Origin of the sequence: Synechococcus sp. W60.1, assembly GCF_047461575.1 — a bacterium.
In the GTDB taxonomy this organism is placed as follows: Bacteria; Cyanobacteriota; Cyanobacteriia; order Thermostichales; family Thermostichaceae; genus Thermostichus.
The window spans coordinates 24,393-79,442 of the sequence record NZ_JANSHL010000009.1; the positions used below are offsets into that span (position 1 = coordinate 24,393).

Sequence of the window (55,050 nt, forward strand, 5' to 3'; positions counted from 1 at the left end):
AGATGCGGCTGTTGGCCTGGTCCAGCTGGATTTGCTTGGGCGCGGGATAACGGAAGCTGTCCGACCGGCCCTTTTTCTTGAACTTCGGGAAGCCGGCGCGTTGGGCGAAGAAGTGGCTGTAGGCGCGCTCCAAGTCCTTGAGCGCCTGTTGCAGCGGATGCACCGGCGCATCCGCCAGCCACGCCGTATCTGCGCTGTGGCGCCACGCGGTGAGCAGCTGGCACAAGCCCGCATAGCCTAGCTTTTTCTGGCCTTGCTCGTGACGCTCCTTCTGCAACGCCAGTGCTTTGTTGTAGACGAACCGGCAGGAGCCAGCAAAGCGGCGCATCTGCCGTTCCTGCTGGCCGTTGGGCAGCAATTCGTACTTGAAGGCTTGAAGTCGTTGCACCGCTCAATCGTATTCTTGGCCTATGCGTGATGACAACGATATTCACATGGCCGGCACTGCGTTTTTAAAGGGCGTCGGCTACGGTCGGCGCTATCCTTCCCTGCCCTGAAGGACGGGGCTTGCCGCGCCTTTTGGCCAACCACTGATAGGCTACTTGCCTGAATAAAGCTGGGATCGGCAGCGCAGCCTCAATGCTAGCCTAGTAAGGCTGTGTTTTTGTGCGAAGCCATGCCTGTTCCTAAGAAGAAAACTTCTAAAGCCCGCAGTCGCAGGCGCTACGCCGTCTGGCTGGGCAAAGCTAAGCTCCAGGCCCAGCGAGCCATGACCATTGGGCGCGCCATTCTCAGCGGTCGCAACACCGGTTTCTACTATCCCAAAGCTAAGTCTGAAGAGGATGAGGAAGAATAGAGGCTTGCTGCAGGGATCCCGGTGTCTGCGCGAGTGATTACACTGGACTAGAGCTGTGCTCCCCTGAAAGCGGTTTTGCTGCCCCTGTAGTCTTGCTCCTCCATAGGTTGCATGCGCTCCTTGACTTCCCTCACCTACTACCAACGGCTGGGTCTGTCTCCAGGGGCATCTCCTGAGGCCATCCGGCGGGCCTACCGGCAATTGAGCAAGCGCTACCATCCCGATACTTCTCCCCTGGCTCCGGAAGTGGCCATTCGCTGCTTCCAAGAGTTGCAGGAGGCCTACCTTGTCCTTAGCAACCCGGCGAAACGGGCCATCTACGATGCCAGCTTACGGACGGTGACCGCCAACACGGGATCTCTGGGCATGCCGGGATCCCTTGGTGCCGATTCTCTAGAGCTGCGTATGGAAACCCGCCCACTTTCGGCTGGCGAGCTGTGTGCCCTGCTGCTGATGGGATCCACCCTAGTCGTGTGTTTGCTACTGGCAGGTGTCCTCGCTTGGCTGCGAGAGAGTGGGGCAAGCTGATTCTGCGAGCATTTCCTGCCCTCTTCGGTAGGACATTGGGATCGAGTTTTCGGATTCTGGATCAGGAGTGCTTGAATGAACATAGCCCGTTGACTCTAGGGTTTGATTGCTTTTCTTGAATCTCGCCATGCCTTTGCCTCCTGCAACCACGCCCCTGTACAATCACCCGCTCCACACCATCGAACGCTGGCTGGAGGATCAGGGCTGCACCCGCGATCCGCAGGATGTGGAGCAGTGGTTTTGCGAACGGCCTGGCTGGAAAGCCATTTTGCGCCTGGAAGAAACCAGCATTTGGGTGCGATACACCTACCCAGACGGCAACACGAAAACTTTATCTTTTCCCTATTCCCTCAGCCGGCAAGACGTAGAACAGGCCATTTTTGAGAGTTAGCCGAGCCATGCGCGTTCTCCAGTTGCCTGCCCTGCGCGATAACTACATCTACCTGCTCCACAATCCCGACACTGCAACAGCAGCCGTGGTGGATCCGGCAGTGGCTGAGCCCGTGTTGGAAAAGCTGGCCGAGCTGGGGGCGGAGTTGGTGGCCATTTTCAACACCCACCACCACCACGACCACGTGGGGGGCAACCGACAGCTTTTGGAGCGCTATCCCCGTGCCAGAGTCTATGGCAGCCAGGTGGATCGGGGGCGGATCCCTGGCCAGACGGTGGAGCTCAAGGCAGGGGAAACAGTGGAGTTTGCGGGTCGGCTAGCAAAGGTGCTGTTTGTGCCCGGCCATACCCGCGGCCATATTGCCTACTACTTTTCCGAGAGTGGGGATCTCTTCTGTGGCGATACCCTGTTTGCCGGGGGATGCGGGCGGCTGTTTGAAGGCACCCCGGAACAAATGCTGGGATCCCTGGATCAACTGCGGCAGTTGCCGGAAGCCACACGGGTGTGGTGTGCCCACGAATACACCTTGAACAATCTCAGGTTTGCCCTGACAGTGGATGGAGACAACCCCGACCTGCAGGCGCGTTATCAGCAGGTGGCTGCCCTGCGCCAATCGGGATCCCCAACAGTACCCAGCACTATGGGCGAGGAGCGACGCACCAACCCCTTCTTGCGCTGGGATCAGCCGGCTCTGCAAGCTGCCACCGGGCTCCAGGATCCGGTGCGGGTCTTCGCTCGCCTGCGCGGTATGAAGGATCAGTTCTAGCGCTGTTTGTAAAGTTTGCTTTCTCCTGGGAGAGCGAGGGCATACTGTCGGTGGGACTGCCTAGCTATTCCCCAAAGTCCTATGTCTTGTCCTGAGTGTCCGGCTCTGCCTACCTTTTGGCAGGAGGCAGGGCGTCTGTTTCTCTGGCTGCCCACCCCTCACACCCAGCGCAAGGTGGTGCGGCTTCTGGAGGCTAAGGAGGGGATCCCAGCCCCCCTTTCGGTTCAACTTTTGGAAAACCTTGGCCTGGCGGTTTCCATTGCCCAGGGGGCCCTCAAGAAAACCCTAGAAGGAATGGCCGAGGTTCTTTCGCAGCAGGAGATGCGGGCCAGCCGCGCTCTGTTTTTGGCCGGAGATAGGGATCCCTGTTGGCAGGATTGCGCCCGGGTGGAGTTGTTGCAGGAGTTGTTCCACCGCACTCAGGCCGAGCTGTTGCTGGAAGTGTTGGCAGAAAGCCGGCTCACCACCTACTTTCAGCCCATTGTCCAGGCGCGGGATCCCGCTTTTGTGGTGGGCCATGAGGCGCTGGTGCGAGGACTGGACAAGGAAGGGCGGTTGATCAACGCGGGTTTGCTCTTTGCTATGGCTCGGGAAGCCCATTTGCTCTACCAGCTGGACTTGGCCGCCCGCCGCACGGCCATTGCCGCGGCCATGCAGCACCACTTGCAGGGGGATCTCTTTATCAACTTCATCCCCACTGCCATCTGCGACCCGGCTTTTTGCCTGTGCCATACTGTCTGGGCTATTAACCGCGCCGGGATCCCGCCCCAGCGGGTGGTGTTTGAGGTCAATGAGTCTGACCGCAGCCCCGATTTGAACCATTTGCAGCGGATTTTGCACTTCTATCGGCAGGCAGGCTTTCGGGTGGCTTTGGATGATTTGGGGGCTGGCTATGGATCCCTGAACCTGCTGCACCAGCTGCGGCCAGACATGATCAAGTTGGATGGAGAGCTCATTCGCGGGGTGGACGGGGATCCCTACAAGGCGGTGATTGCCCAAAAGCTGCTGGAGCTGGCCCAAGACCTGGGGATCACCACGCTAGCGGAAGGGATCGAGACTGCGGGGGAGCTACAGTGGGTTTGCGAACACGGCGTGGATCTGGTGCAGGGCTTTTTCATTGCCCAGCCCCAGCCTGTCCCGCTACAGCCAGCAGGATAGCCGCTCCCACAGCTTGAGCAGCCACTGAGAAGGCTACCAGACCTGGAAGGGAGAAATCATAAAGCACCCCCATCAGGGCGCTGCCCAAAAACCAGGCCAGGCCGTAGACGCTGGTAAACAGGCCGAAGGCAAAGCCCCTCGTCTGGGGGGTCACCATGCTGGCTACTGCCGCCTTCATGACCGATTCCTGAGCGCCCAAGCCAATGCCCCAGAGCACCATGCCCAGCACCGTCAGAGCATAGGTGCCGGAAAAGGCTAGAGGCGCAAAGCCGGCAGATAGCACCACTGCCCCCAGCAAGCTCCACAGCCCCACGCGGTCAAACAGCCAGCCACAGCCCAGGGCTGCTAGGGCATCCACCCCCATGGCCAGGGCATAGAGCAAAGGGATCCCTGCCCCATCGCTCCCTGACTGTTGTTGCAGATGCAGGGCAATGAGGGGAAAATCCGCAAACCCCATAGCCACACAGGCTGCTGCCAAAAGATACAGCCAGAAAACTTTGGGCAAGCCTTTTGCTGGAGTCATCTCCGGCTCCGGCTCAAAGTCGCGCGGACTGGGATACAGCCATTGCGCTAGCCCCAAAGCCGCCAGCCCCACCGCTGCCGGGATCCCCAAGGCCAAAAACGCGCCCCGGAAGCCATATCCCGCTCCTAGCATGGCTGCCACCAGCAGCGGCCCTGCCACTGCCCCAATTTGATCTAGGGTCTCATGCAGGCCAAACCCCAAGCCCCGTCCCACCTGCAGGGCTGCATGAGAAAGCAACACGTCCCGCGGCGGGGTGCGGATCCCTTTGCCGGTCCGCTCGGCCAAGAGCAGCACGGCGGCCCAAGGCCAACTGCCCACCCAGGCCAAAGCCGGGATCACCGCCGTGTTGATGACATAGCCCAAGGTGGTGAGCTGCCAGTGCCCCCGACTGCGGTGCAAGGGATCCCTGCCCAGCTGGTCGCTCCAATAGCCCACCCCCAACCGCAAGCCATAGGCCAATAGCTCCCCCCCGCCGGCCACCAGGCCCACCACCGTGCCGCTGGCCCCTAGGGATCCCAAAAAAGCTCCAGAAATGCTGCGGGCTCCTTCGTAGGTGGCATCGGCACACAAGCTGACGATCCCCAGAAGGAGGATAAAGCGCCAGGCAGAAGGGATCATGTCCGGCTCCATAGATTCAGTACAAGCATCAACAGCAGCAGCTCGTTACGTCCATGGCTAGAATCCATAGATAGAAGAGTAAGGGCAAAGAGAGCTTCAGAAGAGTCTTCATCTAGCCGGGAGCAACTGCCGGCCCAGGAGAACCTAGAGCTGAGCAGGTCTTGTTCTCCTTTGTTTGCCTCGAACAGAATCGAGCTTCCCCTGTCCTTCTGGTAAGAGGAGAGAAGCAATGGCCGCTAAAAGAGTGCTTTTTAAGCTAGCCTGTTTTCTCTTGGGTATCTGTCCGATTTCAATAGCTATTGCTCAGCAGGCATTCTTAAACGCTGAGTATCTCATATTTGCTTTACCCGAAAATATTGAGCGAGTTCGTTTTCAAAATGGCCAGTATCAGAGAGGCTCTAGCCCTCTCGAAGAAGGGTTCCTAAGAGTAAGCCTCGAAAAGCTAGCGCCTGCCGATCTTAACAACGATGGGCTTCAGGATGTAGTGGCGATTGCATTAAGTAATACAGGAGGGAATGCTTTCTGGACAACCTTATCTGGGCTGTTGGGCGGCAGCAAAAAACCTACGCCCCTGGAGCCTGTGTACCTCGGCGATGGGGTTGTAGTTAACAATGTTTCAGTTGCCCGTGACTCTGGAGGAAAGGCTGAGGTCTGCTTAGATATGCTTGCCCATGGCCCCGAGGATCCCAGTTGTTGCCCTACCAAGAAAGAAAAAAGGTGCTTCACCCTGGCCGAAAACCGGTGGATACCTCGGAGAGCTAAATAACCTCTACTTTGGTCGGCTAATGACCTGCCCAGGACTTCCTTGAGGAGATTCGACCAGAATTACAGGAATAGAGCTGGTCTCCAGAACGGCTTGGGAGGTGGATCCCACTAGCACTTGTTCCCAGCCGCGGTGCCCCCGCTTGCCCATGACTATGTCGGTAACCTGCCGCTCCTGGGCTATGTTTACAATGGTCTCCGCCAAGGGCCCGGAAGCCAGGCAGAACTGGTGGCGAATATCCGCCAAAAGGCGCTGGGCAAGCTGGCGCAACTGTTCCACCCCTTTCCCCTGCAGCTCATCGGTAACATGCAGCACAATCACTTCCCCGTCCACCCGCCGCGCCAAATCGGCTGCCTTGCGCAACACCACCTCGGCTAGAGGAGAGGTATCCACGGCTGCCAAAAAGCTCACCTTGCCTTGGCTGCCCACTTTGGTGGGATCCACCTCTCCTTTTTCCAAAAGCCGGGGGGCGCAAACCTGGGTCAGCCAAGCGCCCAGGGGAGCGGTAACCAGAATTGACAAAGCCGCCAAGGCCAAAATGATCTCCCCACCGGGGATCCCTTGGGCCAAGGGGATCCCACCAATGGCCGCCTGTACCGTCGCCTTAGCCATGTTGCCCGGCAGCAAAAACAGCCGCTCCCGCCAGGTCCAGTTGCTCCCCAGGGTGGAAAGCCACCAACCTAAGCCCCGCCCCAGCAGCAGGCTCAAGGTCAAGAGCAGCAAGCCCGGCCAAAACACGGATCCCAGCACCCCCAGATCCAGCGACGCTCCCAGTAGCACAAACAACACGATCTCCGCCACCGTCCAGAGGGCATCGAACCCACCTCGCAGCCGCCGCGCCAAGGGGGCATCCAGCTCAATTAGAAAGAACCCCAGGGCCATCACCGCCAAATAGCCGGAAAAATAGGGCCACACCTGCGGTGCCAGCACCAGCCCCAGGGCCATACAGGCAGCCAGCAGCGCTTCCTGGACGCTGTTGCGGGTCCAGTTTTGTTGGGTTAGCAGCGACACCAGAACCCGCGCCCCCAGGTAGCCTATGGCTATGCCCAGCAGGATCTCCATCACCACCTGGAACGGCAGCCACTGCAGCGGCGACAGCTCCAGGCTTCCCAAGCGAACGCTCGCGGCGGATCCTTGGCCCAAAAAGCTGAGCAGCAGGCTAAACCCCAACAACAGCAGTACGTCGGAAAGGGCGCTGCCGGTCAAAATGGCATCCGGGATCCCTTTGGTTACTCCCCAGCCCAAACTCTTGAGGCGCAACATCCCCGGCACGATCACAGCCGGCGACTCTGCCCCGATCACACAGCCCAGCAGCAAACCGGTAGGCCAGTCTAACCCCAGGATCCCAGTGCTCAACAGGGCCACTGCCACCGCCTCACAGGCGGCCGGCAAAAAACCCAGCCGCAGGGCTACAGACCCTTGCTGGACCAGCTTCTCCCGATCCAGCCCCAGGCCCGCCTTCATCAAAATGATCATCACCGCCACCACCCGCAGATCCCCCGCCGCTGCCAGCACCTCGGGAGACAAGACCTCTCCCAGCAGGATCCCTACGAGGATCATCCCCAACAGAGGGGGCATCCCCAGCCGACCCACGATTTGGCCGACAAAAAAGCCCATCACCAAGATCCACAGCCAACTGCCCAGCATCACCAGATCCTCTCTCCTTGCCGTGTTGAAGGGCAACTCAGGGGGGAGAGCCTCTGGGGAGTGCGGACGCAAAGCCAAAAACTCCTACCCCCTGGATACCCCCAGAAGTGTAGGAGTCATCAGCCTCAGCCTTGGATGTCAGAACAATCCCAGAAGAATTCTGAATCGGTGCGAGGCGGTTGCGGTGAACTCCATCACCGGTTGCCGGAGCAAGGCTCAAAAGCCGACCGGCAACTGATCCCGCTTGCAGGGTATCATGCTTTCTCTTCCACAACAACTAGGCGATAGGGGCAATCTGGACGGCCAATGGAGCGGTAGAAATCCCGGCAGACATTGTCGGTAAAGCGATCGCTGAGGCCGCGGGTTACCTGCTGCACCACTTGACGGGCCACTCGACAAACCAACTTGCGGGGCAAAACCTGCAAAAACTTAGGCAAAGCCAGCCCAATCTCCAGATGAAGAGACCAGTGAACACGAGTTGTGGGCAGGTCTTTCAGGGATCCCTGCAGCTCCTCCAGCTGGAAATCGGCTTGGCAGCTGACCCGGTAAGGCATTCCTTCATCGCCGGGCAACTCAATCGAGGTCAGACAAAACCGGTAATCTTTATCCGGCCAGATCTTGACCCCAAAACTGGGCTCCAGCTCAAACCCCAGCCCGCCCATGCGGAAAAACTGCAACCTGTAAGTCTCGGCAGACAAAGCTTCCACCTGCAATGGCCTGAAGCACCGCTGGATCCACTGGGCATGGCCTCTCAGGTAACGGGCCAAGGTCTCCCGATCGGTTTCCAGATCCACTTGGCCACAGCGCGCGGCTTGTAAATCCAGGTGGGCTTTGTCCAGGGAGGGATCCCAAGAGGACGGAGAGGGATCTGCGGGAGCACCGCCTTCGGGGGACATGGCCCTTTCACTTGGCGGAACGGCGGGCTTGGAGCTGGCGATAGACATCCCTAACATCTACCTGATAGTGAGCAAGGGCCACGAGGCAGTGGTACCAGAGGTCGGCCATCTCACGGGCCAAAGCCACGCGGTCTTGATCCTTAGCCGCCATCACCACCTCAGCCGTCTCCTCGCCAAGTTTCTTCAAAATGGCATTTTCCCCCTTGGCTAGCAAGCTGCTGGTGTAGGAGTCGGGACGGGGATCTGCCTGGCGGGCCTTCACCACAGCAAACACCTGCGACAGGGTATCGGCTGCTGGAAGGGGATCCCTTTGATCCCCTGGCAGTGGGCGGAAGAAGCAACTGCGCGCCCCCGTGTGGCAAGCCGCATCTCCCACCTGCTCCACCAAGATCACCAGCGCGTCGCCGTCGCAGTCGTAGCGGATTTGCTTGACCCACTGCACATGACCGGAAGTTTCCCCCTTAGGCCACAGGGCCTGGCGAGACCGGCTCCAGAACCAGGTGCGGCCCGTTTCCAAAGTTTTCTGCAGCGACTCCCGGTTCATCCAGGCCACCATCAGCACCGTCCCATCCAGGTAGTCCTGCACAATGGCCGGGATCAGGCCCTGTTCGTTGTAGCTGAGGCTGCCCAGCCAGGTGATCTCCTCGGGCAGAAGCGATCGAGGGGGATCCGAGGAAGGGTTGAAGGCCAGAGCAGCAACCATAGAGCAGCGACCTGAAAAACCGCATTGAGAGCAGGATAACAGAACCAGCCCTCGCCAAGATATCCTTGACAACCTCAGCCAAGGGGTACCAGTTCCCGTGCCGCCAGGGACAGGACCACCTCTTCTCCCTCACCGGCCAGAGTCACCAGCCAGCGGTCGCGGTTTTCACGGGTGAGGACGATCCCCAGCCTCCCCTTAACAGAAGGAGGATACAACAGCCGTACCCACATGCCCGGCTCGAGCTGGGCAGCCGACCGCAGGGGATCAGCCGGGTTGCCGAGAATCCGCTTCTCCATTACCCAGGTCGCCCCAGGGTTCTCGGCCCCCCCTTCAGCAGCAGATGTCATGACCTCCCTCAGCACACCTCTCCTAAGCACCACCGGCAGGGTAAACAGCAAACTTAGCCCCCAGGGCTAGAGGCAAGCCGGACTTCTTCGGCCGGGATAGACCCTCTGTTGCGGAATGGCTGTATCGCAGATTACCGACTTAACCCGGAGGTCGGGCTGGGAGCACCGGTGTGGGGTTGGACAGAAGCGCTGGGCAGCAGCTTACGCTCCGGCTTGCGCTCTAGGAGCAAGGCTGACCGTTCCAAGCGCGTATCCACCAGTACCGAGGGAGGAGTCCAGTGGACACGCTCCAGCAGGCGCTGCAGCAGTTGAGCATCGAGGATGTCCACGCTGTGGGGGGATGTCGCCGTTCCGGCCACCAGGGGGGTGGGGGTGGCTTGAGGAAGGGATCCCTCAGCAACAGGTTCTGACCCATCGCTGGGCTCTTTTAGCACCAATTCCGCCATTGCCTGGGCCACCTCTTGACCATACACCCCATCGGGGCCAGAGGGGAGCAGATCCAGCCGTCCCTGCTGAGCGGCCAAACGGCTCAACCCCAGTTGCACAGCTACCACCGCTGCCCCCCGATCCCCCCGCCTCAACGTGCGTTGGCCGGCCAGAATGCTCTTGAGTTGGGCTTTGGCCGCCTCTTGCTCGCTGCCGGGCAAAAGTTGCACCAGCCCCTCCAGCCGATCTCCCTCAGAGCCAGCCTTGGCCTCGGGATGGGGATCCTCCCGCCAAAGGCGAGTCAGGTCGTAGAGCAAGATGGCATGGGGCACAGGACGGCTAGGCTGATGGGGAGCAGCATGGCCCGTGCCCAAGATCTGCCCCTGGTAGACCAGCGACGTGCTAAAGCCAGAGTCCAGCAGCACGGCTTCCCGGATCCCGGTTTTGGGCAGCAGACTGGCCAGGATGGCGGCGTTGACGTGGGTTTTGGTAACTCCGATCACCACCCGCTCCTGGTCATCTACCCCAAAGAAAGCTCTGGGGCGAAACTCAGCAGCGCTGGCAAGGCGGAACGAGTTGATCTCCGCCGGAGAGAGGGCATGACCATCCTTAACCAGCCACAGACCGGCCACAAACAGATCTGTGACATCCGGCATCAACTGGCGGATGTTCTCCAAGTGGGTCATGGTGTCGGGATCAAAGGGCACAAAGCGGAGGCGATCCCTGCCCAGCAGCACCAAGGGGCGACCGCGCACCACCTTGTCGTCTTCGGGGCGACCGGGGATGAAGGTCTTGTGGTTGGCAGCCATCACCGGCCCCACCATGACGTTGCTGGCGGAGTTGATCCAGGGGATGGAGAAGAAGCTGCCGTTAATGCCAGCATCGGCCTGGTAGCGCTGGACCAACGTCCTGACTTCGTAGCGCCGTTCTGCGTGCACTGTGGCTGCCCGTCCGCCGCGGATGGTGAGCACCCGCACCCCGTCAATGATCTCGTCGGTCAGAGCCAGAGGCTGCGTCACATCCAGCCAGTAGTCGAGGCTGCGGCTGAGGCTAAAGGTGCGGGCGCCAATGATGGCCTCGGTGATGCGAAACTGGTTAAAGCGTCGCACCTCCAGCAAGTTGGGCGATTGTCCTGTAAAACCGGGATCCATCGTAAAAGACATCCGGTAACCGGCATCGGCCAGGTATTGCTTCACCCGCTCGTCCCGGTTGCCTTCGGGATAGGCAAAGTAGTGGATGGGGTGGCCCAGCTCCTGCTCCAGCTTGGTCTTGCAGTCGAACACTTCCCGCCGCAGACGGGCATCGTCTAGCACCCGAAGATCAGGAGGATGGTTGACGGTATGGGCGGCAAAGTCAATCAGCCCGCTGGCATCCATCTCCCGCATTTGATCCCAGGTGAAGTGATCCTTGCTGGTGGGCACGCCGACAAAGCCGGTTTGCACAAAGTAGGTGGCGGGGTAGTTGTACTCCTTCAAAAGGGGGTAGGCGTTCTCGTACAGGCCCAGGTAGGCGTCGTCAAAAGTGAGCAAAATGGCTTTTTCGGGCAAGGGATCCCCGTCCCGCAGGTGTTTGTACAGTTGGTCGATGTGGATGGGGGTCAACCCCGCCTGCTTAATGGCCTCAAAGTGTTGCCGCAGCTCCGCCGCCGTAGTGTCGAACCAGACCTGCTTGCGGCCAGCCACCACATCGTGATACATGATGGCGGGCACATAAGAAAGGCTGGCCAAGGGATCCAAAGCAAAGGGATCCCGCTCCAGTTGGGTCTCTAAGGAGATGGGCAAGCGCTGTTGAGCCGCTTTAGCGTGGGCGCGGGGGGCAGGGATCTCCGCTAGAGGTGGCGAGAGCCCCGGCAGGCGGCTGACCCAGTCGGGATGAGCAGTTGCCCAGGCCACCAGGGCCCCAGCCCCAAATCCCAGCAGGATCACCAGCAAGCTTAAGAAGGGGAGTAACCTCGGTCGAGACTTGGCCAGCGGACGTCGAGAGGAAGAGGAAAAGCTTTGTCGTGGAGTGGGCGAGGGGTACGGCTGGGATCCCCTTGCTGACCCAAAGCCTGCAGGGCCTGGGGCATCGACCCTCCCAAGCGCGTCGGCTGTCGTCGAGATGTCATGGCCTCACTCCCCACTCCCAATTGCAAAAGCTCAGCCCTCGCCGGAACGCCTTTTCCTACCCAAAGCCCACCCCCAGGACAGCAGGAAAAGGCAGCCTTCCAGGCAACGGCAAAACCAACGCCAGCCTACCACCCCATCCTCAGGTTGGGGATAGGGGAGAAGTCGCCGCATGCTTTCTACAGGGATCCCTCGTTGAAATTGTTTGAACCAGAACGGCCTGGACGGGTGGCCTGAAAGAACCCAGAACCTCCCAGGAAGCCGCCCGCTACTCAAGGGTGCTTAGCAGATTGGACTCGGCAATGCTGACGATCTTGCCTCCCATTTGGGTGATCCGTTTCACTTCTTGGGAAAGGCGGCTGAAGGGCACTTTGTACTCGACAACACTTCTGCGCACACCTCCTCCCACGAGGCCGGATACCTTGATGGCGAAGATTTTATCGCTATTGGGCAGCCCTCCTTCTGAGCTGCTGGCCTGAGCAACCTCTGGTTCTGGAGCCGATGCCACCTGAGGCGCCGTGGCGACGCTCTCCCGCTCCAGGAGTAGCCGCCAGCTGCGGGGATAGGCAGGCGCCAAACGATAGACCACCTTATAGGAGCCGGCTATGTGGTCATCCTCGACCTCCACCTTCACCACAGTTCCCGCTGGAATATCCAGCTTGGCCCCCTTAGACATGACTTTAATTCCCGGCCAATTGGTGGGCACATCCGTCAGCAGCTCGACCTCAAAGGCTTGATCCCCCAACAACAACTTGGCCATCTCAACAACTCCGTTTTGCTCAGCACTCAGTGGCGAGAGAGCCGCTCACAGCCACAGCTTTACCGTCAGACATTCTACCGCTGCCAGGTGCCCACCAGAAGCTTCCCGCTGGCATGGGTCAGCTGACGTCCTCCCTTCAACGAATTGAGGGAGATCACTGATGTCCTCCCATTCTAGAATTGGGGTGTTGTAGATTTGTTAAGCAGCTGTAGATTTATTGCGGAGGTAGAGGGAGCGCCATGAACCTGTTGAGCTTGGCCTTGCCGGATCTGTCGGCAGCTTCGGATGGGTTAGCCGCCACCTTGCAGCCCGTAGCCCAGTTTTTTGCCGGCCTTAACTTGCCCCAACCCATTGTGCAATGGGGTCACCCCTTGATGATGGGGATCGTGGTGGTGGTGATGGGCAGCTTTGTCGGCCTGACTGGGTGGCGAGGACGGGCCTTGCGTCTGGCAGCCGCCTCCACAGCGCCAGAGGGATCCCTGCCGGAAGCGGCCCAGAAGCCTCTGCTTGACCACCGCAAATTGGCCCCCTGGATGGCCACCTTCATTGCCTTGGGCTACACTGGCGGCCTTCTTTCTCTGGTGATGCAAGGGAAGCCCCTGTTGAGCAGCCCCCATTTTTGGACGGGATCCCTGGTGTTGCTGTTGTTGGCGGTGAATGGAGCTTTGTCCCTCAGCGGCTTTGGGGGCAACCGCGCTGCTTTGCGCACCACCCATGCCTATGTGGGCAGCCTCATTCTATGTGTACTGTTTGCCCATGCCCTGCTTGGGCTCAAGCTGGGTTTGTCGTTGTGAGTGGCAGTAGGCTTCCCTCTGCCTGGGCAGGAACTAGCGATAAGGCTGCAGGGATTGCAGCAGGTGGAGCACGGTGAAAATGCCGATACCCAGCAGGACGACGGATCCCACCAGGTAGCTGCTGGCATTGGAGCGCTGCTCTTCCAAGAGGGCTTCAGGGGATTTGGGGGCAATCATAAACCTTTCCCCAGAAAGGGGTTTTCGGATCACGGGATCCCCTGCCTCAAAACGCACCTGCCCCATGGTAAACGCCATCGCATCCACCGGAATCACCCATTCCTTATAGATAAAAGCTCGGGTGGAGCGATTTTCTGTTCTCACTCCGGAAAGGTAGCGCTTGAGATTGAAGTTGAACCGGCTGGGCCCTTTTCCTGGAAAAATATGCTCATCCACAACCGACATAGCCTCTATCTCCGCACCTGTGGGATCCACCCTCACCCTTCCAGTTTCGTCTTCGATGAAAAAAGGGATCTGGCGAACCACCGAGTGAAGGGTTTCGTCTCTCGTTCTCGTCTCTCTTTCAAGGAGATATTCCCGACCTGTGCTCGGATCGTAATACACGTTGGCGTAGTGTTTTTGGGGAGAGCTTACTTCGGAAAACGGCGATTTTTGAGGATAGCCTGGAGAGCCAAGCTGCTGGGGGTAGTCGGGGTAACCAGGCTTTTTCTGGAAAGAACCGGAACCGGGGTAGCCAGGGTTGGGCTTTTGTGGAAAAGAATTAGAGTAGTCGGGATCAACCCTTTTCTGAAAAGAACCGGAGTCAGAGTAGCCCAAGCCGGGCTTTTTCCCGACCATCTCCCCCGGATAGGATTTTGCTCGGGATCCCAAGCGTAGAGCGTTCTGATATTCGCCTTCGCTGATCCGTTCGCTATACGCTACATCGCCTTGGCTATTCAAATACCTTCGATAGCATTCGATCTCGTCATACTCCCAAGAGATCTCAGACTTGTAGTAGACGCAAGGCTGTCGCGAAAGTTCCGATACCAAAGGCCGATCGCACACAACCCTGCCGTAAACTTGAGCCAAGTTTGCTCCTTTTGCCTGGGGGTTGGTCTGACCGAGATGGCGAAGCTCGGCTATCTTGAGCAACCGAGTTGCAGAGAGCTGTTGAACCAACCTTTGGGAGCGCAAATACTCAACAAACGAAAACAGAGAGGCAGGAAGACAAAGCAGACCAAGCAGCATCAGCCAGTTCATAAAGGCCTTCCTTTCCGGGGGTGGGGGTGAAGTTGGCCTCATGCTAGCAGTTACCTGTGAAACAGGATTTAAGAGAAGTTTAAGGCAATCCCGAATGCGGGCAGTTCCAAACTTTACCAAGAAGCTAGGCCTGAAGCCCCGCCCTTCCAGGACGGCTTTTGCCCTGTTAGACCTGCGATAAGATACACCCACGCTGGTCAGAGAAGCCAAACTCCTCAACGCCACTCCAGCGCAGTACCAAGCCTTGGATGACAGAGTACACCGGCCAGGTGGTGGGGCTGGATGTGGGCGACAGCAGTGGGCAAGCTGTGCCGTGTCTCCAGTTTTTGCGTCGTGCCGAAAGGAGATTGAAGCAACAGCAAAGAAGACTGAGCAGAAAGTTAGGCCCACGGCCCGCTGGCGTGAATAGGAAGGGGGTAAAACCTCAATACAGCAACTACCACAAGTAGAGGAAGCGGCTTGGCGAGGTACACTTCAACCAAATCAAAGTCTGGCGCCAGCGTAGAGACCGGGTTATTGAGCTAGCCCAGTGTGTGGGAATGTCTCACGACATTGTGGTTTATGAGGACTTGCAGGTGCAGAACTTGGTGAGAAATCACCACTTGGCCAAGTCTTTCACGCTAGCGGCGCGGAGCGCTTGGGGGAACGACTGGGGAGATAGGCACCGCCGTCGTGGAGGGGAAACCTGATACAGCTAAGTGCTGTCGCAGAACCAGGAACCAGAATCCTTGCTCTTTGGGGCGGGGGGCATGTCAATCGCGCAACACGTAGCCTACCCCGCGCACCGTCTGGATAAGGCGCTTCTCCCCTGGGCCTTCGATCTTGAGGCGCAAGTAGCGAATATAGACCTCGATGATATTGGAGTCGCCCGTGAAGTCGCAGCCCCACACATGCTCTAAGATCTGTTGGCGGGTGAGCACCTGACGGGGGTGTTCCATCAAGTAGCGCAACAGGTCGTATTCTTTGGCCGTCAGCTCCACCTGTCGCTCTCCCCGGGTTACCTCCCGCGTTACGGGATCCAGGGTCAGGTCCATGAACACCAACTGGCCGTCGCGGGATCGCTTTGGCTGCCGCAAATAGATCCGTATCCGAGCCAGCAGATCCTGAATGCTGAAAGGCTTGACCACGTAGTCATCCGCCCCAGCGTCCAAGCTTGCTGCCCGATCCGCCACCTCATCTCTGGCGGTCATCAGCACCACGGGCACGCGGTTGCCCGTTGAGCGCAGTCGCCGACAAATTTCCAAACCTGAGATGCCGGGCAACATCCAGTCCAACAGCACCAAGTCGGGGTTTTGGTCGCAGGCTGCCCTCAACCCGGCCATGCCATCGCTGGCTACGCTGACTCGATATCCCTCACAGGTCAGCTCCGTTTCCACAAAACGAGCCAGCTTAGCTTCATCTTCGATCACCAGGATGTGGGCAGAAGAGGGTTCAGGCTCTGGCATACGCTCTCTTGCTGAATCCAAGGAAGACGCCGAAAAACTTGCTCATTGCCCCCAAGCATATCTCAACCGTATGGATTGGCAGTCGAGATGACTGAATCCGTCCTAGCCTGCAACAGCCTTGTGGAATTGCCTGGGGTTGATATCAGCAAGTGCTTTGAGTTATTCAAAAGGCATTCATGTACCTTATCACCATGAGTATCCTAAGCCATGACCCTCTCTCCTGTTCGGCTCACCCCGCCCCTACCTCCCATTCGATGGGAAAAACTGCCGGAAGACTTTCCCTTGCCGGATGAGCCTGTGGAAAGCACCTTACAGCCCCTTTTGGCTGCTGCTCTGCGTGAGGCATTGGAACTTGCTCAGAGGATCCCTGCCCAGGCTTTGATCGCCTCCAACTTTGGCCTTTGCAGCACTGTCGGGGACAAGGTGGTGGTGAAAGCCCCCGACTGGGTTTATGTGCCCGCAGTACAGCCGATTCCCGAAGGAGAGATCCGCCGCAGCTATACCCCACACTTAGAAGGGAATCCCCCGGCGATTGTGATGGAATTCATCTCCGAAACCGAGGGCGGCGAGTACTCCATCAATCCCCACTATCCCTATGGAAAATGGTATTTCTACGAGCGCATTTTGCAGGTGCCTGTCTATGTAATCTTTCATCCCAAAACCGGTGAGCTGGATGTCTACCGCCTGGAGAATGGCCGCTATACCCCTGTATCGGCGGATGAAAACCGTCGCTACTGGATCCCGGAGATTGGCTTGTTTTTGGGGGTGTGGCGGGGACAAAAAGCCGAGACCAAAGCCAACTGGTTGCGGTGGTGGACTGCCGATGGGAATTTGCTCCTATGGGGAATCGAACAGGTAGAGCAGGAGCGGCAGCGGGCCGAAGCGGCAGAAGCAGCCCTCGAACAGGCCCGTCTGGAACAGCAGCGCCTAGCCGCGAAATTGCGGGAGTTGGGCGTGGATCCCGAGGCAATAGCCGATTGAGGGCTCTCCTAGTAGGTGCGCCCGCGCCAAGAGCGGGGCCGGCTGAGGGCAGATAGGATTATCCGCAGAACGGCCAAGGGATCCGCCAGAGGCGACATCCAGAACGTCCAAGGGGGATCCTGATAGGAGCCGCGAATGCCCAGCAGTACACCTAAGCGCAGAATCAGTAAGCCTAGGTTAAGCCCCAGCAGCACCTGCTCCGTCAGGGAAAAGGGAAACCCCATCCCGGCTTTGCCCAACAGCCCTACAACCACCGGCCCAGGGATCCCTTGGGTGAGGACGAGGAGAGCTATATCCCCCCACAACTGGGCCACAGGGGTGGCATCTTTCAAATCGAGGGATCGGCCCCACTCTCGCCAAGTTTCGCCAAAAGAAGTGTACATGCGCACCTTGAGCAGGTGCCGACCGTCGTAAAAAGCTACTTTAAAGCCGGCTGCCGCAATCTGCCGCACCAAGGTGACATCGTCACAGAAGGAGGCCCGCGCCAGCGTGTAGCCGTTCATGGCTTCCAGCACCGACCGGCGCACCAGCATACATTGCCCATTGGCCATCGTCCGTTCTGGCAGGGTAGCCCTGTCTCCGGCTGCCCCATAGCGATAGATCAGGGTCACCAAAAGAGCCGGCTGCAGCCAGCCTTCCCCCCAGTGCTGCAGGATAAACTGCGGTGCCAGGGTGATCAGGTCGAGCCTTTGGGCCTGGGCGGTTTCCAGCAGGCGCTCCACCAATCCTGGCTGGGGACGGGTATCGGCATCAATGCCCAGGATCCACTCAGAGGCCGGATCCGACTGGAGAAATCCATAGTGCAAGGCCCAGGGGCGGCCCACCCATCCGTTGGGCAAGGGATCGTCGGTTACCAGACGGAAGCGCGGATCCCGCTTGGCCATCTGCAGCACTTTTTCGGGGGTGCCATCTTGAGAGCGGCTGTCCACCACCAGCACCTCCCGCAGGACGGAGCTCTGTTGGTGCAATCCTTCCAGGCAGGGATCGATGCGCTCGGCTTCGTTGAGGGTGGGCAGCAACACGCTGACCAAGCCCGGCTGCAAAGGGATCCCAGGCTGACCGGGAGGCAGAGGGGAAGGGCGCCGCAAAGAGGGCAGCAGCCGCGCCAGCAGCACCGCCAGCATCGGCACTTGCATAACCAATAGACTCAGGGCGGCAGCATCTCCAGCCCAGGCAGGGATCCCGTTCATGCCAGTTCTAACCTGTAAGGGAAAAGTGTCCAAGAATGCTTGCAAGAGAAGCCCAGGGAGGACAAACTCATACCCATGGTGATTTAGCAATTCAAAATCAGTCTGGTTGCATCGTGCCTGTGCCCATCCCCCCTCAAACCTGACGGGCTTTTCATGGATGTCTTCATCCAGCTCAGCCACAAGGGATCCCCTGTTACAGTTGTGAGATTGCTTGATGAAAAGCTCAGCGCCGCCATTGCCCGCGATGTACGGAAAGAGCTAAGCCAAATTCTCACCGAGAAACCGGGGCATTTCTTGTTGGATCTTAGTCAGGTTAGCCTGATCGACAGCATGGGGTTGTCGGTTCTGGTTTGGGCGCATCGCCATTGCCGCACTTTAGGCTATCAACTCAAGTTCTGCAGCCTGCAGGAGCAGGTCAAGCTGCTCTTCTCCATCACCGGCTTGGATGCCATTTACGAGATCTACCCCTCTGTAGAAAAGGCGCTTGAGTCTTTTCCGTAGCTCTTTCTATTGGGTCGACTCAGAACTGCCATGGTACCAACAGGATCCTACCAACCCCGGGATTAGCCCAGAGGTTGAAAACCCGCTCAGGGAGTGGGGTTATCGTTTTGCCTCTCGACCGTCTGGGGCCGGTTCACCTGAGCATAAATCTCTGCTTGCTGCTGGATTTGCTCCCGAACTTGGGGCGGGGCCAGCCGGGCTGCTTGCTCAAACAGCTCAGGCGCTTTTGCCCGTAGGTTTTCATCGGTGGCAGAGCTGAGGACTATGGCTTTGCCGAGCACGGGAGTGAAATCACTGGGATCCGCCGCAATCAACTTGTCGTAGAGGACTACAGCTTTCTCAGTCTGGTTGTTGCGGGCGTAGACAAAGGCCAAGCGCAAACGTACATCATTATCTTCCGGCACTTCTTCAAGATGCTTCTCCAGTAGGGCAATGGCCTCAGAGGTGCGGCCCAGGGTTAGCTGCACATCCACCAACTGTTGTAGCACTTGCCCATCTTTGGGATCCCCCTCGTAAAGGATCTGGAGCTGTTCTAATGCCCCTTCAAAATCCCCCGTATCCTGCTGGATTTCGGCCAAAAAGGCTCTCAGTTGCCGATTTTCGGGCTCCAGTTCCACCAGCTTCTTCAGCGGCTCGATTGCCCCTTGCGGCTCGTTGAGCTGCAGTTGGGTGTCGATCAACCCCCGCAGGGCAATGGGGTTATCCGGCTCCCGCTCCAGCACGACGCGATAGCCGTCTGCCTGGGCCCGCAGTTGCTCGGTTACCAAGCTGGCCTCTGGGGATTCGGAAGGCCCGAGGGCCTGGAATAGCGGGCCAAAGGAGAAGCCCAAGAAAGTTACCGTGCCCACCACCAGCAGCAAAATGTTGAGGAGCTTGCGGGCTGGGGATTCTTGGGGTTTGGACTGAGGCATAAAGGGCTCGCGCAGAAGACTCCTCTGTACTCTATCATCGGCGCCGGGGCAGGCTGCGGGGTGAGGTTACCCAATACCCAAAACTTTTGAAAACAGCATCCAAGGGGAGGGCAATGCCGTACTGAATTTAGGTAGTGCTGAATCTTTTTGCCACCCCTCACTCCCTCTTAACCATGCGGATCACCTGTTACCCCGACAACCTCACCTTGGAAGCCAATCCCCTGCTCACGGTTCTGGAAAATCTGCTCAAGGCGGGGGTGCGCCATGTCCATGCCTGTGGGGGCAATGCCGCCTGCTCCACCTGTCGCATCCTGATTTTGGAAGGCAGCCAAAACTGCCGCAGCATGACTCCTGCCGAGAAGAAGTTAGCTCAACGGCTAGACCTTCCTGTACATATTCGTCTGGCCTGTCAAACCCGCATCACTGGAGATGTCACCCTGCAACGGCTGGTGATCGATAAAGCAGATGTGGAAGTAGCTCAACATCAATTGCAGGCCCATTCGGTCGGCAGCCAAGTCACCGCCGCCATTCTCAGCGCTTCGCTGCGGGGGACAGCCAACTTCGACGAGGAGAACTTTCCCTACGATGTTGTCTACACCTTGGGTCGCTACTTCACCCAGATGGGAGCATTGGTGCAGCAACATGGGGGAGTACTGGCCAACCAGAGTGGGCTGAGAAGTTTGGCCTTGTTTGGCTTAAAACAACCCGAGCTGGCCGTACAGCAGGCACTGCAGGCGGGATTGGCGCTTGGGCAGTCGGTGGCGGAGTTGAATAGGTCTCTGCGGCAACTCTCCTACCCCCAGGTTAAGCTTGCCATCGGGATCCACTACGGCCCAGTCCTTTTGCTGCCCCTCGATCCCCAAGATCCGCAGCGGTTGTCCGCCTTCGGGAAGTCGGTTCAGTTTGCCACCTGGCTGGAGTCGGTTGAGGATTTTTCGGAAGGGGGGGAACAGACTGAGGAACAGAGCTCCCGGTTGCTCATCTCGGCAGCTGTGTATCGAGCCGTGGAAGGGCAACTCCTGCAGGTGGAGCCTCTTTCGGTGAAACCCGTTCCCAACGCCAAACCCATCCGAGTTTACAGGGTGCACCCTGACCAAGTTAGCTTGCCGGCTGGCGAGGAGGAAGCTCCAGAAGCAGCCAAGCCCGAACCGATTGGATGGCTGGAAGCGCTCCGGGAATGGCTACAGGCTTGGTCTCGTTTTTGAGGGATCCCTTCAGGCAAAAACGCCATCCCTTTGCTGCACCTGGGCCCTCAGGTAGGGGATCCCCACCCGATGGCAGTAATCTCCAAAGCTCTCGCCAGGACGGCGCTCCTGCTTGTAGACCTGCAGGAGAACTCTCATGAGCGGCACGATCTGGCTGATGTGTACCCGATCCTGAAACACTTGCGCCAGGCGATCCCCCTGCGGGCTGGCTCCCAGCCAAATCTGGTAGTAGCCATCGGGGGCGGATCCCACCAATCCCAGCTCGGCCAGGTAGGGTCGGGCACAGCCGTTGGGGCAGCCGGTCATGCGTACCAAGAAGGGCGAATCCTGCAGATCCAGCTCCTGCAACAGCCGATCCAACTGGCGCACCAGCCCTGGCAAAGCTCGCTCCGACTCAGTAATGGCCAAGCCGCAAGTGGGCAGCGCCGGACAGGCCATCGACAGCCGCACCAGTTGGGGGATCTCTTCCTTGGAAAGCACCCCGTGGGATTTGAGGATCTGGTTGATGGCATCCCGCTGCTGCTCCGCAATGTCGATGAAAAGTAAATCCTGAGTGGGGGTCAGCCGCACGTGCAGAGAAAAGGCTTCCACAATCCGGCGCAGCGCCGTTTTGAGCTGCCGCTCTGGGGTGTCCTGGATACGGCCATTTTCGATGGAAATGCCCAAAAACCAACGGCCATCCCCCTGCTCGTGCCAGCCTAGGTAGTCGTCGCTGTTGGGGACAAACTTGGGCATGCGCCGGAAGGGCAACAACTTCTCCCCCAGGTACTGCTCGACCACACGGCGAAACTTGCGGATCCCCCAGTCTCTCACCAAGTATTTCAACCGCGCCTGCTTGCGGTCGTGCCGGTTGCCGTAGTCCCGCTGTACCGCCAAAACCGCTTGGCAAACCCGATACACCGCCTCCGGAGGGGCAAAGCAGAGCTTCTGGGCCAGTAAGGGCTGGGTTTCTTCCTTGCCGTGAGTGCGTCCCATCCCGCCACCCACCACAATGTTGAAGCCCTTCAAGTTGCCCTTGCGATCCGTGAGCACAATCAAGCCCAAGTCCTGGGAGTACACATCTACCGTGTTTTCCCCGGCTACGGCGATGGCGGTTTTAAACTTGCGGGGCAAATAGACGGGGCCATACAGGGGTTCTGGGCCCTCTAACCTCACCCCGTTGCCCACAAACTGCTCTGCTTCCCGCACTTCCTCATCCACCGGTGGGATGGGAACCGGCTCCCCATCCACCCAGATCTCGTAGTAGGCAGAGGTCTTCGGAGCCAACAGATCCGCCAGCTTGCGGGCATACTCTTGGGCATAGCGATAGGCAGGGCGATTTTTGTAGGGGGCAACCGGTGCCATCACGTTGCGGTTGACATCGCCGCAGGCGGCCAGGGTGGATCCCATCTGTTTGAGAATGCTGGCTATGGTGGCCTTGAGGTTTTTCTTGAGGATCCCATGCAACTGAAAGGTTTGCCGCGTTGTGGCTCGCAGGGTGCCATTGCCGTACTCATCGGCCAGCCGATCCAGGGTCAAGTAAAGCTGGGGGGGCACGTGTCCCCCTGGGATGCGGGTGCGCAACATCATCGAATAGGCCCGCTCCAGCCCCTCCTGCTTTCGCTGCTGCCGCCGATCCCGGTCATCCTGCTGGTAGGCGCCATGGAACTTGAGCACCTGCACCGCCGCCTCGCTGAAATGGGTGGTGTCTTGGGCCAGCTCCTGCTGAAGGGGATCCCGTAGAAAGTGGCTGTCTGCCTTGATCTGCTCCACCTTGGAGCGCTTGGCCTCGGATGGGATCATGGGGGGCATTGGTGATCTCCGGTAAACCGGTCGGAATACTTGTGAATAACAGGCTATCACCTCCCTTGGGCGGCGTCCAGTTGGAAAAGTCAGCCTCCTATCCGGGTTTTGTCCCAAACCCGCAAAACTTGTTATTTGAGTCAGCTTGAGATCGTCGGCGCTTCTAGCTGGCCAGGGCTAGGCGGGCACCATACTCCTGCACCGACCACAGTTGCCAGGCACAATTCCCCTGCAGCTCCAAAACCAGGTCGTGGTAGGCCAAGAGGGTGGGACGATGGCCGACGCTGATGTAGGTGGTGTTCAAGTGCTGCAGTTGCAGGTAGAGCAGTTTTTCGTTGGCCACATCCAGGGCGCTGGTGGCCTCGTCCAAGATGGCGTAGCGGGGCTGGGTGATCAAAATGCGGGCGAAGGCAAGGCGCTGCTGCTCCCCAAGGGAGAGGGTGCTGGCCCAATCTTTCTCCACATCAAAGCCGCCCACCCGCTCCGGCAAGTCCCCCAAGTTCACCTGGGCCAAGACTCGGATGAGATCTTCATCGGTGAGGTCTCGGCGGCGTTTGGGATAGAGCAGTTGATCCCGCAGGGATCCCAGCAGCATATAGGGTTTCTGGGGCAAAAAGAGCATCTCCTGAGTATCTGGGCGGGCGATGGATCCCTGGCCGTTGGTCCATAGGCCGGCAATGGCCCGCAACAGGGAACTTTTGCCGCTGCCGCTAACACCGACAATCAAAAGCCGCTGGCCGGCTTCCAAGGCGAAGGAGAGATCCCGCACCAGGGTTCGTTCTGAATTGGGGGTGAGCAAAGTGACGTGGTTTAGCGCCAATTGCTGGGCAATGCGAGTTTGAATGTTGCTTTCCCGAGCGCCGGTGTGGCGCAGCGCCGGATCTTCCAGAGACTCGTGAAAGGAGCCTAAGCGGTTGATCCCAGCGGCAAAACTGGAAATGCTTTGAATCTGGTTGGCCACAATGGAGAGGGCGCTCAACACCTGGCTGAAGGCAATGGTGGCTTGGGTAATGGTGCCGAAATCTCGCACGCCGCTGAAGTAAAGGGGGGCGACGATGACATAGGGCACAATGCGGGTGAAATAGTTGTAGGCGTATTGGAAAATATCGATGATGGCCTGCCAGATGATCAGCAAATTAAAATTGCGCAAGGCCGCACCAAAGCGATGCAAAATCTGCCTGAGTTCTTGATCCTCTCCCTGGTAAAAGGCGATGGACTCGGCGTTGTCGCGCACATGCACCAAGCTGTAGCGGAAATCGGCTTCATAGCGCAGTTGATCGAAGTTAATTTTGATCAGCTTGCGACCGGCCAAAATGGCGATGGCAGTACCGATAGTGGCATAGACCACCAGACCCAACGCCAACGGACGAGAAATGCCGTAGAGGATGCCGGTGAAGGCGTAGAGGGTGAGAATCGAGTCGAGAATGTCCAACAGGAAGGAGAGGGTGGTGCCGGTAAAGGAGCGAACATCCTCGGAAATGCGCTGGTCGGGGTTGTCGATTTCGGTGTTGGCGGCGTTGGAATCCAGCTCGTAGTAAGCCCGCTGATTGAAGTAGCGATCCAGAAAATGATCGGTCAGCCATTCTCGCCAAAACAGCCCTAGCTTGAGGCGAGTGTAGCGGTAGATCACCAAAATGGGAATAGCTGAGATAATCAGCACTCCATAAATAATCAAAAATTGCCAGAAAGTGGGCTCTTCTTTTTGCTGCAGAGCTGTGTCGATAAACCGAAAGATAAAGCTGATCATCACGTTCAGCCGGTTGACCGTCAGCGACAGAAACAGCAAAAAGGTGAGCAGCACCCACTGCAACCAGCGCTGGCGAAGCTGCCGCCACACTGCCCCAAAACAAAGGCTGCTCAAAGCCAAGCTGATCGCGGCTACCCACAGCACTGGCGAGGACAAGTTTCTCTCCGTTTGGGCCACCAATCCGGCTGCCACATTGGTAAAAAACTCCGGGAACAGGGCTTGACCGACCAAAGTCACCCCAATCTCCACAAAGAACATCAGGGCAACCACAAACACCATGGCCGCTGCCAGCAAGCCCAAAAAGATCCAGCCCCCATAGCGCACTCTGGGGTAAAAGTAGGGCTGGGCCACGGTGATAAACCGATCCCACAGTTTGCGGTCGAAGTTAAATTGAGAGGCTTGGGATTCCATTTTTGCGGTCGGCGCAGAGAGCAAGATCGACATCTCTCAGGCTAGCAGGCCACGGCTGCCAATCTGTGTTCAATAGGAGCAAATTCCATTGGGGGTGGAACAGGTTCGGTGTCTCTTCAACCTTGCAACCGGCTTTGCCAAGCCGATTGGGCCGCCAGCCACACCGTCTGAACCGGCACGTGAAACTCCTGGGCGCGGGCCACACAATCGCGAAACTCCGGCTGAGCGTTGACGATGCGGCCATGGTGGCGGGCTACCTTGATGTCTACCAGGCCGTAAGGGGTTTCCACCCGCTCGATAACCCGCTCCAGTAGGGTGCGCTGCTGTTGGAAGTGGCGAATGCCCAGGGTGGTGGTCTCCCGGAAGATGAGATCTTGACACTCCGGCACCCGATCCGGCGGACAGATAACGGTGAGCAGGATCCCCGGTCGCCCCTGTTTCATGGTGATCGGCTGGGTAAACACGTCCCAGACCCCCAGGGCCAACAACTGCTCGCAGGTGTAGGCAACCACTTGGGGGTTGAGATCGTCAATTTGGGTCTGCAACACCGATACCGTTTCCGTTAGCTCTCCCCCATCGGCTTCCCCAATCCACAGACGAAGCACATTGGGAATGGGCAGCTCTTGGGCACCGGCCCCACGCCCCACTTTTTCCACCCGCATCGGCGGACAGGGGCCAAACTCTTCCGCCAACGCCACAGCCAAGGCTGCTCCTGTGGGGGTCACCAGCTCGGCTTCCACCCCGTTGCTGAACACCGGCACGCGGCCCATTTCCCACAACTCGATCACCGCCGGCACCGGCACGGCCAATTTGCCATGCTCTGTGCTCACCCAGCCGCCCCCAACAGGATGGGGGGATGACAACACCCGCTCCACCTGCAGCCAATCCAGGCCGATGCAAGTGCCGACAATATCCACCAAAGCATCCACTGCCCCCACTTCGTGAAAGTGCACTTTTTCCACAGGCACTTGATGGACTTTTGCTTCCGCCTGCGCCAACTTTTCAAACACCGCCAAGCTGCGGGCCTTAATGGCTGGGGAAAGCTGGGATCCGGCAATCAAAGCCTGAATCTCCGACCAGTGCCGAGCAAGGGATCCCCCACTCTGGGATCCCAGCACCTCCACCACGGCTTGCAGAGCAGGCTGCCCACACCGCTGCACCCGGCTCACCTGCAGGCTATATTCCCCCTCGATGCCCAACGCCTGGAGCTGACGGTTGAGGTACTCCAAAGGCACCCCGCAATCCAGCAGGGCTCCCAGACACATATCGCCGGCAATGCCCGCCGCACAGTCGAAGTAGGCTATTTTCATGCTGGAGAACTGGGGGTAGCCGCTGCCGCCAGAATGGACTTGGATCCCTCTTGATTGTAGGCAGCAACCGGCCTGGAAAAGGCGACGGGAGAGCAGTTAGGCTTCCCTAGAGTCAGAAGATTCAGAAGATCGAGCAGCAGATTCCCGCCACTGTTGGATGATGTTGCCCAAATTGCGCCGAAACTCTCCAATGCCCAGCAGGGATCCGGGCTGGGGATCCCAGGAAGCCGAGAACACACCGTAGCTAATGCCCAAAAAACCAAGGCCAAACAAGGTCAGCGACTCTGCCAAGGTGAAGTAGGGGGGCAGAGCGACCACATGGTTGGTCAAGAGATAGTAATTCACAAAAAAGCTGCTCAGGCCCAGCCCAGAAGGGATCCCAGAAAACACCAGAATCCGCCGCACCATCCGCCGGCTGACCTCAGGGGGAATCACGGCAACAGGCTCCTTCTTGGCCGGCTTCTTCTCCACCTCAACAGAGGCGGAGGGGGAGCGACGGCGAAAGGTTTTGGACTGGCGGCTGGATTTGCCCACGAAGACAGATCTCCGATAGCGTTTTGGATGGGCTGCCTACTTTTTCACCCGGATGTTCAGCCGTTCGGCCAGCTCCCGGAAGCGGTCAGGAGAATGCTTGGCGATGTAGTTGAGCAAACGCTTGCGACGACCGATCATCATCAGCAGGCCGCGGCGGGAGTTGAAATCCTTCGGGTTTCTCTGAAGGTGCTGAGAGAGCTGGTTGATGCGACTGGTGAGCAGAGCCACCTGAACCTCGGCAGAACCGGTGTCGGTGTCGTGCAGTCGATAGCTCTCAATGATCTGCTGCTTCTCTTGTTGCAATAAGGCCATAAGATCAAGGGACTGGATGCACTGCTTCAAGATAATAACATCGGCTTTTCCTCCCTCGCTATGGCCGAGGAGGGTTATGGAGAGAATGGGATATGACAACAACCTCTGGGGATCCTCCGGCACTGCCCGCTTTGCTGGAGCTGTTGAACTCACAAGACTTGGGAAATCGGCTGCGCGCTGTCAACAAAGCCAGAGAACTGCCTGGGCCAGAAGCCCTGACATTGCTGCAGCGAGCGATTCACGACGAGAATGCCCGCGTCCGTTATGCTGCCATCAGCCAGATGGGCACCCTGTCTGGCGTCGATCCGAACCTACTGTTGCCCATTTTGCAGCGCTCTTTGCGAGAGGATCCGGAGTTCGATGTGCGGGCTGCTGCCGCCGCTGCCCTGGGGGATCTCAAGCAGCCACAGGCCCTGGCCGCTCTCCTGGAAGCTTATCGGCGAGAAACGGAGTGGCTGGTACGGTTTAGCATCATCGCTGCCCTGGGAGAGCTGGGGAACCCTGCCGCCTTCGACACTCTGGTGGAAGCTTTGCAGGACAAGAGCGAGCTGATCACCACAGCCGCTGCCGCTGCCTTGGGCGATCTGGGGGATCCGCGGGCCATTCCCTATTTGGATCCCCTCATCGATTCTGACGACTGGCAACTGCGCTACCGCGTCTGCATTGCCCTGGCCAAGTTGGGAACAGAAGCCGCTCGCGCCGGACTGACCCGGCTGGCCCAGGATTCCCAAGAACAGGTGGCCGTACATGCCCGGGCTGCCTTGGGATCCCTGTAGTTCCCTAGCTCATGGCATTGATGATGTAGTCAAAGTAAGGGGCGGCTTCAGCGGCTGCCGACGGCTCCAGCAGGCTAAGGGCAGCTTCCTTCAAAAAGACAATCGCATCGATCATGCCGGCGATGGGTACGTTGAGGGCATTGTACATTTCCCGCACCCCTATCAGGCCGATAGACTCAATCGGCTCTTTGCTGCCGGCAATAATGCCATAGGTCACCAGACGCAGGTACCAGTCGTAATCTCGCAAACATTGGTTGTAGCGCTTGTCACCGTAGGCATTGCCACCGGGTTGCACGTACTCGGGCCGCTTGGCGAATAGCTGCTTCTGGGCCTGGTCAATGATGCGCTTTTTGTTTTCTGCTAACACCTGAGCGATTTGCAAGCGCCTCTCGCCGGTGGTCATGTAATTCCTGATGGCTTCCAGTTCGCTAACTGAGAGGTAACGCAGCTGGTCATCCGCGGTCTCGATGATCTGGTTGATCACGCTCACGGTAGGGATTCTCCTGTTTTCTAACTTGCTTTCAATTCGGTTCATCAATTCGCAACCCATCCCCCCAGCCCAAGGTCGGCCCAAGAGATGAGCAGGTAGCTCGGCAAGCCAGCGCCGCCGGCTGCTCCCAGTTTAGGATAGGGCAAACCTTCCCTCAAGCACTTTGGCATGACTCCATCTCGAGACTGGCCCTAGATCCGGCCTCGCAGCCATTGGGCCATCTCATTGCGGCGCGGGGCAGCCTCCAGACACACCTCTTCGGTAATCCGCCCCTCTTGGTAAAGCCTAAACAGGGATTGATTCATGGTACACATGCCCTCATAGGAGCCGTCGGCGATCAGCTCCTCAATTTCATCCACCGCCCCCCGCTTGATGTAGTCCCGAATGGCATCGGTGTTGCGCATGATCTCGTGGGCCGCAGCTCGCTTGCCATCGGTGGTGCGCACCAGGGTTTGAGCGATGATCGCCACCAGGGTTTCTGCCAGCTGCAGACGCATCGGCTCCTGTTCCTCCGGCTTGTAAATCCCCAGCAGACGCTCGATGGTGCGGACGGCACTGTTGGTGTGCAGGGTTCCAAAGACCAAGTGGCCCGTCTGGCCAGCCTTTAGGGCAATATCCACCGTCTCTCGATCCCGCATCTCCCCAATCAAGATGATGTCCGGATCTTCCCGCAGCGAGGCTTTCAGGGCATTGGCAAATTCCAGGGTGTGGATCCCGACCTCCCGCTGCCGCACCATCGATTTCTTGCTCTGGTGGACGAACTCGATGGGATCCTCGATGGAAATGATGTGTTTGGGAAAGTTGGAGTTGATGTAGTCCACCATCGCCGCCAAGGTCGTGGACTTACCGGAGCCGGTGGGGCCGGTCACCAAAACCAAGCCTTTCTGCTCCTCGGCAATGCGCTTTAGCACTTCCGGTGCCCGCAACTGCTCCAGCGTCAAAATTTTCAACGGGATCAGACGCATCACCATAGCCGGGCCAAGAAGGGAAACAAAGCAGTTGACCCGACACCGCACCAAACCCTCGTACTGGATGGCAGTATCCAGTTCCAAACATTCCTCAAACTGGCGAATTTGGCTCTCCGGCAGGCTTTCCCGCAGCCAGCCATAGAACATCTCGGTGGTGGTGACCGGGTAGTTGGTCAAAAGCATTTGCCCCCGATCCCGAAAGCGGGGCACTTCTCCTACCCCCAAATGAATATCTGAGTAGCCTTTGTCATAGGCTTCCTGCACCAGTTGGCGCAGGGTCAGGCCCGCAGGAGCAGCTGGAGCCACTGGGATCCGACCGGCAGCCGTTGGGCGAGCTGGTGGCGCAAAAGGCGGGGCAGCAGGAGTGGGGACAGGTGGCGACACTGGAGGCCGAGCAGCAGCTGGGGTGGGCGGGGGCATCTGAGGAGAAGCGGCAGAGCCCGGCACAGGCACCGGTACCTGAGGGGGAGCGACAGCCACACCAGGCGGAAGGGGCCGACCCAGAATGGGGTTGGGGGGGTTTTTGGCATTGGCAGGCCGGGATCCCATCCCTTGGGAGGCTGAACCGAGCACTGGATCCAGTTGCGTTGGAGGCTCCACCGGGGGCACCGGAGCAGCCGGACGAGACGGACGCTGCATGACCGGCGGAGCCGGGGGCTGCCAATTGGAGTCCAAATCGGTGGGAAACTGGTTTTCGGGGCTGACCTCGCTCATGACAAGCCTCGCTTCTGGCAGGGTTTGCGTCAATCTTAGGCTAGTATTCCCAGCCTGAGCAGAGGGTTAACTCAACCCAACCACCGGCAAAGCTCCGGGAAGCTCCCTAAAAATTGGACGGATGGCGAATGAGACTCAGAAACTCTTCGCGGGTACGGGGATCCTCTTGAAACACCCCCACCATCGAGCTGGTGACCGTCCAGGAGCCGGCCTTTTGTACCCCCCGCATCACCATGCACATGTGGGTAGCCTCGATAACCACCCCCACCCCGTAGGGATCCAGCACCTCCATCAAGGCCTCAGCAATTTGCCGTGTCAGGCGTTCCTGAACCTGCAGGCGGCGGGAGTACATCTCGACGATACGGGCAATTTTGCTTAGGCCCACCACCTTTTGCTTGGGGATGTAGGCCACATGGGCTTTGCCAATAAAGGGCAGCAGATGGTGCTCGCACAGGCTAAACAGAGACACATCCCGCAACAGCACCATCTCGTCATGGCCCTCATCAAAGATGGCACTGTTCAGTAGCTCCTCCAAAGACTGCCGATACCCACTGGTCAAAAACTTCAAAGCCGCAACCACTCGTTCCGGGGTTTTTCGCAGCCCCTCCCGTTGGGGATCCTCCCCGATCCCCCGCAGCAGCGTCTCCACCGCCGCCACCATAGCCGGATCTGAGACATCCGAGCTACCCAATTCTTCTTCCGCAAAAGTGGCTCGATCTCGAATCACCCGAGACTTGAAATGGGCTTTGTCATCCATTCGAGATTGCGAGCCAGATCCGGGTTTCGCAAGGGTCATAGCAGGATATTCCTTGGTTAACGAAAGGCTAAGAGAACTCGGTGCATGCAACTCAGCTCAGGTGGCATCCAGTCAAAGGCTGCGATAGCCAAAACCCTCCCAAGTCACGGGCAACCCCAAACCAGCCAGGTCTAAAAGGCTCCCACCGCAGGCATGAAGGTGAGATCTTCCACCACCGCACCTGTGGGCAACCGAACAATATAGGTAATCAAGTCGGCTACCCATTCCGGCGAGAGCATTTTGGAACGGTCGAAGTTGACCCCTACCGTGCCCGTATCCCAGAGGGACGTGTCCACGGCACCAGGGCACAGGCTGGTGACCCGAATGCCATGCTGTCGTTCCTCTTCGGCCAAAGCTTGAGAAAAGCCCATCAGGCCGAACTTGCTGGCACAGTAGGCTCCCCAGTTGGGAAAAGCTCGCTTGCCCGCAATCGAGATGACGTTGACAATCGTGCCGCAGCGCTGCCGGCGCATTCCAGGAAGTACGGCTTGGGCACACAGAAAAGCTGCCGTCAAGTTCAAGTCGATCACTCGCTGCCAATCCGACAAAGGTAAGGTGGCCAAAGGGCCAACGTGGGCCATGCCCGCATTATTGACCAAGACATCGCAGACGCCAAATCGATCCAGGAGAGCCTGCAACTGCTGGGGCAGAGCTGCTAAGTCGGCCAAGTCCATGGGAAAAACCGCTGCCTTACCCCCCTGGTCTTGGATTTGGGCCTGCACCGCTAGCAGATCAGGTTGGGAACGGGCCACCAGAGCCACCGCTATCCCTTGTCGGGCTAGGGCTAGGGCTACCGCTCTGCCGATCCCTCGACTGGCCCCTGTAATCAGAGCACGTTCGGGAAACTTTGTCTCAAAACTCATTTACAACAAGCCTCTGGCGTGCGCCACACAAGCAAGCGCTACCCAACCTGAGAAACTTCCTTAACTAAGTGTAACACTGATTTTCCATCGCTTCCCTTGGAATCAGGGTAGGGCGCAGAGACCTCAGCCTGTCCTGCTCAAGATCCGTCCGCTGGCTGTTGAACCTCGATCCGGCTAGGTGGGGTCTGGGAGTATGGTAGTGTGGTAAAAATGGTGAAAATCTTTTGCAACAACAACCGTCATGGCTGAGTCTTTGTTTTCTCCAAGCCCCACTGCCGCGCGGGAGGATCCCTCCTACATCCTTCAGCTTGAGGGCATCAGCAAGGGGTTTCCCGGCCAGCGGCAGTTGGTTTTGCGGGAAGTCGAGTTTCGCCTGCCCCAAGGAGACATCCTCAGCATTGTGGGCCCATCGGGCTGTGGGAAAACCACCTTATTGCGCACCATTGCCGGATTTGAGCAGCCGGATAGCGGGCGGATCCTGCTGGGGGGGCAGGTTGTGGCTGGGGAGGGGCAGTGGATCCCACCGGAGCGACGGGGAGTGGGGTTGGTGTTTCAAGATTTTGCCCTGTTTCCCCACTTGAACGTGTTGGCCAATGTGATGTTTGGCCTCCGACCCACTACCCCGTTTGCGTCGGCGGCAGGGGGTGGCAATCGCTCCTCCTCAACTGAGTTGCGAGCTGAGTTGCGAGGCGCTGCCCAACAGGCGCGGGAACGCGCTTACGAGGTGTTGCGGTTGGTGGGCCTGGAAGACTACACCCATCGTTATCCCCACGAGCTTTCGGGCGGGCAGCAGCAGCGGGTGGCTTTGGCGCGGGCTTTGGCCCCCAGGCCTAGCTTGATCCTGTTGGATGAGCCCCTGAGCAATTTGGATGTGCAGGTGCGCTACTACCTGCGGGAAGAAATCCGCAAAATCCTCAAGCAAACCCAGACCTCGGCCATTTTTGTCACCCACGACCAAGAGGAGGCTCTCTGCCTCTCCGACTGGGTGGCGGTGATGCGGGAAGGCCGTATTGAGCAATGGGGATCCCCGGAGGAGGTTTACCGGGAGCCGGCTACTCGCTTCGTGGCAGAGTTTATTACCCAGGCCAACTTTCTGCGCTGTGAGCGGCGGGAGTTTGGTTGGCAGGCTGAAGAGCTGCTGCACATCCCATTCCAGGCTTTGAGGGATCAGCCCGACCCCAGCTTGCGCTGCGCAGAGTTGATGGTTCGACAGGAGGAGTTGCATTTGCATCCTGATCCTCAGGGCGGCATTGTCATTCGGGATCGACAGTTTTTGGGGCGAGAGTACCGCTATTGCCTGATCACAGCAGCCGGCAAAGAATTGCACGCCCTAGCCCGGGAAGCCCTGCCTGTGGGCGCGCGGGTTCACATTGCTGTTGGGCAAGGTCGGCTGTTCCCCCTCGCTGAGGGGTCCTCCGTGGCTGAAAAAGAGCCAAATCGCGCAAAAAGTAAAAGTGTTGCCTGAGTCGGGGTTCTTTTGCACACCTTTAGCAACCCATCTTCCCCGCGACACGAAAGCCTTCGCCCCAGATAGGGCTTAGACTGGCAAGACGGTGGTCCAGGCTGGTAGCTCCCTCTGGAGGGACAAACTGGGTAGGCTGTTGGTGGAGGATTCAGTGCCAAGCTATGCAGGGATCCCGCATCGTGGCAGGCCCATCGGAGAACCGGATCGCCTTGGCGGAGTTCCGGGTGGGCGTGGATGCGGTCATTTTCTCCATCGACACTGAGCAGAATCGCCTCCTGGTGCTGCTGGTGCGGCGGCGGGAGGATCCCTTCCGCGGTTGCTGGGCCCTGCCAGGAACACTGGTGCGGCGCTCAGAATCCCTAGAAGCAGCGGCCTACCGCATCTTGGCGGAGAAAATTCGTGTTAAAAACCTCTATCTGGAGCAGCTCTACACCTTCGGGGGGCCGGAGCGGGATCCCCGCGAGGCCGAGGATGGCTATGGAGTGCGCTACCTGTCGGTCAGCTACTTTGCCCTGGTGCGGTTCCAGGATGCTGAATTGCTGGCAGACGGAGTGGAGGGCATTGCCTGGTATCCCGCCGACCAAATTCCCTCTTTAGCCTTTGACCACGAAGAGATTTGCCGCTATGCCCGCCGTCGCCTCTGCGCCAAGTTGGAGTACAGCCCGATTGCCTTTGACATTTTGCCCGCCACCTTCACGCTAGGGGAGGTCTATCAGCTCTACGGCACCGTTTTGGGCGAGGGGTTCTCCGACTACTCCAATTTTCGCGCCCGCCTACTGAAACTGGGTATCTTGCAAGATACCGGCCAGAAAAGTTCCCAAGGAACAGGCAGACCGGCAACCCTCTACCGTTTTGATGCGGCTGCTTTCGAGAAAATCCGTCATAAGCCAATGGTATTTGTCTAAGGGATCCCAGCTCACCAATGCTAATCCGGCCAGTCCAGCCAGATCGTTAACGTTCTCCCCACGGCTAAAGCCGGGGGATTTTTTCCATCGCTCCACGCTCCTCGCGCTTCGTTGCAATGGGCTACACGAGGGCCTATATCCTCGTGGGGGACGCCATCTCCTCAACTACTGAGATGCCAAAACACCCCAGATACTTCTACTTCACCTTTAACGCTGCACCCTTCCATAAGCGGGTGGAGCGAGTCTCCCGTCCTGTCATGAGACGGTGACTTATCCCCAGGCATGAATGCCGGGGCCTGCGACGCCGAGTTTTCGGTCAGCAGCAGCCAGAGAGCTGTGCTAAGATTAGAAACCATGATAGGTATTGTTTCAGGAGTTCTCCAAGCATGTCTGCAGCAATAGATATCGCTGATGCTACCTTTGAGGCAGAGGTGCTGCGCAGCGATATTCCGGTTTTGGTCGATTTTTGGGCACCTTGGTGTGGCCCCTGCCGGATGGTGGCTCCTGTGGTTCAGGAGATAGCTGAGCAGTATGTCGGCAAAGTTAAGGTTGTAAAAATTAATACTGACGAGAACCCTCAAACTGCCAGCCAGTACGGCATTCGCAGCATTCCCACCCTGATGTTGTTCAAGGGCGGCCAGAAAGTGGATGTGGTGGTTGGCGCCGTACCCAAGGCAACTCTAACCACGATTTTGGAAAAGCACTTCGACACACCTGCCGAAGCCTGAGGGCTATGCCTTGGGTGTTTCAGAATGTAACTTTTGGGTTCTGGATTAGAACCCAGCTGCCATTTTGTGCCGAGAACTGATTAAAGTAATTCCAGAGAACTTTAGGATCCCAGCTTGACCGATTCCGTTTCTTCCCTTCTGCAAGAAGTTTTTTCCAACGCTGAGACCCGCCTAAAGCAGTTGGAGTATCATCCCAACCGGACGGCCTGGCTGCGTATTGTGCAGTCGCTGCAGCGCATGGGATCCCTGGAGCTGAGCCGTTTAGATGCCAAGATCTTGGCGGCTACTCTTGAGGATCTGGAGCAGGGGTTTGCCGCCTTCCAAAACTATGCCCACCAACGCAAGATCACCGTTTTCGGGTCGGCACGACTGGGGCCAGAAAGTCCCGAATATCGCCAGGCCCAGTTGTTCGCCTACTGCATCAGTCAACGGGGATTCATGGTCATGACGGGGGGCGGCGGCGGCATTATGGAAGCCGGCAACCGAGGGGCAGGGCTGGAAAACTCTTTTGGGCTCAATATCCAGCTTCCCTTTGAGCAAATGGCCAATCCCGTTATTGCTGCCAGCGATCGGGTCATCAACTTCAAGTATTTCTTTTCCCGCAAGCTCTTTTTTGTTAAAGAAACCGACGCGCTGGTGCTTTTTCCCGGCGGTTTCGGCACTCAGGATGAAGCCTTTGAATGCCTAACCCTGATGCAAACCGGCAAAACCAAGCTCATGCCCTTGGTGCTGGTGGACAGAACAGGTGGCTGCTACTGGAAAGAATGGGACGAATACGTGCGGGAGCACCTGCTTGGTCGCGGCTTGATCAGCCCAGAAGATCTCTTCCTCTACACCCTAACCGACGACGTGGAAGATGCCTGCCAGCAGATTGTCGATTTTTATCGCGTCTTTCACAGCAATCGCTACGTGCGGGAGCTCCTGGTTTTGCGCTTGAACACCAGACTCTCACCGGAAGCCCTAGACATCTTAAACGAAGAGTTTGCCGATATTCTCGATTCGGGCCGGATCGAGCAAACTGGGGCCTTGCCGGAGGAAGCCGAGGAAGATATTGCCCATCTGCCACGGCTGGTGATGCACTTCAACCAGCGCAACTTTGGACGGCTATGGCAAATGGTGCGCCGGATCAACAAGCTTCACCCGGAACAGCCGGATCCTCTGCAAATGCGCCCTGAACAAAAGTAGATGTATCAGCGCTCTCAGAACCATCCAAGAACCAGCAGCCAATTGTTTTGGTGGTGCTCCCAATGGGCCGGTTGTTTGTCAAAATCTGCGGCATCACCCGTCAGGATCAGGCGGAGGCCATCGCCGCGCTGGGGGTGAGTGCCCTTGGGTTCATCGCGGTGCCCAATACCCCCCGCTATTTGCCCCTCTCGGAAATGGCTCGTTGGGTGGGATCCCTGCCCGGCCCTGTGGAAAAGGTGGGGGTCTTCCTGGATCAGGATCCCCGCGCCATCGCCGCCTGGGTGGAAACGGTGGGCCTCACGGCTGTCCAGTTGCATGGCCAAGAATCCCCGCAAGATTGTCAGCAATTGGGGGAATGGCTTCCCGGGATCCGCCGCATCAAGGCCCTGCGCGTCCGCCAGCCGCAAGATCTGGAAGTGGCCAATCTCTACCGAGACTGTGTGGAGATGCTGCTTTTGGATGCTTATCACCCCCAACAGGCGGGTGGAACGGGGCGAACTCTGAATTGGTCAGAACTTGCCCACCGCTCCCTGCCCTTGCCTTGGCTACTGGCTGGTGGGCTGAACCCGGACAATGTTCTGCAGGCGCTCAGCCACCTGCAGCCAAGCGGCATCGACCTCTCCAGTGGTGTGGAACGTCGGCCAGGCGATAAAGACATCGACAAAGTCCGGCACCTGCTGCAGCAGCTTGGCTCCCAAGGGTGGGAGATTGCTCCTACTCTGCCGCCGATAACGCCAAGCGCAACGGGATGATCATTTGGCTGGGTTCCTACTGCAGCGACTGAATATCCAACCCCGGCTCGAACATCAGCTCTTTCACTTCCCCAAATCGGCCCATCACTCCAAGCTCCCGGTCGTTAAAGGTCACCAACACACCGCCCGCATTGCCGGTACGCAACACGATTGACTGCTCCGCTTCCCAATTCAACTCGGCCCCTGGCTGTAAGGTGGCCTCAAAAACCGTTTGCCCATCGGCGATGACCCGCAACCAGGAAGTGCGATCCACAACGCTAATATCCAGACGCACCGGATTTCGCCCCGCCCCCCCTGAGTGAGCTTCCAAGACCTCGGGGAAGACGCCCTGAATGCGCGTCCATTGGTCGAGGGTGGGAAACAGTTGGCGGGCCGTGGGCTGAGCTGCCGACAGAGTGGGATCCGGGGAGTTGGCAGCAGGCGGTTGCTGGCCGGAGCCTTCCCGGCCAACTGTTGGCAGGCTCACCAGCCAACGCCCAAAAGGATTGCCTGTGCCCTCCAAAAGAGCTGATAATCCCCCCACCGTCAGCACAATCAGCACCACATAAGCGGCCCAAAGGTGGAGAGGGCGCAGGGCAAAGGCAGGTTGCTGGCCGACAACAGCAAGAGGAGCTGGCGCGCGGGGGGTTTTGGCCGATAAAAGCGGAGAGGCACGCCGAGAGAGGGTTTCGCCATCCAACCCCAAATAGTCGGCATAGCGCTTGAGAAACCCTTGCACATACACCGGCTCCGGTAACCGGCTCAAGTCAGCTTCCTCCAGCGCCTGCAGATATTGGCAGCGAATGAAGGTATCGTTAGCTACTTCTGTCAACGTCAGTCCCCGTGCCTCCCGTGTTTGCCGCAACAGGGATCCCAGGGCTTCTAAAGAGTGTGCTGGCTCTTGCATCATTTGGCCACCTGCGGAAGAAAGGAGGCTACTGTGAGAGTTTGCACTCAGTTAGAGGCTCTGACGAGCTAAAGAGGGCGCTTCCCGAGCGAGGATGAGCTGCTGTGCCCGGTGAGAGGGGCCAGCAAAGCTTGGAGCTCATGGGGATCCAACTGGCGGAACTGGCCTGCTTTCAGGTTGCCCAAGCCCAGTGGGCCAATGGCTTCCCGATGTAAGCTGAGCACCGGATGCCCAAGACGCTCCGCCACCCGCCGAATTTGCCGGTTGCGTCCCTCAAACAACACCACCCTCAGCCAGGAGCAATTGGGATGCTCCCTTTGCCGGAAATCCGGGGCAGGACAAAACTCCACCTCCGCCGGCAGAGTGGTGTACCCCTCTAAGTCTACTCCGTCTCGCCAATGTTGCAGAGTGGCCTGACTCGGATGCCCTTGTACCTGTACCCGGTAGGTTTTGGGCAGATGATAGCGCGGATGGGTCAGCTTCAAGGTCAAGTCGCCATCATTGGTGAGCAGCAAAGCGCCACTGCTGTCCGCATCCAGCCGGCCCACCGGGTAGAGGCGGGTTTGCCGTTTCCAAGATGGGGGGAGCAGATCCAGCACCGTCTTGCGTCCCCAAGGATCTGCACAGGTTGACAAAACCCCCACTGGCTTGTGCAGGAGCAAAACATAGCGCGCCGGATCCTTGGCCAAAGGGATCACCTGACCATCCACCTCGATGCGATCCCGCTCTGGATCGGCTTTGGAGCCCAGCTCAGTGACCACCTTCCCATTGACCCGAACGCGCCCGGCCAGGATCCAGGCTTCCACCTGGCGACGCGAGGCCAATCCCTGCTGAGCCAAGAGCTTCTGTAGCCGTTGGGGTTCTGCCATGGGGATTTGAACAGCAAAAGCAGCAACCGAAGCTGGGGGTGCTAGGCGGCAGAGCCTGGGGCCTCCGGCCCGCTTACGTGAACGGGGTTGGAGAGCCGGTCGGACAAATCAGCAGAATTGGAGGGCAACAGCAGCATCTCCGACTGAGACTCTGAGTTTCCTCCTAGAGAATAGCTGAGGCCACAGTCAAACTCTTCTGCCAGCCGGCAGACTTCCTTGAGATCTCCCACCGACCAAATGCTCCAACTGCTGCGAATTTGGTTATCCACCCACACTTCCACGCGGTTGCCTTCGATGTGCATGATGCGCTTGGGCTTGGCTTCTGAAGGGCAACCTGCAGGCTCGGCCAAGGCCTCCGGCCCGCTCACGCGAACGGAAGATTTTTGCCTCAAGGCCCCCAGAGCTGCCATGAGCTGCGGCAGAGCCAGCAAAAGGTGCTGAGTGGCCTGTTGGGGTTGCCCTTTCAAGCAGGAAACCAAAGCTTCGGCAACACTCTGGTTTAGGGCCTGCAGAGCTTGGAGTGGAGTAGCACCCCCTAGAGAGGGATCCGGTTGCAGTGGGCTTTGAACATCCATGAAAAGGCAGAAAAGGCATGAACAGCAACTTTACAGCCCTTTCGCAGGTTGACCACAACAACGCCTCTGCCCATTGGAGCAGAGCGCTCTGGTTTGCGCAAGCGTGCCGCAGACATTGAGTCCTGTACAGATGGATGACCAGAGGAAGGGCTGTATGGCTCCCTTAAGCCTAACAAATCCAAGAACTTCAGGGCCTCCGGCCCGCTTAAGCGAACGTCAAAAACTTTTCTTGGATGTTGTCCGCATTGCTGCAAAGCAAAGGCCCCTCTATCTAGTGGCCATCAAGGCAGATCCTTTGCTCTCTCGTGCAAAGCAGGCTGAGCTCCAGCGCGGATCCCTCGAAATGGTGCAACTATTCGCCGCTCGATTCGTTTTCTTCGCCCTCGGCGGTGTTCTCTAGCGGTTCCTCAACCCCAGTCTGGGCCTTGGCCTCAAAGGTCGGTCTCAGTTGGTTGAGCAGGGCCAAAACGCGGGATCCCCGCTCCAAAGAGCGATCCTGCAAAAACACCACCGTTGGCACCCGTCGCAGGCTGAGGCGCTGGCCGATTTCCCGCCGCACAAAGGGTGTGGCCGCTGCTAGCCCTTCCATAGCTCGGTGTTGAGCTGTCTCATCCCCATAAATGCTGACGAAGATGCGGGCGTTTTGCAGGTCATTGGAAACCTCGACATCCACAATGCTGACCATCCCTGCCCCAACCCGGTCATCTTTGATCTCCGAGAGCAGGATTTGGCTGACCTCTCGTTTGATCAGCTCTGCTACCCGTGCCACCCGTCGCGCTGTCGCCATTTTTGGATACCTAGGCTAACATCATCCGCAAGCCTGCTCTGGCTGGTGTGGAGCTCAGCCCTTGCCGGCTCGATCCCAAGAACAGTAGCCAATGCTACGAGCATCTCTTCCTTCCACCTTTATCCTGAGTCCATGTCCATCTTGCCTTGAGTATGTATACCTAAAGCCATCGATGGATGGATGGAGACGTGATGATCAAGACGCCAGAGGCGCTGCGGCGCTCCATTGAGCAGTTTATGCTGAATGTGACGGAGCCGCTTGACCCGTTGCTTTCCCTGAAGCTGACTCAGCTGGTGGTGATGTTGGGGGATACAGCTTACGCGATGGGATACAGCGATGGCCAGCAAAAGCCAGAGGAGCGCTGCCGCTATTGTCCCAGTCGGGTGTTCGACAGTCTAGAGCTTTGATAGGGTTCTTCAAGGTTCTTTAGAATTTAGCTTCTGGCCGCCCCGGCTCCCAGCCTTGGGGGGAGTGAGTTGAAAGGGGCGGTGGCAACCGGCCAAGATGGGATCCCATTGCTTGGCAGCCTATGACTTCCCCCGTTTTGCTTTGGCATCGTCGCGATCTGCGGTTAGGGGACAACACAGCTCTTCATGAGGCAGCCCAGCGCAGCTCTCAGGTGGTGCCTGTCTTCATTTTCGACCCGCAGATGCTGAGACGGTCGGACATGGCCCCAGCTAGGGTGGCCTTTTTGCTTCAGGCTCTGCAAGAGCTCCAAGAGCGCTACGCCCAGATGGGGATCCCACTGATCTGGCGGCTGGGGGATCCCTCGGTGGAGTTGCGGTGCTTGGCCACAGACCTGGGAGCCAGGGCCGTGTTTTGGAATGCCGATGGGGAGCCGTTCGCCCTACAGCAAGAGAGTCGAGTGCAGGCCAGTTTGGCCGCAGCCGGGATTCAGTCCTTCTCCTACCAAGATATGCTGCTGCACGGGCCGGGGGAAGTGTTGACCCAGGCGGGGGAGCCCTATTCGGTCTTCACTCCCTTCTGGCGCAGGTGGGCGAGCTTGCCCAAGCGGGATCCCTACCCAACCCCCGAGGGTCTGCAGCCGGTATCGGGACTAAAAGCGCAGCCTCTACCGACTTTGGCAGATTTGGGCTTTGTCTGCGACCAGCGGATCCCAGCAGCGGGGGAAGCAGCGGCTCAAGCCCTTTTGGAAGACTTTTGTCAGGGTTTGCGCATTTTGGACTACGAGCGAGCCCGCAACTTCCCGGCTGAGCCGGGCACTTCTCTACTGAGCCCCCACTTGTGCTGGGGAACGATCGGCATTCGCCAGGTGTGGCAAGCCACGCGGGAGGTGGAAGCCGAGGTGCGCAGCCAAGAGGCCGAAAGCAGCTTGCAAACTTGGCGGCAGGAGCTGTGCTGGCGAGAGTTTTACAAGCATGTCTTGGCCCACTGGCCCCACGTGGAAACCGGAGCCTATCGACGAGCCTTCGACGCCCTGGAGTGGGACAATCGGCAGGACTGGTTTCAGGCCTGGTGCACCGGTCAGACGGGCTACCCCATCGTGGATGCGGCCATGCGCCAACTGAACGAAACTGGCTGGATGCACAACCGCTGCCGCATGATTGTGGCCAGCTTCCTGACCAAGGATCTGCTTATCGATTGGCGCTGGGGGGAACGCTACTTTATGCAAAAGCTAGTGGATGGGGATCTGGCGGCCAATAACGGCGGTTGGCAGTGGAGCGCCAGTGTGGGCACGGATCCCAAGCCCCTGCGCATCTTCAACCCGGCCACGCAAGCAGCCCGCTATGACCCGGAAGGAGAGTACATCCGTCGCTATCTGCCGGAGCTGGCACGGCTGGATACGCCGGCTCTGCTGTGGGTGGGAGATGACCCCAAGGGAGCCTGGGCTTTGCGGGAACGGCGAAGTTGTGGCTATCCGGATCCCATTGTGGATCACAAGGTGCAGCAGCAGGCGTTCAAACGGCGCTACCAGGCGGTGCAGCAGGCCTACTCTAGGTCTGTTCGAGACGGTCTCCCCCCTCCTTCCTAGGTTGTGTTGATCTTTCATTTGAGCCAAAAGAGAGCACTGACGAGATAGAGAAAACTCAAGAAGTTCCTGGCCAATTTGTCAAAACGAGAAAATAGATGCCGGTACTGCTTTAACTTATGAAAAAAGCATTCGATTAAATGCCTCTCTTGATACAGATGCTTGTCATAATGCCGCTGCGTCTTTCTATTCCTTTTAGGCGGAATAACCGCTTGAGCTTCCCCTATCTTCTCAATCAACTTATCCGCATCATATCCTTTATCCCCAATTACTTTGGTATCCTTTCTCTGCCAGCCCTCTATCAATTTTTCCCCTTGAGTAATATCGCTCTTTTCTCCGCCAGTTATTCTCAATTCCAGCGGATTTCCCAACCCATCTACACTCACATGAATCTTGGTGCTGTATCCGCCTCGGCTTCTCCCCAAAGCTTGCTCCCCTTTTTTCCGGCAGCACAGGAGTGCGCTCGAACCATGGTTTAATCAATAATGAGATGCTCTAAATCAGGGTCGTCAATAAAATACTTGAACATCCGTTCCCACACTCCAACACGACTCCACCGGTGAAATCTTTGATAGATGGTGTACCATTTGCCATATCCTTCTGGGAGGTAGCGCCAAGGAGCACCGGAACGGGCTATCCAAAGAACTGCTTCAATAAACTGTTTGCAGTTTGCTTCTTTCCCAATGTTAACTCTCTCTTCTGTCTGTAAAAAAGCTAATATCTTCTGCCATTTGTTTTCATCTAAAAAAACCAACTTCATCCTCTTTCCTCTATAAATTATTCTCTCTATCCTAACATAAGATCAACACGACCTAGTCCTCTGTGCCGCTGCCCCCTCTCTCGACGACGGCAGACAAAAGGCAAGACAGGTGCCATTTGAAATGACCACAAAGCAGGTCTGTGTAGTTGTAGTCAATTCAGTTGACAATGAGACGGTGTTAAAGGCAAGATGACGTGGGGGTAGACCTCAGGAGGAAGCTTTATGACCTATAGCTTAGACCTGAGAGAGAGAGTCGTAGGGTATGTCCAGGAAGGGGGCAGCCCCACTGCAGCTGCACAGATGTACAAAGTCAGTCGTGCAACGGTTTATCGCTGGCTGAACCGAGAAGACCTGAGGCCGACAAAAGTCAAGACTCGGAAGCGAAAGATAGACTTGGTCGCTCTGCAGCAAGACGTAGAACAGTACCCAGAAGCTCGACTGAAGGATAGAGCCCAGAGGTTTGGCGTCCATCCCAGCGCTATTTACTGTGCTCTTAGGAAGATGAAAACAACGCGAAAAAAAAGAGTTAAGGCACCGAGAGCGGGATTGGCAAGAGAGAATCCAAGAGAGAATCAACGACTCTAGGGTCTTGAGGGAGTTGGTTCAGAAGTATGGAAGTGAGAGTTTAGCTTACAATGGGCTCTGCACCGCTGACGCGAATGATGAGAGAATGACGAGACAGGGTTTGGGGAGATACGCACCTGTTTTATGCTTGGCCAAAGAGAGGGGAGAAAGTTTATGGGAAGAGAGAGAGCTGAGTAGCCGGTAGGAGGAAGGAGAGAGGGGGTTTGATAGCCCCGACGCTTTTTCAAGTAGCTCGAATGCGGAAGAATTTGAGGGACACTAAATGCCGAGTTTGGAGAAGACATCTGTATTGACTCTGGGCAATGGGCCGATTCAAAGGCCTAGGGCCTGCTCGGCGAACGGAAGGGAAGGATAAAGGATTTGATGAAAGCGGCAGGGCAGGAGGTGGTTTTTTGCTGAGGCCCTCGCCAGACTTGAATGAGATTGAGGGTGACTTTAGTGCTCTCAAGAGGGCAAGGATGCATGCTGATAGAGGAACTTCTGTGGATGAAGTGATAAGGCCTGCGGTCCGCTGTTGCAGACGGAACTGTTGTACTGGCTAGCGTCTCATTGTTATTTGGATTGACTATGGCGGCTATTCCAGCAGCAGCGAGAGGAGGGCTAGGGATCTTCAGCTAGAAATCGCAGGAGCCCCGCACTGTACCCGTAGGGTCAGTGACGGGAGGAATGCGAGGTTACAATAGAACTATGACCCAAGTCCTGACCGTATCCTGCAAGCTCAAGGTGTCCCAGTCGCAGGCCGCCAAATTGGACGCGACTTTGGAGGCTTTTGGCCAAGCCTTGAATTGGGTCAACCAGAACACGCCGGAGAAAGTCGCCAACGCCGTTAAGCTCCAGTCTCTGTGCTACCGCGAAATCCGTGCCCGGTTCGGCTTATCCAGCAACTTGGCTCAGCAGGTCTGCAGACGGCTGGCCGGTGCCCGTAAAGTTGCCCAACAGAAAAACCGCCCCGTCAAAACGTTCAAAGGGGGCTTCGCTACCTACGACGCTCGTATCTTTTCGTTCCGCGAGAAAGACTGGACGGTGTCGCTGACCACGGTGGAGGGTCGGGAGCGCTTTGAGCTGGCGATTGGCCGCTACCAGAGAGAACGGCTGGCGGGCTCCAATCCCAAATCTGCCACTCTGGTCAAGCGTAAAGACGGCTCCTACTCCATTCAAATCTGTGTGGAAGCGGAGCCATCCCCACCGCAACGCACGGGCAGAGTGCTGGGGGTGGACTTGGGGAGGACGGATATTGCCCATACGTCAGAGGGGGACAACTGGAATGGACAGCAGTTGAACAAAGTCCGAGACCACTACTCCAAGCTGAGGGCGGCACTCCAACGTAAAGCCAGTAAGGGCACACGCAGTTCGCGGCGCAGATGCCGTCAACTGCTGCAACGGCTGTCTGGCAAGGAGAGGCGCTTTCAAGTGTGGGTCAATCATCGCATCTCCAAAGCCATTGTCTCTAGGGCAAAAGCTACCAACAGCGCTATCGCCCTGGAAGACCTGACAGGGATCCGGGAAAGAGTCAATCAACAACCCCGCAGCAAAGCCGAACGGCGCAGGGCCAACAGTTGGGCGTTTTATCAACTCCGTCAATTTTTGGAGTACAAGGCGAGGGTTGCAGGGGTTTCTCTGATTCTTGTGCCGCCCGCCTACACGTCGCAGGCCTGCCACAAGTGTTTACACATCCATCCCGATCCTGCGCAATCCTACCGCAGTGGAAAGAAGTTTAAGTGTGGACACTGTGGATGGGAAGGGGATGCGGATTTGAATGGTGCGAATGTGATTGCGCTTTTGGGGGCTGCCGTAAACCAGCCTAGAGGTTCGGGCCTGTTTTGTTCTCTGGTAGAGCAGAGCAGGCTCAGGGCTACTGAAAGCCCGCTCCGTACCGCTTTAGCGGTCGGAGTCGGGTAGTTTACGGCAGTTGCAGCACCTGAACGGGCGAACCAGCAGGGATCTGGGTTGTCCCTACTGGCAGCACAGCCAAGGCATTACAGCCGGCCAGACTGATGAGATTGCCGGAATTGAGATTGGCGGCGGGCTGAAATTGGATCCCCTCAGGCCTGACCTGCAGCCGTCCCCAGAGATAGTGTTCCCGCTGACCGTCGGCATGCAGATCCACCGGGCTGAAGGCGGAGAGGATCTGCCAGTAGGGGGGCAGGGATCCGCCCATTTTTCGCAGGGCCGGGTGCAAAAAGCGCCAGAAGGTCACCAGGGCAGAGGCAGGGTTGCCCGGCAGGCCAAAGTAGAGCTTGGGGGGGCCGTGGGGATTGGGAAAACGAGCCACCGTCAGGGGTTTGCCCGGCTTGATGGCCACGCTGCGGATGAAAATCTCGCCTCCCAACTCCTCCAGCACCTTTTCCACCAGGTCAAAATCCCCCACCGATACCCCTCCGGAAGAGATCACCCCATCGGCGGAGGCCAGGGCCTGCTGGACGACCTGCCGCAACACCTGGAGCCGATCCGGCACGATGCCCAACTGGATCGGGATCCCACCCGCTGCCTTGACCAGAGCCGCCAGGCCGTACTGGTTGGAATCCACGACCTGCCCCGGCCCCGGCACCTGCTGGATGGGCACCAACTCATCCCCTGTCGAGAACAGGGCCACCCGAGGCTGACGAAACACCGGCACCATCGCCTGTCGGATGGCGGCCAAAACGGCCAGCTCCGCTCCGCCCAAAGCCTGCCCTGCCGGCAGGAGGGGATCCCCCTGGCGGGCAAAGTCTCCCTGAGGCCGGACAAATTGGCCCCGCTGCGGACGCTGCAAGAGGCGAACGGTTCCTGGCAAAGGTTGCTGCGTGTATTCCTGCATCACCACGGTGTCCGCACCGCTGGGCAAGAGGGAGCCGGTGTAGAGACGCACCGCTTGTCCAGGCTGGAGCTCTCGGGTGGGTGCCTTTCCGGCGGGGAGAGTCTCAATCACCTGCAGCTCACAAGGGATCCCCGCTTGCACATCTTCATGGCGCACGGCATAGCCATCCATACTGGAGGTGGGATGGGCCGGAAAATCCTGGGGGCTATACACAGTTTGGCTGAGAACGCGGCCTTGGGCGGATCCCAGCTCCACCCACTCTGTGCCCAGCGGCTGAACCGCCTGCAAAATCAGGGCTTCTGCTTCGGCCACCGGCAGCATCACGGCTTTTACAACCCCCTTCTCCAACACCTTATCTTCAGCATCCAGAAGTCGGTTCCGCCAAGGCCATTAAATTACAACTTAAACTGCGAACAGCAGCCATGAATTCCGACCTTGGCATGAGAGGTGTATGACCAGGATCCCACCAAGCCCCAGAGCTGGCAAGAAGTCGCAGCAAGTTGCCCATTGGGAGCTGCAGCTCTTTCGAATTCGGGATCCCGGTCTTGCTGGGGAGATGGGGATCCCGGCAGCGTTGCAACCGGCCATAGGCTATCTGGCTGCTGTGACTGCGGAAGCTGGATACTGGTCGCGTAGCGGGCGTAGCCTTAGGACGACTGAGCCACCGGATAGCTCGAGTGCAGCAAGCGAGGTGTCTATGTTAAATGCCGCCGTCATCCTCACGATCTTCCTTGGCTTCTGGGGAGTCGTGGTTAAGCGCAACCTCATTATGAAGATCCTGTCTATGGATGTCATGAGCACCGGGGTCATCGCCTTCTTCGTGATCTGGGCAGCCCGGAGCGGTGTGTTCACCCCCATCTACAAACCCTGGCGCGAGCTGGACTATGCCGACCCGGTGCCTCAGGGGATCATCCTCACGGCCATCGTCATTGGCCTATCGGTACAAGCCTTGATGTTGGTGGGGGTGATGAAGCTGTCCCGCAATCATCCCACCCTCGAAGTCGAGAGCATCGAACAGGCAGTCGCGTCAGGGGCGCAGAGCACTTTTACCGATGACTGAGCTGACGCTGGTGTGGGTGGCATTGCCCTTTCTGCTGGCCTTCACAACCTACTTGATGCCGGCCCTGACCCGTCCCAGCTTGGTGGGGATGGCCGCGCTGACGGTGGCCTATGCGGTGCAGCAGGGGGGCTTGCCCGGCACAACCGCTGCGCCCTTGGAGCTGCAGCTTTTGGATCACTTCGGGGTGACGCTGCGGATCGATGCCAATGGAGCAGCGATGCTCTTGGCCCACGGCCTGGTCACGCTGGGGGTGGCGCTGTATTTGGATAGACGCTTTGCGGGCAGCCGCTTTCTGGCCATGCAGCTACTGATCGTGCACGGTAGCGCCAATGCTGTCGTCATCAGTGCCGACCTGATCAGCGTCTACGTTTCCCTGGAGGTGCTCAGCATCGGCGTGTTTTTGCTGCTGACCTATGGGCGGCGGGCTGAGGGCCAACCCACAGTGGAGAGCCGCGAACGCCAGCTCTGGGTGGGGCTGCGCTACCTCTTCATGAGCAATGTGGCCATGCTCTTCTACCTGATGGGCGCAATCCTGGTCTATGTGCGCACGGGATCCCTGGCGATGAGCAGTTTGGCTATGGCCGACCCCACGGCCTTGGCGCTGATTGCTGTGGGTCTTTTGGCCAAGGGGGCGATCTTCGTTGCCGGCCTGTGGCTGCCCCTCACCTACGTTACCGCGGATCCCGTTGTTGCGGCGGTGCTCAGCGGTTTTACGACCAAAGCAGGAGCCATGGCTTTGGTGCGCTGCAGCGAGGCTTCGCCGGTCTTGGCCCAGGGGTTGCCCTACTTGAGCGCTGGTTCAGCCGTTTTCGGGATCCTACTGGCCCTGATGGCGAGCACGCCCCAGCACCTTCTCGCCTGGAGCTCGGTATCGCAGATGGGATTTGTGATTGCTGCCCCTCAATGGGCGGGTTTGTACGGTCTTGCCCATGGGTTGGCAAAGCCCTTGCTGTTTGTTGGAACAAGCGTGACCCATCCCTGGCGTTGGCCGATGCTGCTCTTGGGGACGGCTTCCCTGGCAGGGGTACCCGGCAGTTTGGGGTATGCGGCCAAGGCCCTCAGCTTATCTGCTCTGGATCCCTGGCACGAGTGGCTGCTGGTGGGGGTTACCGTCGGCACCACTTGTTTAGGCGTGCGAGTGCTGCGGGCACCTGCTTCTCCCATGAAGGGGGACGCCACCTCTGCAACTCCTTGGCAAGATAAAGTGGCACTGGTGCTTTGGGGTGGGGGCTTGCTCTGGGGCTGGCTGCCGGCGGCCTTTGGCGCTGACAATCTTCTCAAGGCGCTCCTCAGTTTGGGCGTTGGGATCCCCCTAGGCTGGTTTTGGGAGCGGATCCCTTTGAAGGGAGGGTCGGTGAACGAAGGGCTGGAAGCAGTGGTGGGCGGCTTGAGCATAGTGTTGGTGCTGGTTTGGGCTCTGTTAGCTGTAGGGAACTATGGGACGCTACCCTGAGTTGGGTCTATTGGAGATCGGCCTGCGCCTCTTGATTTGGTTTCTGCTGACGGGCAATCTGAGCTGGGACAATGTGGCCATCGGGGTGGCGGCAACGTTGCTGCTGCCGCGCCAGGCTTCCGCACCGGTGCAATGGCGGGATTGGGGGCGAGTGCTCCAGGAAATTCTTCTCGCCATCCCAAGAGCCTACTGGGAAGCCTTCGAGATGATCCTCAAGCCCCACACTGTTGAGGAAGTTGTATACAAACAAACCCTGCCCAACCGTTCAGCAGGGCTGGTGTTTCTGGATATCTTTTTAATTACCTTCACGCCCAAAACCATCGTGCTCAATTGCAATGCCCAAGGCACTTATGAAGTCCATGTGCTCAAGCCGCGGGAGGACGTGTGAACCTACTGCTGTTTCTCCTGATCCTAACGCTGTGCTTGCCCCTGTATGCCGCTTGGCTGAAGGAAGATATTTGGCAGACGATGCTCGCCTTTGCCAGCTTGGCCACAAAGACGGCCATCCTGATTTTGGTGGTGTCGGTGGTGCGGGATGATTGGATGATCGGGATTGTGGGAGTTTTGATTTTGTCGGTGGGCAATGCGGCCTTAATGCTCTTGGCTCATGTACTGAAACGGCTGGAAATGCTTTAGAAAGGCCCTGGGGGTAGGTATGGAAGTCTGGGTGGAAGGTCTGAGCTATCTGTTGTTTGGGATTGGTGTGCTGTTTTGGTTGTGGGGAACGGCGCCGCTCCTTGGGGATCGCTCGATTTTATTTAAGCTGCACGGCCTTTCGGTGTCGGACACCCTGGGCTCTATGAGCATCATGCTGGGGCTGCTGTTGCGGATCCCACGGGAATGGCCCCTGTTGGTGTTGGCACTGATCTCCCTGGCTATTTGGAATACCATTCTGGGCTATGTGCTGGCGTTTTGCTCGCAGCGCAAGTCCCTATAGGAGGGCAGGATGGAAGAGACCCTGTTGCTGGTGATGGCGTTACTCCTGCCCCTGACGGCAAGCTTGGTGGTGACTCAGACCAATCCCTACCACGCCTTGGTAATGCGAGGGATCCTGGGGACGATTGCCGCCCTGATCTATGCGCTGTTTGGGGCGGCGGATGTGGCCCTGACCGAGGCACTGGTGGGCACCATGCTTTCTATTACCCTCTACGCCATTGCGGTGCGCTCTTCGCTGAGCATGCGCCTGGGCGTTCTCGAAGGCAGCCCTGTGCTGGAGGCCAGTACCTCAGCAGCACGGCAGTTGTTACAGCAGATGCGCCAAGGGCTACAGCGGTACCACATGCGCTTGGAGTTGACCGCCTATGGGAGTTCAGAGGCGTTGGTGGCTGCTCTTCGCAGCCGGGAGGTACACACCATTGCCCTTGAGCCCGCCGGAGAAGCAGCAGAGTATCGCCTGGTTACACGCGTGCCCCGCCTGCAGGCCATTTTGGCGCAGCAAGCTCTGGCCACTGAGGTGATGGCAACATGAAGTGGGTGTATGGGATAGCGGTGTTGCTGGCAGCCCTACAGCTCATCGTGGGCGAGGTGGGATCCGTGTCCCCCAATCGCGCAGCGGGCGTAGCTTTAGTCGAGGCAGTGGAGATTCTGGCCAGCGAAAGCGGTGTGCCCAACACGGTGACGGGTCTCATTCTGCGCAACCGCCTCTACGATACGGTCTTTGAAGTGGTGGTGTTTTCCACGGCAATTTTGGGCGCCCAATATCTGCTGGCGGATGAGCAGCCGACAGCCAATGTAGCTCAATTTACCGATATTCCCTCGATTGTGTTGGCGCGAGTGGGAGCCACCATTTCGGCTTTGATCGCGGTGGAGCTTGCCATTCGAGGGCACCTGACGCCGGGCGGAGGCTTTGCTGCCGGGGTGGTGGGGGGGACAGCCATTGGCTTGGTGGCGATCACCGCCTCTTCCACCTGGATGGAGGCCATCTACAAACGGTGGCGGGCTGCGATGTGGGAGAAGCTGTCGGTGGTGGCGTTTATCGGGGTGGCTGTGATGGCTCTGGCCGGCTGGGAATTGCCTAGAGGGGAGTTGGGAGCTCTGTTTAGCGGCGGTTGGATCCCGATTCTCAATATTCTGGTGGCGATCAAAGTGGCGCTGGGATCCTGGGCGGCAGTTTTGATCTTTATTCGCTACCGCGGCTTGTTATGAGGGTCTAAATGGGTTAATGAGAGGTACCCCTGTCCCGGCAAAATCACGGACATTGCGAGTAACCAGGGTAAGTCCGTAAACCAAGGCTGTAGCAGCCAGTTGTTTGTCAATCGCATTTTGAGAGTGAGGTACGCACAGGCTTCCCCATACCTGGGCTTCGGTAATTGTGAAATCAAGAATGTGATCGGCATAGTCATCGACAACCGTTTGCAGCCACCTCTCCAGAAGGTTGGCTTGCAGATGATCGCCGCGATGGCGCATGAGTTCAACGCCTCGGCGGAGTTCGCCCAGCGTGATCACGCTGATGTAGATGCGGGCCTCTTGCTCAATGGCAGTTTGAAGAAATTCTTGAACCCCGGAGTTGGCTTGACTGTGTTTGCGCAGCTCACTGATGACGTTAGTGTCAAGCAAATACGTCATGGGCAGTGTTATCTTGCACCCGCTCAAAGTCTGAATCGTTGCCAACGTTAGGTATCGATCTGAGCACTTCGGCAAAGGACTGTTTCGCAGGCTGGAGTAAGACTTGCTCTAGGATTTTGCGGTGTTCGGCCTCTGCACTAACGCCGTGACGACTAGCCCTTTGTTTGAGAGCTTTGACAATGGCTTCGTCAACATTGCGAACAATTAACGTGGCCATAGAGCGTTTCCTCGATCGGCAGATCCCTGGGCGGCTTTGCTGCGACGATAGCATTGATATCATCTAAAGTTCAAGTTTTCCCGTCTATTGATACTGATGAAGAAGCTGCCCTTTTGCGGGTTGCCCCAGAGAACTCCTGCCTGCCAGGGATCCAAGCTCTGCCTGCTGTGCATAGCCTTTGAAAGCGCGACACTCAAAAAAGAGGGATCCCGATGAGCAACTTGACCTGCAGGTGACCTCTACAATAGAAGGCTGACTCTGCCACCTGGTGGGATCCCTATGCCGCGCCGCACCGATATCCACAAAATCTTGCTCATTGGAGCGGGGCCGATCGTCATTGGCCAAGCCTGCGAATTCGACTACTCGGGCACCCAAGCCTGCAAAGCCCTGCGGGAAGAGGGCTATGAGGTCGTTTTGGTCAACTCTAACCCCGCCACCATCATGACGGATCCCAGTATGGCGGAGCGCACCTACATCGAGCCGGTGACGGTGGACTTTGTGGCCAAAATCATCGAGCGGGAGCGCCCTGATGCTTTGCTGCCCACCATGGGCGGCCAGACGGCCCTCAACGTGGCGGTGCAACTGGCCCAGCAAGGGATCCTGGAGCAGTACGGGGTGGAGTTGATTGGGGCCAAGCGGGAGGCCATTGAAAAAGCCGAAGACCGGGATCTCTTCAAGCAAGCCATGCAGCGGATTGGCTTGGCCGTGCCCCGCTCTGGCCTGGCCCACACCCTGGAAGAAGCCAAGCAGATTGCCCAGGAGATCGGCTATCCCCTCATCATCCGCCCGGCCTATACCCTGGGGGGCACCGGTGGTGGGGTGGCTTACAACCAGGAGGAGTTTGAAGAGATCTGCGCTGCCGGCTTGGAGGCCAGCCCCGTTTCCCAAATCTTGGTGGAAGAATCGGTCATCGGCTGGAAAGAGTTTGAGCTGGAGGTGATGCGGGATCTGGCGGATAACGTGGTGATCATCTGCTCCATAGAAAACATCGACCCGATGGGGGTGCACACCGGCGACTCCATCACCGTGGCCCCAGCCCAAACCCTCACCGACAAAGAATACCAGCGGCTGCGGGACTACGCCATCGCCATCATGCGGGAAATTGGGGTGGAAACGGGGGGATCCAACGTGCAATTTGCCGTCAACCCTGCCAACGGTGAGGTGCGGGTGATCGAGATGAACCCGCGGGTCTCCCGCTCTTCTGCTTTGGCCAGCAAGGCCACCGGCTTTCCCATCGCCAAAATTGCCGCCAAATTGGCAGTGGGCTACACGCTGCCGGAGATCCCCAACGACATCACCCGCAAAACCCCGGCCAGCTTCGAGCCCACCATCGACTATGTGGTCACTAAGATCCCCCGCTTTGCCTTTGAAAAGTTTCCCGGCGCAGAGCCGGTTCTCACCACCCAGATGAAATCGGTGGGGGAGGCGATGGCCATTGGCCGCACTTTTCAAGAATCCATCCAGAAGGCCCTGCGCTCTTTGGAAATCGACCGTCCCGGTTTTGGCAGCGATAGGCCGGAGGTTTTCCCCAAGCCGGAGGAAGTGCGGGCCAACCTGCGCACCCCCAACCCCTTCCGCCTGCTCACCATCCGCACCGCTCTGCTCATGGGCTTTTCTGCCCAGGAGATTGCCCAACTCACCCACATCGATCCCTGGTTTATCGACAAGCTACAGGAGTTGGTGGAGGTGGAGCAAGCCCTCAAGGGGCGGGAGCTGGGATCCCTGAGCGCTGACGACTTGAGACACCTCAAGCAAATGGGCTTCAGCGACCGACAAATTGCCCACCTCACTGGATCCACGGAACATCAGGTGCGGGCCTGCCGCAAAAGCCTGGGGGTGATCCCCACCTACAAAACTGTAGATACCTGCGCCGCCGAATTTGAGGCTGCTACCCCCTACCAGTACTCTACCTACGAGAGCGAGTCGGAGATTTTCCCAGCCCGCAAAGAGAAGGTGATGATCTTGGGAGGTGGCCCCAACCGCATCGGCCAGGGGATCGAATTCGACTACTGCTGTTGTCATGCTGCCTTTGCCCTCAGCCGCCTGGGTTACGAAGCGATCATGGTCAACTCCAACCCGGAAACCGTTTCCACCGACTACGACACCGCTGATCGCCTCTATTTTGAGCCGCTCACCCATGAAGAGGTGATGAACTTGGTGGATGCTGAGCAGCCGGTCGGCCTGATCGTGCAATTTGGCGGCCAAACTCCCCTCAAGCTGGCGCAGGGGCTGGCAGCAGCCCAGGCTCCCATCTGGGGAACTTCCCCCGACTCCATCGACATTGCCGAGGATCGGGGGCGCTTCGAGCGCATCTTGCGGGAGTTGGATATTCGCCAACCGGCCAACGGCATTGCCCGCAGCGTGGAAGAAAGCTTGGAAATTGCCCGCCGCATCGGCTATCCGGTGGTGGTGCGGCCCAGCTACGTCTTGGGGGGACGAGCCATGGAGATCGTCTATTCCGACCAAGACCTGCAGCGCTACATGCAACTGGCGGTGGCGGTGGATCCGGATCGTCCGGTGCTGGTGGATCAGTTCCTGGAAGAGGCGGTGGAGGTGGATGTGGATGCCATTGCCGACCGCACCGGCGCTGTTACCATCGGCGGCATTCTGGAGCACATCGAGCAGGCCGGGATCCACTCGGGCGATTCGGCCTGTGTATTGCCCAGCCGCACCCTCAGCCCCGAGGTGCTGCGGGTGATCCGCGAGTGGACGGTGAAGTTGGCCCAAGCTCTGAAGGTGGTGGGCCTGATCAACGTGCAATACGCCGTCCAAAAAGGCCAGGTCTATATCCTGGAGGCCAATCCGCGCGCCTCCCGCACCGTCCCCTTTGTCAGCAAGGCCATCGGCCATCCGCTGGCAGACTACGCCGCTCAAGTGATGAGCGGCAAAACCCTAGCCGAGCTGGGCTTTACCCAGGAGGTGATCCCCTCCCACATTGCCGTCAAAGAAGCGGTTTTGCCCTTCCACAAGTTTCCCGGCACCGACACGCTGCTGGGGCCGGAGATGCGCTCCACCGGTGAGGTGATGGGCATTGACACGGACTTTGGCCGCGCTTACGCCAAAGCCCAACTGGCGGCGGGGCAGAATCTGCCTCTCCAGGGGACGGTGTTCATTAGCGTCAGCGACCGGGATAAACAGGCGGTCATCCCGGTAGCCCGCGAGTTTGTGGGGCTGGGCTTTCGCCTGTTGGCCACCGAAGGAACCCAAAAAGTTTTAGCCGAGCACGGGATCCCGGTGGATAAAGTCCTCAAGCTGCACGAGGGGCGGCCCCACGTCATCGACGCCATCAAAAATCACCAGATTCAGCTCATTATCAACACCCCTTCCGGTGTCGAGGCGCAGCAAGATGGCCAAAAGATCCGCCGCACTGCCCTGGCCTACAAGATCCCTCTGGTGACAACCCTGGCAGGAGCCAAAGCCACTGCGGCTGCCATCCGTGCTTTGCAGTCGGGATCCCTGCAGGTGAAGTGCTTGCAGGATTTTTTCTCTGTCTAGGATTCTGGAGGAAAAAAAGCAGGTCCCGGACGGCACCTCTTTCCTAAACCTATCCTTAAGAAACGTCTGCTCAAGCTTGGCTGCCATCAACTGCCAGTGACCGACCTTCGCCGGGAAGCTCTCAAAGACCTCCAAATTGCAACATATCGGTGCTGATTTGTATCGACAAATCCATTTTTTTCACATTCCCGTTGCGGAAGTTAGGGATCCCTGTCGGCATCCCTAAAACTGTCTAGCCTGAAAGGAGAGGATGCTTTTAGCGGTCGGCGAAGAAGACTTTTACCCCGTTCCCGGAAGCCGACGAAGAATGCTCTTGTCTTTACCAGGAGTTGGCCTATGAGTACTGTAGTTCGCCGCTCCTCGGCTGCACGGCAGCTCTGGAGTTGGAATGGCTTTTGTCAATGGATAACCAGCACCGAAAACCGGCTGTACATCGGCTGGTTTGGCGTGTTGATGATCCCGACCTTGTTGGCGGCTGCCTTTTGTTTTGTAATCGCTTTTGTTGCTGCTCCGCCGGTGGATGTGGATGGGATCCGCGAGCCGGTGATCGGCTCTTTGATAGGGGGGAACAATCTCATCTCGGCGGCGGTGGTGCCCACGTCGGCGGCCATCGGCTTGCACT

Annotated in this window: 58 protein-coding genes, 3 pseudogenes and 1 riboswitch (1 of these 62 cut by a window edge); of the genes and pseudogenes, 30 read left to right on the forward strand and 31 right to left on the reverse strand. The window is 58.1% G+C overall.

Translation table 11 applies throughout. The features are described from left to right. The coding region (locus NW805_RS09105) for an RNA-guided endonuclease InsQ/TnpB family protein (protein WP_414422307.1) at positions 1–388 on the reverse strand (388 nt) is incomplete at its 3' end. 228 nt (positions 389–616) lie between these two features. Here NW805_RS09105 and NW805_RS09110 point away from each other — a divergent pair. The 5 genes from NW805_RS09110 to NW805_RS09130 all read left to right on the forward strand — a co-directional run bounded on the left by NW805_RS09110 (position 617) and on the right by NW805_RS09130 (position 3,639). Next, positions 617–796: a 50S ribosomal protein L32 gene (locus tag NW805_RS09110; RefSeq protein WP_011431820.1), complete on the forward strand. Its 180-nt coding sequence runs from the start codon at positions 617–619 to the stop codon at positions 794–796. Between the two features lie 111 nt (positions 797–907). Further along, positions 908–1,324, forward strand: a complete 417-nt coding sequence (locus tag NW805_RS09115; RefSeq protein WP_414382534.1) for a J domain-containing protein — start codon at positions 908–910, stop codon at positions 1,322–1,324. 127 nt (positions 1,325–1,451) lie between these two features. Beyond that, the gene (locus NW805_RS09120) at positions 1,452–1,715 is read left to right on the forward strand and encodes a DUF3143 domain-containing protein (protein ID WP_011431822.1); all 264 of its coding nucleotides are present in this window, start codon (positions 1,452–1,454) and stop codon (positions 1,713–1,715) included. 7 nt (positions 1,716–1,722) lie between these two features. Continuing rightward, on the forward strand, positions 1,723–2,481 hold the full coding sequence (gene gloB, locus NW805_RS09125; protein WP_414422308.1) for a hydroxyacylglutathione hydrolase: 759 nt from the start codon (positions 1,723–1,725) through the stop codon (positions 2,479–2,481). Positions 2,482–2,562: 81 nt separating this feature from the next. After that, positions 2,563–3,639, forward strand: a complete 1,077-nt coding sequence (locus NW805_RS09130) for an EAL domain-containing protein (RefSeq protein WP_414422309.1) — start codon at positions 2,563–2,565, stop codon at positions 3,637–3,639. On the opposite strand, the gene NW805_RS09135 is transcribed toward NW805_RS09130, so the two are convergent. Next, positions 3,596–4,780, reverse strand: coding sequence for an MFS transporter (locus tag NW805_RS09135; RefSeq protein WP_414422310.1), 1,185 nt, complete (start codon positions 4,778–4,780; stop codon positions 3,596–3,598). The two genes, NW805_RS09130 and NW805_RS09135, sit on opposite strands and share 44 nt — an antisense overlap. A 229-nt stretch (positions 4,781–5,009) precedes the next feature. Between NW805_RS09135 and NW805_RS09140 the strand changes: the two genes are divergently transcribed. Continuing rightward, the gene (locus tag NW805_RS09140) at positions 5,010–5,546 is read left to right on the forward strand and encodes a hypothetical protein (protein WP_414382525.1); all 537 of its coding nucleotides are present in this window, start codon (positions 5,010–5,012) and stop codon (positions 5,544–5,546) included. Between the two features lie 3 nt (positions 5,547–5,549). On the opposite strand, the gene NW805_RS09145 is transcribed toward NW805_RS09140, so the two are convergent. The 7 genes from NW805_RS09145 to NW805_RS09175 form a co-directional block, all read right to left on the reverse strand. Continuing rightward, on the reverse strand, positions 5,550–7,268 hold the full coding sequence (locus tag NW805_RS09145; protein WP_414422311.1) for a cation:proton antiporter: 1,719 nt from the start codon (positions 7,266–7,268) through the stop codon (positions 5,550–5,552). A gap of 25 nt (positions 7,269–7,293) precedes the next feature. Next, positions 7,294–7,398: riboswitch (Fluoride riboswitch) on the reverse strand. Positions 7,399–7,444: 46 nt separating this feature from the next. Next, positions 7,445–8,134 carry a DUF1997 domain-containing protein gene (locus NW805_RS09150; RefSeq protein ID WP_414422312.1) on the reverse strand — a complete coding sequence of 230 codons (690 nt, stop codon included), beginning with the start codon at positions 8,132–8,134 and terminating at the stop codon, positions 7,445–7,447. Beyond that, positions 8,094–8,789, reverse strand: coding sequence for a bifunctional phosphoribosyl-AMP cyclohydrolase/phosphoribosyl-ATP diphosphatase HisIE (gene hisIE / locus NW805_RS09155; protein WP_414422313.1), 696 nt, complete (start codon positions 8,787–8,789; stop codon positions 8,094–8,096). The genes NW805_RS09150 and hisIE overlap by 41 nt, the downstream gene beginning before the upstream one ends. Positions 8,790–8,863: 74 nt before the next feature. Further along, positions 8,864–9,136, reverse strand: coding sequence for a hypothetical protein (locus NW805_RS09160; protein WP_414331484.1), 273 nt, complete (start codon positions 9,134–9,136; stop codon positions 8,864–8,866). 131 nt (positions 9,137–9,267) lie between these two features. Next, positions 9,268–11,454: a polysaccharide deacetylase family protein gene (locus NW805_RS09165; RefSeq protein ID WP_414422314.1), complete on the reverse strand. Its 2,187-nt coding sequence runs from the start codon at positions 11,452–11,454 to the stop codon at positions 9,268–9,270. 41 nt (positions 11,455–11,495) lie between these two features. Then, positions 11,496–11,669, reverse strand: a complete 174-nt coding sequence (locus NW805_RS09170) for a hypothetical protein (protein WP_414422315.1) — start codon at positions 11,667–11,669, stop codon at positions 11,496–11,498. 266 nt (positions 11,670–11,935) lie between these two features. Next, on the reverse strand, positions 11,936–12,427 hold the full coding sequence (locus tag NW805_RS09175; protein ID WP_414422316.1) for a phycobilisome linker polypeptide: 492 nt from the start codon (positions 12,425–12,427) through the stop codon (positions 11,936–11,938). Between the two features lie 239 nt (positions 12,428–12,666). Between NW805_RS09175 and NW805_RS09180 the strand changes: the two genes are divergently transcribed. Continuing rightward, positions 12,667–13,221: a DUF4079 domain-containing protein gene (locus tag NW805_RS09180; RefSeq protein WP_011431843.1), complete on the forward strand. Its 555-nt coding sequence runs from the start codon at positions 12,667–12,669 to the stop codon at positions 13,219–13,221. A gap of 33 nt (positions 13,222–13,254) precedes the next feature. Here the strand turns inward: NW805_RS09180 and NW805_RS09185 are convergent, their stop codons facing one another. Continuing rightward, positions 13,255–14,418 carry an E3 ubiquitin ligase family protein gene (locus tag NW805_RS09185; RefSeq protein ID WP_414422317.1) on the reverse strand — a complete coding sequence of 388 codons (1,164 nt, stop codon included), beginning with the start codon at positions 14,416–14,418 and terminating at the stop codon, positions 13,255–13,257. Positions 14,419–14,957: 539 nt separating this feature from the next. Here NW805_RS09185 and NW805_RS09190 point away from each other — a divergent pair. After that, positions 14,958–15,107 (forward strand): hypothetical protein, encoded by a 150-nt coding sequence (locus NW805_RS09190; RefSeq protein WP_187147255.1) that lies wholly within the window; start codon positions 14,958–14,960, stop codon positions 15,105–15,107. A gap of 63 nt (positions 15,108–15,170) precedes the next feature. Here the strand turns inward: NW805_RS09190 and NW805_RS09195 are convergent, their stop codons facing one another. Then, entirely contained in the window at positions 15,171–15,863 is a 693-nt protein-coding gene (locus NW805_RS09195; protein ID WP_414422318.1) for a response regulator transcription factor, read from the reverse strand. 207 nt (positions 15,864–16,070) lie between these two features. On the opposite strand from NW805_RS09195, the gene NW805_RS09200 reads away from it, so the two are divergent. Continuing rightward, on the forward strand, positions 16,071–16,844 hold the full coding sequence (locus NW805_RS09200) for a Uma2 family endonuclease (RefSeq protein ID WP_414382505.1): 774 nt from the start codon (positions 16,071–16,073) through the stop codon (positions 16,842–16,844). Positions 16,845–16,852: 8 nt separating this feature from the next. Here the strand turns inward: NW805_RS09200 and NW805_RS09205 are convergent, their stop codons facing one another. Beyond that, positions 16,853–18,034, reverse strand: a complete 1,182-nt coding sequence (locus NW805_RS09205; RefSeq protein WP_414422319.1) for a glycosyltransferase — start codon at positions 18,032–18,034, stop codon at positions 16,853–16,855. 153 nt (positions 18,035–18,187) lie between these two features. On the opposite strand from NW805_RS09205, the gene NW805_RS09210 reads away from it, so the two are divergent. Continuing rightward, positions 18,188–18,535 carry an STAS domain-containing protein gene (locus NW805_RS09210; protein WP_414422320.1) on the forward strand — a complete coding sequence of 116 codons (348 nt, stop codon included), beginning with the start codon at positions 18,188–18,190 and terminating at the stop codon, positions 18,533–18,535. Between the two features lie 86 nt (positions 18,536–18,621). Here NW805_RS09210 and NW805_RS09215 read toward each other — a convergent pair whose 3' ends face one another. Continuing rightward, on the reverse strand, positions 18,622–19,446 hold the full coding sequence (locus NW805_RS09215; protein WP_414422321.1) for a tetratricopeptide repeat protein: 825 nt from the start codon (positions 19,444–19,446) through the stop codon (positions 18,622–18,624). Between the two features lie 134 nt (positions 19,447–19,580). On the opposite strand from NW805_RS09215, the gene NW805_RS09220 reads away from it, so the two are divergent. Then, positions 19,581–20,651: a 2Fe-2S iron-sulfur cluster-binding protein gene (locus NW805_RS09220; RefSeq protein WP_414422322.1), complete on the forward strand. Its 1,071-nt coding sequence runs from the start codon at positions 19,581–19,583 to the stop codon at positions 20,649–20,651. 9 nt (positions 20,652–20,660) lie between these two features. On the opposite strand, the gene NW805_RS09225 is transcribed toward NW805_RS09220, so the two are convergent. The 5 genes from NW805_RS09225 to rpsO all read right to left on the reverse strand — a co-directional run bounded on the left by NW805_RS09225 (position 20,661) and on the right by rpsO (position 26,747). Then, positions 20,661–22,442: an NADPH-dependent assimilatory sulfite reductase hemoprotein subunit gene (locus tag NW805_RS09225; protein WP_414422323.1), complete on the reverse strand. Its 1,782-nt coding sequence runs from the start codon at positions 22,440–22,442 to the stop codon at positions 20,661–20,663. Between the two features lie 154 nt (positions 22,443–22,596). Continuing rightward, the gene (locus NW805_RS09230) at positions 22,597–24,591 is read right to left on the reverse strand and encodes an ABC transporter ATP-binding protein/permease (RefSeq protein ID WP_414422324.1); all 1,995 of its coding nucleotides are present in this window, start codon (positions 24,589–24,591) and stop codon (positions 22,597–22,599) included. A 116-nt stretch (positions 24,592–24,707) separates the two neighbouring features. Continuing rightward, entirely contained in the window at positions 24,708–25,901 is a 1,194-nt protein-coding gene (gene larC, locus NW805_RS09235) for a nickel pincer cofactor biosynthesis protein LarC (protein WP_414422325.1), read from the reverse strand. Positions 25,902–25,997: 96 nt separating this feature from the next. Next, positions 25,998–26,435, reverse strand: coding sequence for a photosystem II biosynthesis protein (locus NW805_RS09240; RefSeq protein ID WP_414422326.1), 438 nt, complete (start codon positions 26,433–26,435; stop codon positions 25,998–26,000). A gap of 36 nt (positions 26,436–26,471) precedes the next feature. Continuing rightward, a complete protein-coding gene (gene rpsO / locus NW805_RS09245) occupies positions 26,472–26,747 on the reverse strand; it encodes a 30S ribosomal protein S15 (protein ID WP_011431855.1) in 276 nt (91 codons plus the stop codon). Between the two features lie 92 nt (positions 26,748–26,839). On the opposite strand from rpsO, the gene NW805_RS09250 reads away from it, so the two are divergent. Beyond that, positions 26,840–27,523, forward strand: coding sequence for a HEAT repeat domain-containing protein (locus tag NW805_RS09250; protein WP_414422327.1), 684 nt, complete (start codon positions 26,840–26,842; stop codon positions 27,521–27,523). A 4-nt stretch (positions 27,524–27,527) separates the two neighbouring features. Here the strand turns inward: NW805_RS09250 and apcD are convergent, their stop codons facing one another. From apcD to NW805_RS09270, 4 genes are all read right to left on the reverse strand, one after another. Next, a complete protein-coding gene (gene apcD, locus NW805_RS09255; RefSeq protein WP_414422328.1) occupies positions 27,528–28,013 on the reverse strand; it encodes an allophycocyanin subunit alpha-B in 486 nt (161 codons plus the stop codon). Between the two features lie 191 nt (positions 28,014–28,204). Next, a complete protein-coding gene (locus tag NW805_RS09260) occupies positions 28,205–29,530 on the reverse strand; it encodes a type IV pilus twitching motility protein PilT (RefSeq protein ID WP_414422357.1) in 1,326 nt (441 codons plus the stop codon). 271 nt (positions 29,531–29,801) lie between these two features. Next, positions 29,802–30,491, reverse strand: a complete 690-nt coding sequence (folE, locus tag NW805_RS09265; RefSeq protein WP_011431859.1) for a GTP cyclohydrolase I FolE — start codon at positions 30,489–30,491, stop codon at positions 29,802–29,804. 131 nt (positions 30,492–30,622) lie between these two features. After that, positions 30,623–31,354, reverse strand: coding sequence for an SDR family oxidoreductase (locus NW805_RS09270; RefSeq protein ID WP_414341872.1), 732 nt, complete (start codon positions 31,352–31,354; stop codon positions 30,623–30,625). A gap of 241 nt (positions 31,355–31,595) precedes the next feature. On the opposite strand from NW805_RS09270, the gene NW805_RS09275 reads away from it, so the two are divergent. The 5 genes from NW805_RS09275 (at position 31,596) to NW805_RS09295 (ending at position 36,389) form a co-directional block, all read left to right on the forward strand. After that, positions 31,596–32,819 carry an ABC transporter ATP-binding protein gene (locus tag NW805_RS09275; protein WP_414373788.1) on the forward strand — a complete coding sequence of 408 codons (1,224 nt, stop codon included), beginning with the start codon at positions 31,596–31,598 and terminating at the stop codon, positions 32,817–32,819. A 179-nt stretch (positions 32,820–32,998) separates the two neighbouring features. Further along, entirely contained in the window at positions 32,999–33,724 is a 726-nt protein-coding gene (locus tag NW805_RS09280) for an NUDIX hydrolase (RefSeq protein ID WP_414329504.1), read from the forward strand. Positions 33,725–34,110: 386 nt separating this feature from the next. After that, on the forward strand, positions 34,111–34,452 hold the full coding sequence (trxA, locus tag NW805_RS09285; protein WP_011431863.1) for a thioredoxin: 342 nt from the start codon (positions 34,111–34,113) through the stop codon (positions 34,450–34,452). 114 nt (positions 34,453–34,566) lie between these two features. Beyond that, a complete protein-coding gene (locus NW805_RS09290) occupies positions 34,567–35,637 on the forward strand; it encodes an LOG family protein (protein WP_414341868.1) in 1,071 nt (356 codons plus the stop codon). Positions 35,638–35,699: 62 nt separating this feature from the next. After that, the gene (locus tag NW805_RS09295) at positions 35,700–36,389 is read left to right on the forward strand and encodes a phosphoribosylanthranilate isomerase (protein WP_414422358.1); all 690 of its coding nucleotides are present in this window, start codon (positions 35,700–35,702) and stop codon (positions 36,387–36,389) included. 16 nt (positions 36,390–36,405) lie between these two features. Here the strand turns inward: NW805_RS09295 and NW805_RS09300 are convergent, their stop codons facing one another. From NW805_RS09300 to rbfA, 5 genes and pseudogenes are all read right to left on the reverse strand, one after another. After that, positions 36,406–36,933, reverse strand: coding sequence for a DUF4115 domain-containing protein (locus tag NW805_RS09300; RefSeq protein ID WP_414422359.1), 528 nt, complete (start codon positions 36,931–36,933; stop codon positions 36,406–36,408). Between the two features lie 132 nt (positions 36,934–37,065). After that, positions 37,066–37,278: pseudogene (locus NW805_RS09305) on the reverse strand (helix-turn-helix domain-containing protein); the annotation flags it as partial. 65 nt (positions 37,279–37,343) lie between these two features. Continuing rightward, entirely contained in the window at positions 37,344–38,144 is an 801-nt protein-coding gene (locus NW805_RS09310; protein WP_414422329.1) for a pseudouridine synthase, read from the reverse strand. A 41-nt stretch (positions 38,145–38,185) separates the two neighbouring features. Continuing rightward, positions 38,186–38,719, reverse strand: a complete 534-nt coding sequence (locus NW805_RS09315) for a hypothetical protein (RefSeq protein ID WP_414422330.1) — start codon at positions 38,717–38,719, stop codon at positions 38,186–38,188. A 352-nt stretch (positions 38,720–39,071) separates the two neighbouring features. Beyond that, positions 39,072–39,506, reverse strand: a complete 435-nt coding sequence (rbfA, locus tag NW805_RS09320; RefSeq protein ID WP_414422331.1) for a 30S ribosome-binding factor RbfA — start codon at positions 39,504–39,506, stop codon at positions 39,072–39,074. Between the two features lie 191 nt (positions 39,507–39,697). Here rbfA and NW805_RS09325 point away from each other — a divergent pair, with 191 nt between their 5' ends. Together NW805_RS09325 and NW805_RS09330 are read left to right on the forward strand one after the other, a co-directional pair. Continuing rightward, a complete protein-coding gene (locus NW805_RS09325; protein ID WP_238376842.1) occupies positions 39,698–39,913 on the forward strand; it encodes a hypothetical protein in 216 nt (71 codons plus the stop codon). Positions 39,914–40,035: 122 nt separating this feature from the next. Further along, positions 40,036–41,499, forward strand: coding sequence for a cryptochrome/photolyase family protein (locus tag NW805_RS09330; RefSeq protein WP_414328962.1), 1,464 nt, complete (start codon positions 40,036–40,038; stop codon positions 41,497–41,499). Positions 41,500–41,513: 14 nt separating this feature from the next. Here the strand turns inward: NW805_RS09330 and NW805_RS09335 are convergent. Next, positions 41,514–42,256: pseudogene (locus NW805_RS09335) on the reverse strand (IS5-like element ISSoc13 family transposase). A gap of 222 nt (positions 42,257–42,478) precedes the next feature. On the opposite strand from NW805_RS09335, the pseudogene NW805_RS09340 reads away from it, so the two are divergent. Continuing rightward, positions 42,479–43,383 (forward strand): annotated as a pseudogene (locus NW805_RS09340) (IS630 transposase-related protein). A 145-nt stretch (positions 43,384–43,528) separates the two neighbouring features. Next, positions 43,529–44,740 (forward strand): RNA-guided endonuclease InsQ/TnpB family protein, encoded by a 1,212-nt coding sequence (locus NW805_RS09345; protein ID WP_414422332.1) that lies wholly within the window; start codon positions 43,529–43,531, stop codon positions 44,738–44,740. Between the two features lies 1 nt (position 44,741). Here NW805_RS09345 and glp read toward each other — a convergent pair whose 3' ends face one another. Further along, complete coding sequence (glp, locus tag NW805_RS09350) at positions 44,742–45,989, reverse strand: gephyrin-like molybdotransferase Glp (RefSeq protein WP_414422333.1); 1,248 nt, start codon at positions 45,987–45,989, stop codon at positions 44,742–44,744. A gap of 346 nt (positions 45,990–46,335) precedes the next feature. Here glp and NW805_RS09355 point away from each other — a divergent pair, with 346 nt between their 5' ends. From NW805_RS09355 to NW805_RS09385, 7 genes are read left to right on the forward strand one after another with little or no spacing between them, the layout of a single operon-like run. Further along, positions 46,336–46,698, forward strand: coding sequence for a cation:proton antiporter subunit C (locus NW805_RS09355; protein WP_414341900.1), 363 nt, complete (start codon positions 46,336–46,338; stop codon positions 46,696–46,698). Next, positions 46,691–48,151 carry a cation:proton antiporter gene (locus tag NW805_RS09360; RefSeq protein WP_414422334.1) on the forward strand — a complete coding sequence of 487 codons (1,461 nt, stop codon included), beginning with the start codon at positions 46,691–46,693 and terminating at the stop codon, positions 48,149–48,151. Before NW805_RS09355 ends, NW805_RS09360 begins: the two co-directional genes overlap by 8 nt. Then, entirely contained in the window at positions 48,135–48,539 is a 405-nt protein-coding gene (locus NW805_RS09365; RefSeq protein WP_041436089.1) for a Na+/H+ antiporter subunit E, read from the forward strand. The genes NW805_RS09360 and NW805_RS09365 overlap by 17 nt, the downstream gene beginning before the upstream one ends. Then, positions 48,536–48,787: a hypothetical protein gene (locus tag NW805_RS09370; protein ID WP_414422335.1), complete on the forward strand. Its 252-nt coding sequence runs from the start codon at positions 48,536–48,538 to the stop codon at positions 48,785–48,787. Before NW805_RS09365 ends, NW805_RS09370 begins: the two co-directional genes overlap by 4 nt. A 19-nt stretch (positions 48,788–48,806) precedes the next feature. Next, on the forward strand, positions 48,807–49,088 hold the full coding sequence (locus NW805_RS09375) for a monovalent cation/H(+) antiporter subunit G (RefSeq protein WP_011431879.1): 282 nt from the start codon (positions 48,807–48,809) through the stop codon (positions 49,086–49,088). Positions 49,089–49,097: 9 nt separating this feature from the next. Then, on the forward strand, positions 49,098–49,619 hold the full coding sequence (locus NW805_RS09380) for a DUF4040 domain-containing protein (protein ID WP_414329833.1): 522 nt from the start codon (positions 49,098–49,100) through the stop codon (positions 49,617–49,619). Beyond that, entirely contained in the window at positions 49,616–50,296 is a 681-nt protein-coding gene (locus NW805_RS09385) for a Na(+)/H(+) antiporter subunit B (RefSeq protein ID WP_414422336.1), read from the forward strand. The genes NW805_RS09380 and NW805_RS09385 overlap by 4 nt, the downstream gene beginning before the upstream one ends. Here the strand turns inward: NW805_RS09385 and NW805_RS09390 are convergent. Continuing rightward, positions 50,291–50,716, reverse strand: coding sequence for a type II toxin-antitoxin system VapC family toxin (locus tag NW805_RS09390; RefSeq protein ID WP_414348624.1), 426 nt, complete (start codon positions 50,714–50,716; stop codon positions 50,291–50,293). The genes NW805_RS09385 and NW805_RS09390 overlap by 6 nt on opposite strands. Beyond that, positions 50,700–50,933: a FitA-like ribbon-helix-helix domain-containing protein gene (locus NW805_RS09395; RefSeq protein WP_071818136.1), complete on the reverse strand. Its 234-nt coding sequence runs from the start codon at positions 50,931–50,933 to the stop codon at positions 50,700–50,702. Before NW805_RS09395 ends, NW805_RS09390 begins: the two co-directional genes overlap by 17 nt. Positions 50,934–51,212: 279 nt before the next feature. Between NW805_RS09395 and carB the strand changes: the two genes are divergently transcribed. Together carB and psbA are read left to right on the forward strand one after the other, a co-directional pair. After that, the gene (carB, locus tag NW805_RS09400; RefSeq protein ID WP_414408243.1) at positions 51,213–54,428 is read left to right on the forward strand and encodes a carbamoyl-phosphate synthase large subunit; all 3,216 of its coding nucleotides are present in this window, start codon (positions 51,213–51,215) and stop codon (positions 54,426–54,428) included. Between the two features lie 336 nt (positions 54,429–54,764). After that, on the forward strand, positions 54,765–55,050 hold the 5' end (the start) of the coding sequence (gene psbA, locus NW805_RS09405) for a photosystem II q(b) protein (RefSeq protein ID WP_414357732.1). Its footprint extends 770 nt past the window's final position; 286 of the gene's 1,056 nt are visible here — the first part of the coding sequence; its start codon is at positions 54,765–54,767; the stop codon falls past the right edge of the window.

Bases quoted from the DNA above. Each gene is read 5' to 3' on its own strand.
- NW805_RS09120 (WP_011431822.1), top strand. From the start codon at position 1,452: ATGCCTTTGCCTCCTGCAACCACGCCCCTGTACAATCACCCGCTCCAC.
- NW805_RS09215 (WP_414422321.1), bottom strand. From the start codon at position 19,446: ATGCCTCAGTCCAAACCCCAAGAATCCCCAGCCCGCAAGCTCCTCAAC.
- NW805_RS09135 (WP_414422310.1), bottom strand. From the start codon at position 4,780: ATGATCCCTTCTGCCTGGCGCTTTATCCTCCTTCTGGGGATCGTCAGC.
- larC (WP_414422325.1), bottom strand. From the start codon at position 25,901: ATGAAAATAGCCTACTTCGACTGTGCGGCGGGCATTGCCGGCGATATG.
- NW805_RS09195 (WP_414422318.1), bottom strand. From the start codon at position 15,863: ATGCCAGAGCCTGAACCCTCTTCTGCCCACATCCTGGTGATCGAAGAT.
- NW805_RS09140 (WP_414382525.1), top strand. From the start codon at position 5,010: ATGGCCGCTAAAAGAGTGCTTTTTAAGCTAGCCTGTTTTCTCTTGGGT.
- NW805_RS09345 (WP_414422332.1), top strand. From the start codon at position 43,529: ATGACCCAAGTCCTGACCGTATCCTGCAAGCTCAAGGTGTCCCAGTCG.
- NW805_RS09275 (WP_414373788.1), top strand. From the start codon at position 31,596: ATGGCTGAGTCTTTGTTTTCTCCAAGCCCCACTGCCGCGCGGGAGGAT.
- NW805_RS09360 (WP_414422334.1), top strand. From the start codon at position 46,691: ATGACTGAGCTGACGCTGGTGTGGGTGGCATTGCCCTTTCTGCTGGCC.
- NW805_RS09110 (WP_011431820.1), top strand. From the start codon at position 617: ATGCCTGTTCCTAAGAAGAAAACTTCTAAAGCCCGCAGTCGCAGGCGC.
- NW805_RS09365 (WP_041436089.1), top strand. From the start codon at position 48,135: ATGGGACGCTACCCTGAGTTGGGTCTATTGGAGATCGGCCTGCGCCTC.
- NW805_RS09395 (WP_071818136.1), bottom strand. From the start codon at position 50,933: ATGGCCACGTTAATTGTTCGCAATGTTGACGAAGCCATTGTCAAAGCT.
- NW805_RS09130 (WP_414422309.1), top strand. From the start codon at position 2,563: ATGTCTTGTCCTGAGTGTCCGGCTCTGCCTACCTTTTGGCAGGAGGCA.
- NW805_RS09380 (WP_414329833.1), top strand. From the start codon at position 49,098: ATGGAAGAGACCCTGTTGCTGGTGATGGCGTTACTCCTGCCCCTGACG.
- NW805_RS09270 (WP_414341872.1), bottom strand. From the start codon at position 31,354: ATGAGTTTTGAGACAAAGTTTCCCGAACGTGCTCTGATTACAGGGGCC.
- trxA (WP_011431863.1), top strand. From the start codon at position 34,111: ATGTCTGCAGCAATAGATATCGCTGATGCTACCTTTGAGGCAGAGGTG.
- NW805_RS09260 (WP_414422357.1), bottom strand. From the start codon at position 29,530: ATGGGATCCCGGCCTGCCAATGCCAAAAACCCCCCCAACCCCATTCTG.
- NW805_RS09175 (WP_414422316.1), bottom strand. From the start codon at position 12,427: ATGGCCAAGTTGTTGTTGGGGGATCAAGCCTTTGAGGTCGAGCTGCTG.
- NW805_RS09385 (WP_414422336.1), top strand. From the start codon at position 49,616: ATGAAGTGGGTGTATGGGATAGCGGTGTTGCTGGCAGCCCTACAGCTC.
- NW805_RS09170 (WP_414422315.1), bottom strand. From the start codon at position 11,669: ATGACATCTCGACGACAGCCGACGCGCTTGGGAGGGTCGATGCCCCAG.
- gloB (WP_414422308.1), top strand. From the start codon at position 1,723: ATGCGCGTTCTCCAGTTGCCTGCCCTGCGCGATAACTACATCTACCTG.
- NW805_RS09180 (WP_011431843.1), top strand. From the start codon at position 12,667: ATGAACCTGTTGAGCTTGGCCTTGCCGGATCTGTCGGCAGCTTCGGAT.
- NW805_RS09210 (WP_414422320.1), top strand. From the start codon at position 18,188: ATGGATGTCTTCATCCAGCTCAGCCACAAGGGATCCCCTGTTACAGTT.
- NW805_RS09355 (WP_414341900.1), top strand. From the start codon at position 46,336: ATGTTAAATGCCGCCGTCATCCTCACGATCTTCCTTGGCTTCTGGGGA.
- NW805_RS09185 (WP_414422317.1), bottom strand. From the start codon at position 14,418: ATGAACTGGCTGATGCTGCTTGGTCTGCTTTGTCTTCCTGCCTCTCTG.
- NW805_RS09150 (WP_414422312.1), bottom strand. From the start codon at position 8,134: ATGTCTATCGCCAGCTCCAAGCCCGCCGTTCCGCCAAGTGAAAGGGCC.
- NW805_RS09310 (WP_414422329.1), bottom strand. From the start codon at position 38,144: ATGGCAGAACCCCAACGGCTACAGAAGCTCTTGGCTCAGCAGGGATTG.
- hisIE (WP_414422313.1), bottom strand. From the start codon at position 8,789: ATGGTTGCTGCTCTGGCCTTCAACCCTTCCTCGGATCCCCCTCGATCG.
- NW805_RS09390 (WP_414348624.1), bottom strand. From the start codon at position 50,716: ATGACGTATTTGCTTGACACTAACGTCATCAGTGAGCTGCGCAAACAC.
- NW805_RS09325 (WP_238376842.1), top strand. From the start codon at position 39,698: ATGATCAAGACGCCAGAGGCGCTGCGGCGCTCCATTGAGCAGTTTATG.
- folE (WP_011431859.1), bottom strand. From the start codon at position 30,491: ATGACCCTTGCGAAACCCGGATCTGGCTCGCAATCTCGAATGGATGAC.
- rpsO (WP_011431855.1), bottom strand. From the start codon at position 26,747: ATGGCCTTATTGCAACAAGAGAAGCAGCAGATCATTGAGAGCTATCGA.
- rbfA (WP_414422331.1), bottom strand. From the start codon at position 39,506: ATGGCGACAGCGCGACGGGTGGCACGGGTAGCAGAGCTGATCAAACGA.
- carB (WP_414408243.1), top strand. From the start codon at position 51,213: ATGCCGCGCCGCACCGATATCCACAAAATCTTGCTCATTGGAGCGGGG.
- NW805_RS09375 (WP_011431879.1), top strand. From the start codon at position 48,807: ATGGAAGTCTGGGTGGAAGGTCTGAGCTATCTGTTGTTTGGGATTGGT.
- NW805_RS09225 (WP_414422323.1), bottom strand. From the start codon at position 22,442: ATGCCCCCCATGATCCCATCCGAGGCCAAGCGCTCCAAGGTGGAGCAG.
- NW805_RS09160 (WP_414331484.1), bottom strand. From the start codon at position 9,136: ATGACATCTGCTGCTGAAGGGGGGGCCGAGAACCCTGGGGCGACCTGG.
- NW805_RS09115 (WP_414382534.1), top strand. From the start codon at position 908: ATGCGCTCCTTGACTTCCCTCACCTACTACCAACGGCTGGGTCTGTCT.
- NW805_RS09230 (WP_414422324.1), bottom strand. From the start codon at position 24,591: ATGGAATCCCAAGCCTCTCAATTTAACTTCGACCGCAAACTGTGGGAT.
- NW805_RS09200 (WP_414382505.1), top strand. From the start codon at position 16,071: ATGACCCTCTCTCCTGTTCGGCTCACCCCGCCCCTACCTCCCATTCGA.
- NW805_RS09330 (WP_414328962.1), top strand. From the start codon at position 40,036: ATGACTTCCCCCGTTTTGCTTTGGCATCGTCGCGATCTGCGGTTAGGG.
- NW805_RS09315 (WP_414422330.1), bottom strand. From the start codon at position 38,719: ATGGATGTTCAAAGCCCACTGCAACCGGATCCCTCTCTAGGGGGTGCT.
- NW805_RS09205 (WP_414422319.1), bottom strand. From the start codon at position 18,034: ATGAACGGGATCCCTGCCTGGGCTGGAGATGCTGCCGCCCTGAGTCTA.
- NW805_RS09250 (WP_414422327.1), top strand. From the start codon at position 26,840: ATGACAACAACCTCTGGGGATCCTCCGGCACTGCCCGCTTTGCTGGAG.
- NW805_RS09295 (WP_414422358.1), top strand. From the start codon at position 35,700: ATGGGCCGGTTGTTTGTCAAAATCTGCGGCATCACCCGTCAGGATCAG.
- NW805_RS09190 (WP_187147255.1), top strand. From the start codon at position 14,958: ATGTCTCACGACATTGTGGTTTATGAGGACTTGCAGGTGCAGAACTTG.